Genomic DNA, 57,671 nt, shown 5'->3' on the forward strand with positions numbered 1-57,671 from the left:
ACCTTCTTCTTCTTTTTCTGCTTCCACTTTATTTGGACCTTCTTCTTCTTTTTCTGCTTCCACTTTATTTGGACCTTCTTCTTCTTTTTCTGCTTCCACTTTATTTGGACCTTCTTCTTCTTTTTCTACTTCTACTATTTTATTTTCATTATCAACATCTGTTAACTGAATTTGATCAGTATTTTGATTAACACTATTATTTTTTTCAATAGTTGTATTTTCTTTCTCTGTTGGTGCATCTTGAATAGTAGGTGCCTTTTGTTTTACTAAGTCATTGTGAGATGTGGGAGATATTTCAGATGATTGCTGACTTAATTCTTCAGATGCATTACTTGATTCTAATTTAAAATTACTTTCAGAAGAGGCTTGTTTATCTTGGTTTGAATTTAAGGTATTATCTTTATCGGAGTTAATCGTTGTAATATTTTTTCCATTATTACTTTCTTGTGCATGATTCAATTCACTTGCTTCAGAAATATGTCCACTTGCTATAAAAAATGTTGCTGCTAATACTGAAACCGTTCCGGCTGAATACTTTCTAATACTGAACCTTTGTAATTCTGTTTTTGTAGATTGTTTCTCATTTCTTTTCATTAAAATCACCTCATAGTATATTTTTTAAAACTACATCTCTTAAAATAAAATTGCTTACTCATTTAATAAATGTATATTTACAACTTAACACATTTTATATTGTAATAAATTAATTTAATGTAAATTTTCAATGTCATTATTTTTATATTGTATTAATATATTCATTTTTTTAGAATAATAAGGCTTAATTTAAGACCGTTTTTATATAAATTAAAACCTTTAACCATCGCATTCAATCAGACTTATCTGTCTACTATTAGTACAAATAAAAAATGACAAATTACTAACATAGTAATTTGTCATTCTTTATATTGCTTATTAAATTATGAAAGTGCAAAAAAATAGAATTGTCTAAGATTGATAATTATCCATAAATATATGTTCATCAAATTCTAAATCTTTTTCCTGCTGTTCATAAAATTTAAATTGAGATTTATGATAAGGCTGTTGAGAATCTATTTTAATCAAGCAATAATGTCCCGCTGCATATAATTCAAAAGCCTTTTCAATAGCTAACCTTCGCTTTCCAGAAATTAAATAATTTTTTCGTTTCGTATTATCAATGTTTCTGGACATTTCATTTGTCATATCCATGACTTTACCTATAATAATTATGCCTGGTGTCATTCCTAAATCTTGCTCTTCTACTTGTTTAATTATTGTAGTAAGTTGGCCAGAAATCATTTGTTCATTATAAGTAGACACATTATAAAAAATTGCTATAGGGAAATCTATTGTTGTTTCTTGATATATTTGTTTTACTATTTGAGGTAATCTTTTTATGCCCATATAAATAGCCAATGTGCCTCCGTGCATAAGACTGTGTAAATCAAGTGCCTCTACTTGCCCTTTACAGTGAGAAGCAGTTGTGAAAGTAATAGCTTTAGCAACATTTCTTGCAGTTAGCCCTATACCCATTTTCGCAGCAGCAGCACTAGCTGATGTAATACCTGGTACAATTTCAAAAGGGATTCCCTGTTCAGATAATGCCACGGCCTCTTCTTGTACTCTTCCAAATATTGCAGGGTCCCCACCTTTTAATCTGACTACACACGAATAACGTTGTGCCGCTAAAACGATTTGTTCATTTATTTCAGTTTGTTGTATATGCTTTTGGTAAGGTCGTTTTCCCACATCGATAATTTCAATTTCTGGTTTAGCTAATTGTAATATGAAAGGATTTACTAACCTATCGTAAAATATAATGTCTGCACTTCTTATCAATTGCTCAGCCTTTCTTGTTAAAAGTGTTGGGTCACCTGGTCCCGCACCAACAAGATGCACTTTGCCTGATTCTACTAAATGCATATATAAACATCCCCATCGATAATTTCCACTTTATATACTTCTACACATCCTGTATCTGGTTCTTGTACAATGCCTGACTTTAAATCAATCTTTTGATCATGTAAGGGGCAATAGATAAAGTCGCCACTCACTGTTCCTTCCGAAAGTGGTCCTTGTTTATGAGGACAAATATTATTAACTGCATGAATTTCACCATTAGCAGTTAAAAAGATACCTATTTCATGCTCTTTAACTCTTACTTTCTTTCCTATTAATGGCGTGAGTTCATCAACGCTCGCCACCTTTACTTTGTTCGTCGCTATCATACTTTCACTTCCTCCACTTCAAATATACTTTGTGCAAATTCATTATCTACAATCTGTCTCCACGGTTCACTGTGCACTGCTGCTTTAGCATCCATAATACGATCAAATAATTTTTGTTGTTTTTCTGGATCTAATAGTACTGTTTGTACATTTTCAAAGCCCAGTCTGTCTAACCAAGGCGCAGTACGCTCAGCATAATTTGCAGTTTCTCTATAATATTGCATTAATGCACCACATAATAAAATCACTTCATCTTCAGTTTCCACAGTAGTTAAATGCTGTCCAACGGTTACTTCTGTTCCACCATTTCCACCGATATATATTTGAAAACCGTTTTCCACACCAATGACACCAAAGTCCTTCACACCTGATTCTACGCAGCTTCTTGGACAACCAGACACGCCCATTTTGAACTTATGCGGCGTATCTATATACTCAAATGTTTTTTCTAACCTGATTCCTAGTTGTGTTGTATGTTGTGTACCAAACCGACAAAATGATTTTCCTACACAACTTTTAACTGAACGTGTCTTTTTACCATATGCAGAAGCAGAACGCATCTCTAAATCTTCCCAGACTTGTGGCAACAACTCTTTTCTTATGCCGTATAAGCCGATACGTTGAGATCCTGTTACTTTCACTAATGGTACGTTATATTTTTTAGCTACTCCCCCTAATCTAATTAATTGATCTGCATCTGTAACACCACCACGCATTTGTGGAATTACAGAAAAAGTACCATCTTTTTGAATATTTGCATGATAACGTTCATTAGCAAATCTTGAAGCAATTTCATCTTCATAATCAAATGGATATACCATATTTAAATAGTAATTTAATGCTGGTCTACATTTAAGACATCCATCTTTATCTTTAAAGTTTAATTGATTTCTCACGTCTTCAGACGTTTTTAATTGTTTTGCTCTTATTTGCGTCACAATTTGATCACGTGTTAAATCAGTACATGCACAGATACCTGTAGGCTTAGCAGCAATGAAGTCATCACCTAATGTAAACTCTAATATTTGACCAATTTGTCCTTTACATTTACCACATGAGTTACCAGCTTTTGTCGTCTTTGTGACTTCTTCCACATTTGTTAGTCCGTTTGTTTTGATGGCTTCAACAATCGAACCTTTTGATACACCATTACAACCACAGATTGTTTCGTCGTCAGCCATATCTTCAATACTAAGTCCTGATGACTCACCACCTTTATGTAGTAGCGATACCATCGTATAATCATCAAGTAATTCTGATTTTTTCATCATGTTAAAGAAACGTGGTCCATCTTCAATGTCACCATATAATACTGAACCCACAATTACATTCTCTTTTAAAAACACTTTTTTATAATGTTTTTGTTGACTATCAAAAATTTCAATACCTCTAACATCTTTATCTTCAATAATATGTCCAGCACTATACAAATCACACCCTGAAACTTTTAATGAAGTAAATGTTGTAGAACCTTTGTAACCTTCCGTACTACGTCCTGTTAAATAATCAGCTAGAACTTTTCCTTGCTCATATAAAGGAGCAACTAATCCATATACTTTTCCATCATGTTCTGCACACTCACCTACAGCGAAAATAGCTGAGTCATTAGTTTGCATATAATCATTTACCTGAATACCTCTATTTACCTCAAGTCCACTTTCTTTAGCAACTTCCGTAAATGCTCTTATCCCGACAGCCATAACTACTAAGTCCGCTTCCAACGTTGTCCCATCTGATAGTTCAATACCTGTCACATCTTCATCACCAAGTATGGCACTTGTACTTGCTTGTAATTTAAAGTTCATACCTTGTGCTTCTAAATCTTCTTTTAACAGTTCTCCTGCTTTTTTATCAAGTTGCATTTCCATTAACCACTCCGCTAAGTGAATAACAGTAACCTCCATGCCTTGATCCATTAATCCTCTCGCACATTCTAACCCGAGTAATCCTCCACCAATCACAATTGCGTGTTTTTTGGATTGCGCTATTTCAATCATACGTTCAGTATCTTCAATAGTACGCCAACCAATTACACTTGGTAATGTTGAACCAGGTATTGGTAATACAAATGCTTTTGAACCAGTAGCAAATATACATACATCATATTCAAATTTAGATCCCGCTTTTGTTGTTACATATTTTAATGCACGATTAACTTCTACAACAGTATCACCGGTAACAAGTTGTATATGGTTTTCTTTATACCAATCGTAGCTATTCATAATAGTTTCTTCCACTGTCATTTTCTTTTGTAAAATATTCGACAACATGATTCGGTTATAATTAGGGTATGGTTCTTTGCCAATTATCGTTATTTCATACTTTTCTGCATCCCGTTCTAATATTTCTTCTATCGTACGTAACCCTGCCATACCATTCCCAATCATTACTAATTTTTTCTCAGTCATGTTTATCCTCCTTATAAACCTCTGTTAAATAAGTTTGTATTGCTTGTGATATTTGCTTCACTTTTACACAATCATTTCCATTGGATCTCAAACAAATTTTTATATCTTCAAATTCTATCTCCAACATATTAAAGAAATCGGACTGTCTCTGATCACTTGCATGATTAACAAGTTGGTGCTCCTTTGCATCTCTTTTTATTTGGTCATTAACCTTTGAATCATCAGTAGCAGCTATAATCAAAGATGCGTTTTTAATATCATTTTTGTCATAACACTTTGTTAATAGCTTTACTTTAGGATGTTCAATCTCAAAAAATTGAGGTAAAAATTTTTTACTAATAATCATTACTGAACAAGCATCTTCTTTTAATATTTGCATTAGTTTTCTATATGCAATCTTGCCTCCGCCTATAATGACAATTTGTTTATTGGCTACATTAAGTTGAATAGGATACATTTGCTAATTCCTCAATTTCTTGTATTCTGTCTTCTATTATCGATGAAAGCTCATTATTAAAATTAATCACATCGCTATAATAAACACGCGACGCTATATTTAATTGGCTAATTTCTTTTTTTATTTTTTTTACTAAAAAGCCGTTATAAAGGAAAACTGGCACGATCAATATACTTTCACCTTTATTTAAATACTGTTCTATGTGCAATTGATAGCTATAGTCGCCATACACTGTCATCATCTGTATTGGTATATTAAAGCCATTACAATCGTTCATTAATTTTTTTAATGCATAATACGGATCTTTATAGTAAGAACTTCCATGTGCAATCAAAATAATTCTGTTTACATGACTTGCTGATACTAAAGCATTAGCAATCCGTCTGTTAATAATATTCGGCAGTGCTTTATGTGTGCCCAATGGTTGTGCAATACTGCTTCTAATATGAGGATGGTCGCTTTTCAAGGATTCCAAAACTGATGGTATATCATGTAAATAATGTTTTGCCGGAAACAACAACAAAGGGATGATATTAAATTCAAAATATCCTTGTCGTATTAAATTGCTCATGACAACTTTCAAATTGCGCGTTTCACACTCTAAAAATGCAATATATACATGTCTGTGTTTTGACATCATCAATTGTTTTACAAATTCATAAATTATGTTGTTTTGTTTACCTTTTCGCATGCCATGTATTACTAAAATATTTTCAGCCATTCCCTCACCACCCATCTTATACTTGCATTGTAATACAAATCTATGAATTAATGTGAATTTATTCACATAAATATATAAAAATAGGGAATCCCCTTATACCTAAGATAAAAGGATTCCCTGACATATATTCTTATTAATTAATGAAAAGGTGGCATACCTAAAACTTCTTCATCAAATCTTTCAGGTATTAACACTTTACGCATGATTACTCCTAAATCACCATCATCACTTTCATGCTCCGCGTATACTTCATAACCACGTTTTTTATAAATATCTAATAACCATGGATGTTTACGTGCAGAGGTACCTAAAGTTACTGCAGGTGCTTTAAGTGTATCTCGTAAGAATGTTTCTTCGACATAATTTAAAAGTTTACTACCATAACCTTTTCCATCATAAGAGGGTTTTGTAGCAAACCACCAAACGAATGGATAATGAGAAATACGACGTTTACCTTCCCAAGGATAACGAACCGTAATTGTTGAAATAATTTCCGACTTATTTTCCAATACAAATGTCGTACTTGTAATGATGTTTTTTTTGACCAAATCTACATTTGCATTAACAGATGGCCAATCAATACCTAACTCTCTTAATGGTGTAAATGCTTCATACATTAGCTCTTGTATTACTTCCGCATCGGATTCTACCGCAACCCTTATATTATAATCAGACATGTTGTCACTCCTATCTATTGTTCGCACATTTATCCACTAAAATATTCCTATAATAATAAACAATTTTGCAATCATATCAATACAATATGGCTTCTTAATAATTGAGTCAATCGATACGTTTTATAAACTTAAATTAAATAAAAAGCAGTGAGACAATCATCTATTCCTAATGAATAAACTTTCGTTACCTCACTGCTCGAGAGATGCTCAGTATTTAAATAACTTAATTCGCTTGCTAAGATTCAACATAAACTTTGAAATATCATAATTAAAATCACAACTAGTATTTTTGTTAAAGATAAATTAATTGCTCAAACTATCTCTTCTACCGTTTAAATATGCATATACAAGCCCAACAAAAATACCACCGCCAATATAGTTACCAATAAATGCGAATACAATATTTTTCAATACGTGTAACCACGCCACGGCGTCAAAATCATAAAAAATCATACCTGAGTACAATCCAGCATTAAATACAACATGTTCATAGCCCATAAATACAAAAACAACTACACCACAAGCAATAAAGAATGCTCTAGATAAACCATCCTTAAATTGGATTGATACATAAATACCAATATTAATAAAGAAATTACAAAAAATAGCTTTCACTAAAATAGCGTACCACGTCGCATCAACTGTTTTTCCATTAACCATTTTAGTTAAACTGTTAACCATTTCTGTTGTCATAATAGGTGTGAATTTCATTAATCCAAATAATATAAGACCACCTATAATGTTAAAGAAGAAACAGACAAGCATAATTCCAAATGCTTTATTCATACCAATAATTTTATAATACCAACCGACAGTTAAATACATAAAATTACTCGTTAATAATTCAGAGTGTGTTAATACAATTAAGACTAATGCTAAACTAAAAGAAATTGCCCCCATTAAATTAACTAAACCTTCATTTGTTCCAGCAAACTGTGTCTTGATAGCTAGCATAAATACTGTAACAATAGCTAACAAAAATCCTGCCATCACAGATTTAAGTGCATAACGTCCTGGTGTCTGATTAAACATAACTTCTTTCATTTGTACTTGGTTGTTTATGTTTTCAATAGTTTTATTCGACATATATGTATCTTTTATAGACTTGTTATTATCTATCATTGACATTTAAGCACCTCTTGTAATTCATTTTTTAACACTTTTCTATACTAATAACCATATTATATTTGTTTCACTTAGTATTTAATAGTGTATTTAGCAATTTTTTATAAATTTAATTTATTGCGATTTTGCAGAATTATCGTGAACTTCATGAGTATAAAAATAAACACAGGTTTATAATTAAGAGTTATTACTTTAAATATACAATTTTCAGTGTCGATACGTATTCTCAGTTTATTAGTCACAGAAAATGCGCCTATGTCTAGTCAATATATTGTAAACAGCATAGATAGCAATGCTACATTCGCTAGAAAAATTATGTCTTAACTTTTAAAGATGTCATTAATCAATTATAAAAACGCTTGTGCTACATGCTTACGACTCATTTAATACATTGAGTAAAGCTCATAACACAAGCATTTTATTTTTGCGAAGGTATATAAAAATAGGCATTTTGATAATGGTAGTGTAAATGAGAACAATCAAATGGAATCCCTGTCGTTGTATAAAATACTTGTTCATAATTTAAACAAGGATCTCCTTCTACTAACTCCAACTTCTCTGCATCCGATGCATTTAATTTGTCTACGGTAAAATAAATATCCGAAAAACCGATTTTAACTTTTAGATGTTGCTCTAAATAATTAAAAATTGAATGTTCTGCAATCGACTCATTTAAAAATAATACGATATCTTTATTAAAATATGATTTTTCATAACAAAGAATATCACCATTTACATATACGATACGCTCTAGTAAATAAACTGACACGTCACCTTTTAGTTTTAATTTTTGTTGAACACTTTCAGGTGGGGTCACTTCCTCTACTTTCAAGACTTTATTAGTCACTTCAAGACCTACAATCTCATCACTAAATCCTCCAGTAGAGAATAGATTTAGGTAACCTTCTCTTTGTTTATTACGTACATAAATGCCGCTACCCCGAGCTTGATATATAAATCCTCTTTTTTCAAGTACTTCTAAAGCTTTAATTACTGTACTTTTACTCACTTGGTATTGCTCTTTTAAAGTTTCAACACTTGGTAATTTATCCCCTGCTTGAAAATGCCCTTCTTCTATAAATATATTAATCTTTTGTGCAATTTGTTCATACTTGAGCATATATTTACTCCTTTAAATTATAAATTCAACTCATTATAACATGTACACGACATAAATAAACTGAATCGTATTTTTGTAAGGGTCTTTACAAATTGTACCGGTATAATTATAATAAGGTTTAAATGAAACGCTTACATTTTTATTTATGTGCGTATATTAAGGAGTTGAAGCGTGTGGCTGATAAAAACAAGATACTGGCACAACATATTTTAGATGCAGTTGGCGGTGAAGAAAATATTGTCAATAGTACACATTGTGCTACGAGATTACGTTTAGTATTAAAAAGATCAATTCCTGATGCTAAACAAAAGGTATCAGAAATCGAAGATGTTGTAACAGTTGTAGAAAATAACGGACAATTCCAAGTCGTTATTGGTAATAATGTTGGTGAAGTATTTAAATATTTTGAAGAATTAACTGGTGAACGTCAAAACGATAACAATGATCATTCTGGTAACAAAGGTTCTATACTCAATAGAGTCATTGCAACCATGTCTGCAGTATTTGCTCCATTCATTTATATTTTAGCTGCAGCAGGTATTTTACAAGGTTTATTAATTGTCATAAATCTTATTATTCCGTCGTTTAAAGGCACAGGGACTTATGAAGTATTTAACTTTATGTCCTGGGCACCTTTCACTTTTTTACCAATATTTATTGCTATGACAGCTGCTAGACATTTCAATGTCAACGTCTATATCGCTGTCGCTTGTACTGCTGCACTTGTTAGTCCTGATTTAACTAACATAATCGAAAGGATACAGGATGGAGAAGCAATCAAACTGTTCGGTATCCCATTAACAGAAACAAGTTATACGTCTTCAGTTTTACCACCACTGTTCTTAGTATGGATACTATCTTACGTTGAAAAATATTTAAATAAATGGATTCATGATGTTGTTAAACCTTTATTCACACCATTTTTAAGTATTGTCATCATGGTACCAATTACATTATTAGTTATAGGGCCTATCACAACAATTGCTGCACATGGTATTGCAGGAGGATTTAATTACCTTGTAGACGTCGCACCATGGTTAGCAGGTGCCCTTATTGGTGGTTTATGGCAAGTGTTTGTCATTTTCGGAGTACATTGGGGTATTACACCTATGGTACTAGCTAACTTTGAACAACACCAAAGTGACGCATTCCAAGCTTTCCAAACCATTGCTGTAATTTCACAGATTGGTGCTGTTATAGGAGTCTTAATTAAAGCGAAGCGTACAGAAATTAAGCGTGTAGCTTCATCTGCAGGTATTACAGGCATATTCGGCATTACCGAACCATCAATGTATGGGATTAACTTACGCTTCAAAAAGCCATTTATTATCGCATGTATAAGTGGTGCAATTGGTGCTTTTATCGCTAGTTTCTTTAACCCTAAATACTATGCATACGCTGGTTTGCCAGGACCTATTACAATCGTTAACGGTTATAGTGCTGATAACCCTTCATCAATTTGGGGAATTATAATCGGATCAATAGTTGCCATACTCTTACCGATTATTTTAATTCAATTTTTAGGGTATGGGGATGATACAACTGAAGAGGTTGATAATAAAACATCCTCAACAACTAATGTTCAAAATACAGACACTCCTTTAGAAACGATTGCCTATGCACCTATTGATGGGCAAGTCGTACCGCTTTCAAAGGTCAATGATCCTATATTTGCTGAAGGCATGATGGGACAAGGTATAGCTATTAAACCTGAAGGTCAAACCGTCCATGCGCCTTTTGATGGTGTTGTGAGTATGGTTGCAGTCAGTAAACATGCTATAGGGATTACTTCTTCAACAGGAGTAGAACTATTGATTCATGTTGGTTTGGACACTGTTCAATTGAACGGAGAAGGATTCAACATTTTAATTAATGAAAACGACTCAGTACAACAAGGACAACAGATATTAAAATTTGATAAAGCCTTACTTGATTCAAAAAGTTATGACAGCATTATTCCTGTCATTATAACTAATTCCGCTGAATTTAGTGAGACTATAGCAACAAAAGAATCGAACATAACAACGAACGATGAATTACTCACTATCATTAACAAATAATAATCTACTAGGAGGCAATTAAGATGACAAAATTACCAAAAGACTTTTTATGGGGTGGCGCTCTCGCTGCCAATCAATTTGAAGGCGGCTACGATCAAGACGGTAAAGGGCTAAGTGTCATAGATGTTATGACCGGTGGCACTCATGGTAAAGCACGTGAAATCACTCAAGATGTAGAACCTGATAAATATTATCCAAATCATATTGGTATCGACTTCTATAATCGCTACAAAGAAGATATTGCTTTATTTAATGAAATGGGATTGAAGTGCTTACGTACTTCAATCGCTTGGTCACGTATTTTCCCAAACGGTGATGAAACTGAACCAAATGAAGCAGGTTTAAAATTTTATGATGATCTATTTGATGAATTGTTAAAATATGATATTGAACCGATCATCACATTATCTCACTTCGAAATGCCCTTACACCTAGCACGTGAATATGGTGGTTTTAGAAATAGAAAAGTAGCAGATTTCTTTGCACATTTTGCAGAAACAGTGTTCACACGTTATAAAGGTAAAGTTAAGTATTGGATGACATTCAATGAGATTAATAACCAAATGGATACAGACAACCCTATTTTCTTATGGACTAATTCAGGAGTAATTGTTGAGGAAGATGAAAATCCTGAAGAAGTTTTATATCAAGTTGCCCATAATGAACTTATCGCTAGCGCAAAAGCAGTTAAAATTGGTAAAGAAATCAATCCAAATTTTGAAATTGGTTTAATGATTTCGCATGTCGCAATATATCCTTATTCTTCAAATCCTGAAGATATGATGGAAGCAGTCAAAGCAAACCGCCTACGCTTTTTCTTCCCTGATGTACAAGTACGTGGTTATTATCCTAGTTACGCAAACAAAATGTTTGCACGTAAAGGTTACGATATAGGCTGGCAAGATGGTGATGAACAAATTTTAAATCAAGGTACTGTGGATTACATTGGCTTTAGTTACTACATGAGTACAGTTGTTAAACACGACGCTGAAGCATATACTGGTGAAAATGTTACCAACGGTGGTTTAGCTAATTCAGTAGATAACCCTTATATTCAACAAAGTGATTGGGGTTGGGCAATTGACCCTATAGGTTTACGCTACACGTTGAATATATTATATGACCGCTATCAAATTCCATTATTTATAGTTGAGAACGGTTTCGGCGCAGTAGATGAGATAAATCATAATGGCGAAATTAACGATTCATATCGTATTGAATATTTAAAAGCGCACATTGATGCTGCTATTGCTGCTGTTGATGAAGATGGCGTTGACCTTATAGGCTATACACCTTGGGGAATTATAGATATTATTTCATTTACTACAGGTGAAATGAAGAAACGCTATGGTCTAATATACGTAGACAGAGATAATGAAGGTAATGGTACATTAGAAAGGAAGAAAAAGGCATCCTTTGATTGGTATCGTAAAGTTATTGAATCAAATGGTGAATTGTTAGATTAAATATATGCACAATAAGAAGGACCGAAGCATAAATATATGTCTCGGCCCTTCTTATTATTGTTTAAACTTACTTAATATGTGTAATCCATAGGCAAAAATACCATATCCAACTAATGTACGTAATACCCATTTCAATGTATGATTGGGGACTAATTTTTCAGTTGCTATGATAGCTGGTATAAAAGTACTTAAAGAATATAATCCAAGTACTTTAATATATCGCTTTTTCATTTAGACACACCTCTTTTCACTCCCTATTATATCTAAAAGAGTGGTGTCCTAACTGCGACATTTTTAACATTTCTTTGACTTTTATATTTTCATTTATTTTCAACTAATTTTGCCAAGTTGTCAAAAGTGCTATTCATACCTTCTTCAACCCCCATATCCAACAACTGTTGCGCTGCTTTAGGGTCTGGTAATTCAGCTGTAGATTGAATCGTTGTAGTACCGTCATCATTTTCTGTTAAATGAATGATATTACGCATACCTGCCATCTTTTCATCTATATTTCCATCTTTATCAGCAAAATAATCATTATAGTCAATTTTTCGGGGTTCAACAACGTCATTATACTGTGTCACTGTATAACTTGTACCTTGAGGTGCACGGATTGCAAAAAATGCACCACCTCCCGTTTGTACATCAAAATTATATACTTCTGTGGTAGCGTCTTGAGGGTGAAACCATTTTTCAAACAACGATTGATCCGTATAAGCGTTAAATATTTGTTGGGCTGTTGCTTTAAAGTCTCGCGTAAAAATGATTTTATTTTCGTTTATTTGAATACTCATTTAAGATTCTCCTTCATTCATAATGATATATGACGTGATAGCTTTAACTTTAGCATCTTTACTGTGACTTTCAAATTTAAAAATATCTGTAAAATACACTATTGAGCCATCTTGCGCTATTTGAGTTCCATGTATCGCGCCAACTTTTCCATGGGAAATATTATCCTTTACTTCAAGAGAGTCAATATTAATTTTATGGTCTTCAAGTTCTTTATAAAAGTCATCAAACCCTTCTAACTTAAAGCTACCCGGAACTTCCCATACAAAGTCATTGGTAACTATGTTTGATAGTTTCTTTTTATCAACTGTTGCTGAAGCGATTAAAAATATTAACATTGTCCTTCTTTTTGGCGCATTATCACAAGATAAATCACCTGTTAATTCAAATGGAACTTCAAAGTTCGTTTCATTTTTAAAATTCAAATCACTCGCTTTTAATGCTTCTTCAAGAAGTTCAATCGCTTTAGGACCAACTCCATGAATGCCTAGTAGTTCAGTACGCTCGTATTTAGATACCGCTTCTAATGACTTCACCCCTAGATTATGCAAAGCATTAGTTGCTGGTTTACCTATCTTTGGTAAATCTGTGGACATACCATCCACCTCCTCTTTTATGCTTATTATACCCAAGTTAGTAACAATTAATTTCCACTTCAACTATCTTATTATAAAAGATAGTTGACAAATCTAAATTCCTTTACTATCTTATATAGTAAGATAGTGAGAAGAGGGATGTCATGTCAGTTTCAAATCAAATGATGAAAGGATTGTTAGATGGTGCAATTTTAGGTCTTATTGCTCAAGGAGAAACTTACGGTTATGAAATTTTAGACAAATTGAAATCTCAGCAATTTCCTGAAATTAGTGATGGTAGTATTTATCCCGTGTTATTAAGATTAAGTAAAAAAGGATATATAACTTCTATTTCAAAAAAATCAAATACAGGTGGTCCACAACGTAAATATTATAGTATCACAGCAGACGGCAAAGAAGAATTAGGCAATTTTATTTATAAATGGAACTATTTAAATAATGGTATGAACAATTTAATGAGGAGTGTTTATGATGTTGAGTAAAAAAGCAGAAAATTTCTTATTAAAGTTAAGAATCGAATTATTATTTCGTGGGAAAAATGAAGATGAGGTAAATACAATTGAAGAAGAATTACGGACCATATTACAATTGCTGAAGAAAACAATGAAAATATCGACTCTCTATTAAACACACCTATCAAGTCTTACGCAGACAAATTCTCAACACATTTAAATATGACACAAGGTTTGTTCAAATATATTTTATATCCTTCATGTTTATTATGACGACAATTCCTAGAATGTTAGATAATTCTTTTCAGTTAACGTTTGCTTTAATTTGTTATTTCCTCTTTATTTTTTTGGGGTCATTTATCTTTATTTTATACTTTGCCAAAAAAATAATTATGCGCTGGGGAGACAGTAAAATAACTTATACTATTATTGGAATTTCATCTGCAGCTATTTTTGGTATATATATTTTAAGTGAATACTTATTACGTAACTACCCACTTTATATAATTTGGTCACCTAATCAAACAAATAATTTCACACTAGGATTAATACTCTTATTATTAACAATGCTAACTTGCTTTATTTTAAAACAAAAATTTTATGCTGGTCTTATTCTATTGTTATGCATACCCAATCTGATTGGTACATTATTTACAGGTGGTGACTTTACGAACAAAAACTATGTAATTATTTCTTCAATTGTCTTACTGATTATATCTTGGAGTTTTATCATTTATACAATTATCAAATATTATCGCGAAAAAAAGTTAAATGACCCAAGTCAATCATAAGTATGAGTGAGAGAATATAAGCTCGAACCATCGCGTAGGCAAGCATGCACAGCCATAATCGTGAGATATTTATATAAAAAAGGACTAATCCGGATTAAAAAACGGATTAGTCCTTTGTTTTGAGAATAAGTATTGTTACTAAGGCTCATTCTACTATATTTAAAAACTGTATTAGTCTTCTAAAGCAAATTCTAAACTTACTTGAAATAATACATCCTTACCAATCATAACGCCACCTGTTTCAAGCGCTTGGTTAAATGTAATTCCGTATTTTTCACGATTAATTTTACCATTAACGATAAATCCAGCTGTTGTAGCACCATTTAATGGATTTTTACTTTGGCCCTCATATGATAAATCAAAAGTTTCTTCATTTGTTACACCTTTAATTGTTACGTTACCTGTAACAGATGAATCATCCGCTTTTGTTAATTCAAATTTAATTTCAGGATGGTTTTCAACATCTAAGAAATCTCCACTACGTAAATGACCGTCACGATCTTCTACACGTGTATCAATTGAATTAGCATTGATAGTAAAATTACCTGATAATGAACTTAAATCATTTAAGTCACCATCTAAATTTGCATCAAATTCTGTAAATCTACCTTTAATATTAGATATCATTAAATGTTTAACCGAAAATTCAACTACTGAATGCGCTGGGTCAAAATTAAATTTTGTCATTATAAATATACCTCCAAAGTATTTAAGTTTTATTGATATACTAATTATATCAGATATATAATATATATCAACAAAAAAGCTTATTTTCTTTGTTACTTTAAATTTCATTCCCTCTTAACAGAAATTCATGCATTCAAAATATAAAATTTAAATGTAGGTATGATGATTTTTAGTGTGCCAACATCTCTTCTTTAATTTCATTTTTCGTTAATTCTTCAGGGTAATAAGTTGGCCAGTTATCTAGTTCTTTCAACACTTTGTCCTTATCATTACCTGTAAAAATATGGAAGTGTCCTGTCTTCTTAGGAGCTATATTATGATCGCTAAACTGAACATATTTTGGTAATTCTTTATTATCATCTACTAATTTATATGTGTATCTAACGCCTCTATTACCTTTTTCATATTTTAAAATATCTTTACCCTCGTAACTATATTTTCCAGTTATATTTTTCCCATTTTTGTTAAATGTAATTGTATCATCAGTAATTTTTACCTTATCTATGTCTGTTTTATACCCTTTATCGTAGTATTCCTTATATTCTTTAGCAGTCATAGAATCATCATCTTCAGCTTTATGTTTCATCACTTCGTCTAAAGTGCCATCTTTAAGATAAGGATAAACTGATTGCCAATCTCCTTTATAATCAGATAATGCTCTATCTTTAACTTGTTTATCTTTAAAATAACCATCAGAAATAGCCTTATCATGTTTCGATTCATGCTTATCATCATCACTATGGATATTGTCACTTAATGCTTTATCAATATTTTTAATATTCTCTTTCATTAATTTTTGATAAGTTAAATTTTCATCTTTTTGTTGTTCTTTATTCAATGATTCCATATTATAGAATTTTAATGGTTTCGCTGATGTTTCTTTTCTTATTGTATCTGTGACTTTATTAGATACATTATCTTCGTATAATATATATTTAGCGCCTGATTCTTTGATTTCTTTGACAATTTTAGTAAGTGCTTTTTGTGATGGGTCTTCTGCATTCATATTCTGAACTCCTTTTTGAACAAAACCATATCTATCAGCTAGATAACCAATAGATTCATGTGAAATAAATACAGTGTTGCCCTGCTTCTTACTACTAGTTTCTTTCAACTTCTCATCAATGTTTTTTAATTCGTCATTTAATTTTTTGTAATTTTTTTCATAATACTTCTTATTATCAGGATCTTTTTTAATCAATTCATCTTTAATTGCTTTTGCAAAAACTTGATCATATTTAGGATCTAACCAAACATGTGGATCGTATCCACCATGATGATGGTGTTCACCCTGTTCGTGTTCATGCTCCTCTTCATGTTCAGCTTTACCGTGACTATGTTGGTCAGTGAGCAATTGTGATTTGTCTAATTTATTTTCTAAAGATAATTTCTTGTCATCTTTTTTAATTGTAGCTGCAACTTTTTTTGCAACAGGATCTAAATTATCGCCAGTATACACGAATAAATCCGCTTTTGAAGCATTTATAATATCTTTTTGCGTTGGTTCATAATTATGTAAATCTGTACCTGCTGGATAAATAGACTCCACTTCTACATGTTTGCCACCAATCTCTTCTGCAAATGATTTTAAAGGAAATACAGTCGTATTAACTTTTATTTTTTCATTTCCCTTATCAGAATCAGCTTTGCCACACCCTGCTAGCACCATTACTAAAGCTATAATGCTAAACAGGATATATGTATATTTTTTCATTTCTAAACCCCCAAATAGTAATTGTTACGATTTATTATTATATGCTTCTTCTTTCTAAAGTGCAATAGCAAATAGAGAATTAATCGTAATTTTTACGATTTAAATTATATTATAAAAAAAGCGACATAACACCGACTTATATATCCTAATAAGTCTGGTTATGCCACTCCACTAAAGAATTTTATTATAATGATTCTCTGTATACTTTATATACAATTATGTTTATTTATCTAATATTTTTTTATAATTTTTAAATTTATAAGGATCTTCTAATTTTTCACCGCCGACATATACAGTTGGTGCTGTCTTAACATGATTTTCTTTAGCTTGCTGTTGATCTTTCTTTGCAGCTTTCCAAGATTTACTGTCTGTCGTCGTATATTCCTTTTTAATTTTATCTTTCATATCTTTGTTTATCGCTAATTTATCTATTTGCTTATCTACTAATGATTTATTAATCCATTTCTTTTCAGAGTCTGGCTGCTGCTCAAACATTAACTTTTGAAACGTTAAATATTTATCAGGTGCAAAGTGCTTAACTGCGTGACCGGCTCTTGAACCTATAATAGAGTCATCACCTAAAAATGCCATATTTACAAATTGATAATCTATCTTGTCTTTATCGATATATTCTTTTTTTAATTTAGGCATTACATTAGTTTCTACCTTTTTACAATATGGACATTTGAAATCACCATATTCGATTATTTTAATTTTGCCATTTTCATCCATTTTGTCATCTTTATGTACATGTTGATTACTTGAACATGCTGTGACTAATATCATAATAGCTACTAATCCTATACATAACCATAACTTTTTCATATTCCTATTAGTACACCTCTAACTCATTATTTTATTTTTTGTTATTCTTCCAGATCCATATTTTCTTCTTTATAGTCTGGTTCATGTTTATGCAAATAACCTTTAGAATTAAAATCTTTTATATATTTGGCTTTTCCATCTTTAAACTTATAAGTATAATAATGAACTTCCTCATCATTTTTTAATGGTTTATAAGCAATTATAACGTGTTTTCCTTTTTCATTAACGTAGATATTAGCATCTTTTTTATCGAATTTACCCTCGACATCCCCTTTATGTTGTTTAGCAAGGTTACTTTGATATTGCTGTTGCTTATTTACTGCCTTATCTATTTTATCAGCATATTTTCCACTGCTACATCCAGCAAGTACCAGTCCAAATATTGCAAGTAAAATCAATAACTTCTTCATAGAATAAAACTCACTCCTAAAACATATCTATCTCAAGTAGATACTTTAATATACATTATCACCATAAATATTATCATACACCGAATATATAAAATATACTATATCAATCTGTAACCAAACACATGATTTCACACCACAAAAACGTGACAAAATTTATGTTTTATAACAATATAATATGAAATAACCAATTCTATAAAAAATACCCATTCATTCTATTAGCTATGTATTGCTTAAAGGTTAGGCTTGAAAGCCGACTTTCAGTTACATACTAAAGTAATGAATGGGTGTTTTGAGTTATATGATTGAAACTATTTGGTTATTAATCGAATTTCAATAGCTAACGCTCCGTAAGCCAACTCATCTGTTTGTGAGTATATCTGGTAAATTGATGCTAATTTTTGTGATAGTTGTATATCATTGCTAAAGCCAGTCACTTGATTTGAATAATGATTCAACAGAGCTTGAAACGATGTAAATACTTCGGCTCCAATAACCTCAACTGTTATTTGCTCTGCTGATTTTAAATTTGTAAAAGTAATAAAGTCTCCACTTTGTATTTCCTGTCTTTTAGTATCATTCAGTCTCACTTCAATGGTCTTTGTACCTTCTTTTACTAATTGAAATGGTTCATCATTTAATCTCATCGAATGTTCTATAAGGCTCACGCTCCATTATTATAAATTTTCTTGTTCTTGTTCAATTTTACGTTTACTTTTCAACATAAACACGCTAATTAAGCTAATAAATGAAATAATTACAGCAAACCAAAAGGCTGCATGATATCCACTTAAAAGTGCTTCATGTTGTATTTGCATAGCCATTTCTTTTTTACCCATACCTTTATAATCACTCATATTAGGTGTAAAGTCTTTTGCTACTTGACTCATGATTGTAATCAAACCTGCTGTCCCTATTGAAGCAGATATTTGTTGCACTGTATTAGTCATAGATGAACCATGGGCATTCATATCACGGGATAATTGGTTCATTGTATGTGTCATTAATGGCATTAATCCAAGTGCAATACCAATCATACGAATCGCATAAACAGTCGCTAGTACTGCTGCAGAAGTATTTTCATCCATTATAACAAAGTATGATGTTGTAATTACTACGATAAGCATACCGATAAATGCTAATATTTTCGCGCCATACTTTTCATATAAAAAACCTGAAGCTACAGACATAATCCCCATTACGATTGCACCAGGTAATAATATCAATCCTGATTGAAGTGCTGAATCATTCATTATGTTTTGGACAAACATAGGCAGTACAGTCTCAGAACCTATCATTGATATCATTGTAAATGCCATAATAACAATACCTACTGCAAATTGACTATTTTTAAATACTGAAAAATCAAGTAATGGTGTTTCTAGTCTTGTTTGACGGAAAATAAAAATCGCAACAAGAATTATACCTCCTATTACTGACGTTAAAACAATAGGATCACTCCACCCGTCGCGTGAAATTGAACTTGTACCGTATAGAAGTCCACCAAATCCTAATACTGATAATGAAATAGATATTATATCAATTGGTGCTTTCCTATTTGTTCCTACATTTTTTACAAACTTAAATGCACCTATAAACGTCAACGCTGCAATTGGAGCAACTACATGGAATAATGAACGCCAATCAAAATATTCCACAAGATATCCTGATAAAGTTGGACCAATTGCTGGAGCCAAACCAATCACTAGACCAAAAGTCCCCATATATTTACCACGTTCATGTGGTTCAAATATATCTAATATAGTTGTCATCATTAAAGGCATCATGATACCTGAACCAAGTGCTTGAACAATCCTCGCACTTAATAAAACTGTAAAATTCGGACTAAAGCCCGCAATAATTGTACCAATAAAGAATATTGAAATTGCTGTTAAAAATACTTGTCTTGTCGAAAAGCGTTGTATCACCATTGCTGATAATGGTATAACGACACCATTAGTTAACAAGAACGCTGTAGTTAACCATTGTACTTGCGTATAATCTATATTAAAGTCCTTCATTATACTTGGTAACGCTGTGGTCAACAATGTTTCATTTAAAAGTCCAAAGAAACCCCCAAACAACATCATCAATATCATTATTATTTTACTTTTTTGAGTCATTTTTATCTCCTACATTTTCTTATAATTTAGCCTTGGAAAAATTAGCCACATTGGTGCATTATACATATATTTTTAAAATATAACATTAAAAATACTCAAAAATATTGTAATTTTTACATATCGTTAATAAAAGTGATAGGTTTTGAATAAATCGTAACAATTCCTATTTACAAAACTGTATATTTCGTCCATAATTACTTTTGTGAAGGAGGTCATAACTTATGAAATTAGATTTACAAACAGCACGACGTAACTTGAATAGCCCAAACATTAAAACAAGAAAACGTGCACGTAAGATTATTCAACAACATAAGCGTAATAAATAATGCATTAAGTCCATATTTATTATAGATCATTAATTTGGTAGTGATTCCCCTAATCTTAAAACAGTTATAAAAAAGATTTGATAAGCCCAATCTCAAGTCTTAAATAATAACTAAATAATCAAATACACATAAAAAAGTCCGAGACATGAAATCAATGCCTCGGACTTTTTTACATAAACTTTATTTATTATTTTCCTATAAATAATACTTATCTATTACTTGTAAATCATCTGTCAATTCATATATTAATGGTGCACCTGTTTTTATTTCATAGCTAATAATATCATCATCAGATACATTTTCCAAATATTTAATAAGTGCACGTAACGAATTACCATGTGCAGAAACGAGCACAGTTTTACCATCTAAAAGTTGTTGTGAGATTTGATCATTCCAATATGGTATTACTCTTATTAATGTATCTTTCAAACTTTCTGATTCAGGCATAACTCTTCTATCTAAATGTTCATATTTTCTATCATTTAAATAGTCATTTCTTTGTTCTTCACTTTGTTTAGGTGGCGCAACGTCATAAGAGCGTCTCCAAATATGTACTTGTTCTTCGCCAAATTTTTCACGTGCATCATCTTTATTCAGACCCTGCAAATCACCATAATGTCTTTCATTTAGCCTCCAAGATTTTATAACTGGGATAAACAATTGATTAGATTCATTTAACAGGTGAAACGTAGTTTTAATTGCTCTTTCTAGTAAAGAAGTATATACAATATCAATTTCGATACCTTGATCTTTTAATTTTTTACCGGAAGTAATAGCTTCATTTTTACCTTGGTCAGATAAATCTACATCTGCCCATCCCGTAAATAAATTTTCAGCATTCCAAACGCTTTGTCCATGTCTACATAAAATTAATTTTGGCATATTATTCCCTCTTTCATTAAATAAAATATAATTTTTCTGTTTTTTACAGAAATGTTACAACAAAAATAATTTATAAAATATATCATAAATGCTTTCATAAAAGCATTTACATATTTATCTTGATTCTCTATATATTAAAATTATAACAATTTACACACATTTTTGAAATAAATGTCTTCTTTTATTCACAAAAGATACTTTATTTTTATTTCACTGTAACCTACGCGCTTTTTTATAGTGTTATAGTTGTAAACGTTGAGTTAAGAAATTAAAAATAAGCAAGTAAATACAACACATGACTATAAGAAATATATAAGCCTGTATAGTTCATTTTTTGACATAGGTAAAATCAATTAGGAGGATTTTTAACAATGAAAAAATTATTATTAGCATCTTTCGCATCGATTACAATTGCAGCAACTGGGTTGGGCGTAAGCTCAAATGTATCAACAGCTGACGCAGCTGAAACACCTGTACAACAAACAACACAATCAACAAATGATGTATACGATCAATTTATTGAAGCAGGTGGTACTAAAGCTTTATGGGACAATATTGTAATGCCAGAATCAAGTGGTAACCCAGATGCTGTAAATGAATTAGGATATAGAGGTTTAGGACAAACTAAAGAATCTTGGGGAACTGGATCAGTTGAAGAACAAACAAAAGGTATGATTAACTATGCCGAAGAACGTTATGGTTCAGTTGACGCAGCAATTGATTTCCGTGTAGCTAACGGCTGGTGGTAAGTATAATACCTAATTTCTAGGCTTAAATAATATAACCAAAGGCTGGGACATAACCCCCAGAAAAATAGCACTCAGATGATTTAATACAATTCATCTGAGTGCTTATTTTTTATTCAATACTTCGTATTGTTAGCTCGCTTTTTTAGGGAGCAGCTTCAGTCTGTAATCTTCTGCTTGTCCTGTTTCCTCAAGAGTCTCGCCAAAATACGTCGCATTTATATGGAATTTCACATTAAGATACTAAAAAACAATGCCCATTCGTATAGTAATTTTACTATACGAATGGGCATTATATAAATTTTAAAACATGGCTCAACTAATATTATCAATTGAAACTTCTATTTTAATTCACTACAACGTGAAATACTTTATTAGCTTTTAGCGTTGTTACTATATACCTATTCAGTTGTATGAGATTAATAAATTATATTTTTTTCACAATAATACTCGGTTTTACTGTATTGAAGCAGGTTCAGGATGCACATAAACAGATGATATGCCTTTACCATGCATATGTTGTTCTACTTTATCACAAATATGGTGCGCCTCTTCTAATGATAAGTCTGAATCTACTACGATTGTTACATCGACAAAAATACTGCTTCCATGATATCTACCTTTAATAGTATGAACATCAATCACTTCTTCAATGTCTAATACATAATTCTTATATGCTTCTAGCTCCTGTTCATTAAATCCGTCACTTAATGTAAATATAGCCTCTTTGAAAATACCGAAACCTGTATATATAATTAGTAGACCTAAAACCGTTGCTAATAATGTATCAATGATTGGTAAACCAAACTGAGTAAAAACTAAACCTATCGCGGTACCAATACTAACTAAAGCATCTGATAAATTATCTTTTGCCGCTGAATTAAGTGAACTACTATTTGTACGTTTGGCAAGCTTTTGATTGATAATAAAAACGACTAACATAATCATGCCACTGATAACACTGACATAAATCGTAATCGCATTCGGTGTACTGTGTTCATTAGAAAATATATTGGGCAAATTTTCAATTACTACTTGAATACCAACAAACATAATAATAAATGAAACCAATAATGATGAAATATTCTCAGATTTCAAATGACCGTAGGGATGATTCTTATCTGCAGGTTTAATAGAAATTTTCAATCCGATAATAACTGCTAATGAGACAATAATATCTGTCATATTGTTGATACTATCAGCTCTTACTGCCGCCGAATCATAAATATACCCTACTATAAATTTCAAAATAGAAAGTATAATATAGACGATTAAACTCAGATATGCACCTTTTTGTGCAAGTTTTAAATTCTCACTTTGTGTCATATGCTACAGCCACCTTAATTGATATTGGATTATATATTATGACCTATCACAAGCATATTTACAACATTTTTTATTATAAAATTATTTAATATTTTTTAGTTAATTATTTTTTTAGCCATTCCTAAATTACACTGTTAAATTGTGCAAAAATTAAAATCAAAATCTGAAATCATAAACGCATCTCCAAATATTTCTATCAGCGTTCTACTGTTATATTTTCTAAAATATAACAGTAGAAATAAAAAAGCATTATCATAGCCACTCCATAACCATAGATAGGCAACTAATAATGCTCAATAATACATTGACATTTCGTAAAAATTTACTTTAATGTCAGTCTCTTAATATATATTTAGATAATACAAACGTAATTGGTATAGTAATAATAAGTCCAGCAAATGGTGCGATAACAGATGAAATGTGGAACCATTGTACAAATATATATAGTAAGATGGTTTGCATCCCCATATTAACAACTTGAGTTAATGGAAATTGAATAAATTTGCGCCATGTTGGTTTTACTTTGTATACAAAGTAACAATTGAGATAATAAGAAACTATAAAACTAACAACAAATCCAGTGATATGACTGACTAAATAATTTATATCAATTAACTTTAATAAAAATAAATAAACCACGTAATAATTAAAGGTGTTAATTCCACCAACAAGAATAAATTTTATAATTTCATATTGTGTCTTGGTTAAGTGCATCAATTTTCTCCTTTGTGTGACAATCTAAAATGTCCATACTACAATAAAACATAACTTGTTTACCAAGTTGAAATATGTTCAAGAAATACATTGCTTATAAATCAGTATTTTAACATAATATATTGCATTATATATTAAAAATAATATCTCGAACAATGTGCACGTATTAAATATATAATTTTGTCATTGCATTTATATTCACGTGTGCGATAATAATCTAGTTGCTAAGCATTCAATTTTTCATTATCATAACGTAACTAACTGTGCTTAAAGGAGTACTTTATATGGATAAAATTACAAATCGCCAACTACCTCTGATGGTCATTATCATGTTGGGTATTATGACTACTTTCGGACCTTTAACAATAGATATGTATGTCCCTTCTCTACCAAATGTACAGAGTGATTTTGGTACAACTACTTCACAAGTACAACTTACATTATCGTTTGCTATGATTGGACTTGCGATTGGACAATTTACATTTGGACCATTATCTGATGCATATGGTCGTAAAAAAATTGCATTACTTATTATTTCAATATACGTCATCGCTTCATTAATAGCAGTATTTACAACATCACTATCGCTGTTACTTGTAATACGCCTTATACAAGGGTTAACTGGGGGAGGTGCTATCGTCATTGCCAAAGCATCCATTGGCGATCAGCACAAAGGTAAGTCTCTAGCAAAAGGACTAGCCTCATTACTAGTTGTTAATGGGATTATCACGATTCTTGCACCTTTAATTGGCGGGTATGCCTTAAGCATTTCAAATTGGAAATCAATATTCCTAATTTTAACCATTGTCAGCTTTGCAATATTAATTTTTGCATTTTTAAAAATGGAAGAAACGAGAGATACAGATCTTACCAAACTTAACTTTTCCTTAATATTTAAAGATTTTGGGTATCTACTAAAGAAACCTGCGTTTATCATTCCAATGCTATTGCAAGGGTTAACCTATGTGATGCTCTTTAGTTTTTCTTCTGCCGCACCGTTTATTACACAGAAGATTTACGATATGACACCACAACAATTTAGTATTTTATTCGCATTAAATGGTATCGGCTTGATTATTATGAGTCAATTAACAGCTCTACTTGTTGAATATATCAATCGCTATTTTCTCCTTGTATTCCTGACATTAATACAAATTTCAGGTGTTGTGTTGATTATTTTCACGCTTATATTCCATTTACCATTGTGGGTATTAATCATCGCCTTTTTCCTTAATGTATGTCCTGTAACAGGAATAGGTCCATTAAGTTTCACATTAGCTATGGAATCTCGAACAGGTGGCAGTGGTAATGCATCCAGTTTGCTTGGGTTATTTCAATTTATTTTAGGTGGAATTATGTCTCCTCTTGTTGGATTAAAAGGTGAATATAGTGTTATGCCTTATCTCATCATCCTAACTATTACTGCAATATTAATTATTTTATTGGAAATACTATTAAAATCTATCATGATTAAGCGAAATGCGTAATCTAATGGTTTTAACACCACCAATTAACTAGTCACTCTTAACGGGACAGGTATACAAAATCAATTTTAAATTTTTTGATTTGTATCCTGTCCCTATTTTAATTAAGCTTTTACCTTTAGATTAAACAATAGGTAACCAGATTTCAGTAATATAATCCTCAGCTCTAATTTCTCCTTCTTTATAAAACTCAAAAAATGGCGCATTTCGCAATTCATAATCTAATGTTGGTAAAATATGTCTATTAATAGATTCCATTGCATTTTTTATAGAACCTGGCACTGGTCCTTCAGCATCAAATACGAGGTATCTCCCACTTGCTATTTCTGTTTGTTGCCATATTTCATCATCCTCATCACTCGTAACACCTATTAAATAATGCAATTCTCCGTTATCAAGTGGTTTACATACTCCTATTAGACCTGGTAAATGTTCATTACCCAATTTCAATAAGTCGTGTTTTTTACCACTTTCATCAAAATCCATCCAGAACATAAAAATATTTTCTTGGGCTTTTTGTCCAGTAGCATATTCTCTTTTTTCTCCTAATACAGATAGCGTTGGTAGTGTTTCTATTCTATGTTTCATATGTAATCCCCCATCTTCATTTTTATGCTATTATAACCAAAACATCTTAACAATATCTATTCTAAACTATTGCCATATTGCTTAAGCATCTTAATAGGCAACTTTTAAGAATAACTATATAATAAATACAATGTAAAATAGCTTCATTTTTAAATTGAAGTACAAATCATTAGGGAGAGCATCATCATGAAATTAAATATATTACCTGTTAAACCAATTAGTCAATTATTTCCAATACCAATGATTATGGGCTGTGAAGGTGTATCTACAGCAATGATGTTACAATTCAATCAGCATAAAATACCCGCCACTCAAATAATGAAACATTGGCCTAAACATAAAAACAACCCTTATAAAGGATACGTAGGACATCACTTATGGATTAAATGGGGACATCATCAAACTATTTTCCCTTCCGCTCTCGTCCCACATCTCAAACGATATGACCAAAAAATTATAGATAGTACTGGTCAGTCGTTAACTGATTTATGTGCAGTTTTAGACAATGGTCAACCCGTTGTTATTTATCATACTGTACTCGGACAGCGACCTTTACGTCGTACTTATAAATTTGATAATCAACCTACTAAATTGGTGTCTAATATTCATGTCACTTTACTCATTGGCTATGATGATGATCATTACTATTACATTGATCCACTTTGGTCTCATATAGGAAAATTAATTGTATTTCCCGCACTAATGCCTAATAAATATCAAGTAATAAAAATTAAAAAATCAAAGTTAGCACAAAGTTATAACGCACCCGGCCGTTTGAGCTTTCACATTCAACCATAACTAATTTTGCGTTGTCTTAGCAAAAATGAGTCGTTTATCAAATAGGCATATTAGGAGCTACTATAGATAATTACAATAAAAGAAGCGACCATGTATAGCTATGGTCGCTTCTTTCACTGTACGTTTATTGTATATAAAGCATGATTAATTTCTTGTTCTATATTATTAGAACGCCATTCTCTTTGATAACCAAGACACGAGCAAATATATGTTATCCCCTGTTCTTCAAAGGCATTTCTAAAATGAACATGTCCCATAATGCTATATCGGATATCATATCGTTGATAAACCTCATCAAAATCAGAAGTCCCAATAAAAGCATTAAAATAATCAAATATTCTATGAGGCATTGGCACAGCAAACCTAGGGTGTGTCACAATATGCGTCATTAAAATAATACGTTTATGTTTCACTTGTTCCATATCTTTAATTGTTTGTTTTGCTGCCATTGCTGATAGCTTTCTATCTTCCATAGGCCAATCTATTTTGACTTTGTCTTGCCAAGTTGCACCATAGTATTTTCTACGAGCAATGCGCTCAAGTGAAAATTCTGGACTTGCGTACGTATAGTCATACCAACCTGTATTACCAACAATCGCCCATGAGTCATTGAGATGATAAGGTTTCCCTATCAAACACGCTTCCATATTCATATAGTAATCTAAAATTTCAGCGGACGATGCCCCCGTATCTGTAGCCCAAAAATCATGATTTCCTGGGATAAATAATATTTTTATATGTGATTGAGTCTCTACATCATCGATAAATCGATGCGTTAATTTATAATTATTAGAAATATCTCCTGCAATAAGTAAGAGTTCTATCTTTCGTTTCTGTATTGTATTTACTAATTCGTGTGTATAATTCTCTGGTGTTAATTTCTTGTGACGATCAATATGCAGATCTGATATGACACCTATTTTCATTACTATCACAATCCTCTATTATCTTAACAACTCTATTATGACACATTTGTATATTCACTTTTAAATCATGCGCCTATAAATTAATTAAGTATTGAAGTCTATTATATTTCCTAAAAAATTACTATCTATGCTTTTGTGATAATGGTAATATAAAACAATCAAAAAAATAAGGAGTAAGTATGTTATTATTAGAAGCTTTTTTAATATTTATTATAGCTGTAATTATAAGTTCAATTTTACATAACAAGTTTCCAAAGATACCTATGGCATTCATTCAAATTGGGTTAGGTGTTTGTTTGTATATTCTCCCAATCCCTTTACACTTTGAATTTGAACCAGAAGTATTTATGATGGCTGTGATTGCCCCATTGCTATTTGTTGAGGGTACACATGTATCTCGGTCTAAGCTGTTAGAATATCGCAAACCTATTATTCTAATGGCGATGGCGTTAGTATTTACAACTGTGATAGGTGTAGGTTATTTCATCGGATGGATTTGGCCTGAGTTACCAATGCCTGCCGCCTTCGCAATAGCAGCTATTTTATGCCCAACAGATGCAGTCGCTGTACAAGCTATTACTAAAGGTAAAATATTACCTAAGGGTGCATTAACTATTTTAGAAGGTGAGTCATTATTAAATGATGCTGCTGGTATTATCTCTTTCAAAATTGCTGTTACAGCACTTGTTACTGGTGCGTTTTCTGCATTCGATGCAATAGAACAATTTATTATTTCAACTATTCTAGGCATATTGATAGGTGCAATTTTTGGCTTTATGATTGTACGACTACGTGTTTATCTATCTATGCACAAAGGTCTTAAAGATGGTAATACAATGATCTTCATTCAATTATTAACACCTTTCGTCGTCTATTTCATCTCCGAAATGTTACATGCATCGGGTATCATTGCAGTTGTAGTAGCCGGTTTAATACATGGATTTGAACGTGAACGATTGATTCGTGCTCAAACCGAACTACAAATGAACTATAACCAGATATGGAGTACATTAAGTTATGTTCTTAATGGCTTTGTCTTTGTCGTATTAGGTTATATTGTACCTGAAGTTGTTTCTGCAATATTTAAAGACGAACCGCAGAATATTATATTCCTGATTATTACAACATTACTAATTGCACTAGCTATTTATGTTTTCCGTTTTATATGGGTCTTTATGTTATTCAAACAATTTTACTATCCAAATAACATTCAATCTTATCTCAATGATCAATATGAAGTACCGCCAAAACGTGCCCACTATGCGTTCATTATGACAATGTGTGGTATCCATGGAACAATTTCTCTTTCTATGGCATTAACATTACCTACATTATTAGCACAACAACAAACTTTTACTTATAAAAATGATTTACTATTTATTGCCTCATTAATGGTAATTATTAGTTTAGTCATGGCTCAAATCGTGCTACCTATTATTACACCTTCGGAAGAGAAATCAACATCAAACACTATGAGCTATGCGGTTGCCAAAATTTATATAGTACAACACGTTATTAAACATTTTAAAACAAAGTCTAAAGCACATACATCAACAAATTATAGTCCCGTTATTTCTGATTATTTTGACGAACTATTCTTCCTGCTGCAGATGACACCAGAAGAAAATAATGCTAAAGAGGTAAAACGACTAGAAACAATCGCTAGCGAAATAGAGACAGAAACGTTAGAACGTTTAGTAACTCAAAATAAAGTTGACCGTCAAACGATTTTGAACTATCGCTCAGCTATAGAAACTTCAAGACAATTTAAGGAATCATCAGCTGTTCATAAATTTAAAGTTGTTATTAAAATGTTAATCTTAAGGTGGAGAGCAAAGAAACATGTTGAAAGTTCACAATTAAAGCAATTTAAATCGAATTTTCAAGAAGTAAAGAAAGTTATGCGTATCGTACATCATAATGTTGCACTGCGCTTAAAAGAAGAGCAAACTAACGAAAACGTGTTAGAAATAAACATTGTTTTAAACCAATATTACAATAGACTTAACAGAATCAGAAGAAATCGTAATACACCAAATGAAACACCAGACACAATCACTGAAGCGCATAAATTAGAAGGATTATACATCCAGAGAACATACCTTGATGAACTAATCCAAAATGAGCAAATAGATGCGCACGTTGCTGCACAAGTAAGAGAACATATTAATTACAATGAAATAATCTTAACTTCAAAATAAAACGACTGTCACTACACCTATTTCACGTTGGGGTAGTGACTTTTTACGTTATTACAATATTAAATATGCAGCTAACATCGGATTATAAAAGCCTTAAAATAACATTTATATTGTGTTAAAGTTATATTTGTCATCAAATTAATTGGAGGAAATATATAATGTATTGGAAAAGGCTCTTGATATTATTAGTCCCCTTGTTTTTAACTGGTTGTGATTATTCTAAAGATGAAACTAGAAGTGGCTTATTTTATTCAATTTTTGTCCACCCACTAGACATGTTGTTACATGGATTAGGACATTTGTACAGAGATAATTATGGTTTAGCAATCATCACAATCGTGTTACTAATAAGACTTTTTCTACTTCCTTTTATGCTTGCACAAGTAAAAAATATGCATATGATGCGCGAAAAAACAAAAATTGTCCAATCGCAGATTGATGAGTTAAGAAACAATATTAAAATTGCAAATTCACAAGAAGAAAAAAGTGAAGCACAAAAATCGCTAATAGATCTTTATAAACAATATGATATTAATCCTTTAAAAAATGTTCTAGGATGTTTGCCGATACTTATTCAATTACCTATATTATTCGCTTTAATAATAACTTTAAAGTATCCTACAGGAGATGGTATTGATCGTTATCCAGACTTTTTGTGGTTCAGCTTAACCGAACCTAATTTTTGGATTTCACTAATTGCAGCAATAGTATATTTCTTCCAACCATTAGTGAATGCATGTCATTATCCTAAAGATCAAAGAAAAACACACTATGTATTGATGGTTTTATCACCTATATTTATTACGTATATTTCCCTACACTCTGCTGCAGCACTTGGGTTATATTGGACTGTTGGTGGATTATTTTTAATTATTCAAATGCATTTTGCGCATTCTTATTACAGTAAACTGGCATGCAACAAAGCAATTCATCTTCAAGATGAGTTAGATATGCGTTAGATATGCATAGATTGACTTAAATGTATTTTAAAACTTTGTTATTTGGTCACTTAATATTTTTACTTTTTATAATTTTTTTGAATTGAAAAATTTCTTTTTTTAAAATAATGATGCTATAATAACATCAATTTAGTTTAGCGAGGGGGGCATTCTATGGATTTTACAATTAGAGCGTTGACGGAGGAAGATCGTCATGGTAAAGCCAATGTCCATTACGAGAGTTGGCTAAAAACATATAACCATATTTCTGAAAACGACTACCTAGAAAACCTTGATAAAGAACAATTTATCAAGAAGTCCTCTATACACGATCTTCCTACCTTAGTTGCAACTGTTAAGGATGAGATTGTAGGATTCATCACTTATGGTAAGACAAAATCTATTTCAGAATCTGACAATTGGAGTGAGATATACGCGTTGTATCTTTTAGAAGAGTACCAACGCCATATGATTGGATATGCTTTAACACAACGTGCACTAGAACTGTCTTATCCAGATAACGTGACACTCTGGGTTGTAGAAGAAAATACTAACGCTATTAATTTCTACGAACAAGTTGGATTTAAAAAAACACCATATAAACAACCTACTTACTTCGGCAAAACATATAACGAAATTCGAATGGATTACACACGTACTGAACACGATAATTAAAATAAAATAAAATAAAATAAAATAAAATAAAAAGGGACTAGGAAATCTTTTTTAAAGATTTCCTAGTCCCTTTGTTTATATAATTTCAATAGAATTTGTTTACCTTTACTTTAATGTGTTTCTCCAAGTGCTACTTTAATATCTTCGTCAGACTCAATGATAGCTTCTAATGCAGCATTTAATCCTTTCCGAATCGTTTCCACAGACATTGAAGGTTTTTCCGGTTTATCTACAACTTGTTCAGGGATAAATGGTACATGAATAAAGCCGAATTTTATGTTAGGAAATTGTGTTGCATGTAAGTAACCTAATTGATACAAAATATGATTACATACAAAGGTTCCAGCCGTGTTAGATAAACGTGCAGGTACACCACTCGCTTTAATAGTTTCGGTCATACGTTTAACAGGCAAGTTAGAAAAATACGCTTGTTCCCCATCTTGGTGAATGCATTCGTCAATCGGTTGTTGACCTTCATTATCTGCTATTCGGGCATCATCAATGTTAATACCAACACGCTCTGGTGTTAATTCAAACCTTCCACCTGCTTGTCCAATTGCTAACACAATATCATAATCATATTGTTTCATACGTGCTTCGATTACATGTTTGCTTTTATGAAAGACAGTTGGTATTTCTAACTTATCTATCGTATGTCCTTCAATATTATCAGGTAATAGTTTCACCGCTTCTAATGCAGGATTAATTTCTTCTCCACCAAATGGATCAAATCCAGTTATTAAGATTCTCATTTTAAAACGCTCCCTTTTTAATTGAAATTAGTTAAAACGCCCATACATACATTAAGCCAATATGTATTACTATAAGTATAAGTGCAATCGGCGCTTGTGCTTTGATAACCCCAAATTCTTGTTTCATTTCTAACAATGCTACCGGCAATGTATTGAAATTAGCTGCCATTGGTGTTAGCAAAGTGCCACAGAATCCACCAGTCATAGCTAATGCACCTGCGATAACAGGATCTCCACCTTGTGCGATGACAAACGGGATGCCAATGCTTGCAGTGATTACTGTAAATGCGGCAAAAGCATTTCCCATTAGCATAGTAAAAAACACCATACCTAATATATATGCAGCTGCACCTATCAAGTGATTTCCTTCAGGCAATACCGATGAAATACCTTTCGATATGACATCTCCAACTCCACTTACTGTAAATAATACCCCTAAAGCAGCTAAAAATTGAGGTAAAATACCTACAGTACCAATTTGTTGCGTTAGTCGATCACTATCATAAAATATATATTTTATTTTAGGTTTAATTACTATATATGCAGCTATTAATCCTAATATAGAAGAAACACCTAAACCTATTGCACCACCTAAAGGTGTCCAATTTGAAACAGCAATTGCTGCAATTGCTAAGATGACAGCTGGAATAAACAGCTTATTACCATATTTTTGGGCACCAAGCACCCCTTCTTCTTCAGTCACATCTATTATATTATTAATTGTCACTTGTTTAAATAAAGTCAGTACCCCCATCATTACAATAAACAAACCATTAATTACATTTGGAATATATGGACCAACAATAAATGTTGCAGCTAGCAAAATCCAAAATAACGCTGTGCCATATTTCTTTTTATGTGTAGAAGATTTCAAAATTCGAAACGCAGTATATAGTAATTGTAAACCTATTAAAATATAAAAAACTTCTAAGATATTATTTAATACATGTTCACTCATCACGATTCACCTGCTTTGAATCATATTTTTTATCTAAATATTTATCAAATCTTATATTATTTAGCCAGACAAGCACTAATACAATTAGTGCTATGGGTACTGATGCCAGCACTAACTCAATTGCGTCTACCTTAATGCCTAATGATTGAAATGTCCCTACCATTAATAAAACCCCTGCAGCACCAACGAATAAATTTTGTCCAAAGAAGTTGCCATAGTTTTCCATTGCAGAAGTTTGTGCTTTTATCTTTTCAATGTCTGCTTCATCAACTTCATCGTCTTTCAAATTATATCTAGTTTTTAACGCACCTTGAACCATTGGATTAATAAGTGGGCGCACAAATTGAGGATGACCACCGATGCGTATTGAAGCCACTCCAGCTATTTCTCTAATTAGTAAATATATTGTCATCAGACGCCCACTTGTAACACGTTTCACCTTTCCTATCATGTTAGAAGCTTGTTTTTTCAAACCGAATCGTTCGATTAAACCGACCATTGGTAACGTTAATACAAATAATGTAACTAAACGATTATCAACAAACGCTTTACCTAATGTTTCTAAAATGGCATATAAATCTAATCCAGACACGATACCAGTAACAATAGCAGCAATTAAAATCACTGCAATCGTATCAATCTTAAACAGGAACCCTAATATAATAATTAGAATACCAATTAACTTTAACCACTCCATAAAACCCCTCCTTATGCCTACATTATAATTTTAAATTTTCTAAATACAATGAAAATTATCAAAAATTCAATAGTTTATAACCTTTTGTCATAATTATTAGTAATTTTAAATATTACTAATAAAAAACTAGGCAAAAAACACCTGCACTTATACTGTCTAGACTAGCACCAATGATTAATATATTGTTCATAGAAAGTCAACATGCACAAGCTACCTTAAATATTTTTATGCTATGGTAATTTGTATATAGAAAATGGCAACACACAAGCATATCGTCCGATATTCCCGTTAAAAAGACGGTGACTTGTGTAAATAAATGACTAACAATCATCTATCCAACCCGCTCACTTTTTATTCCAACTTCACGTCATTTTTAACTTATGTATCCGAGAAAATAAAATTCTAATTTTAATAGCTTTTACTATTATCAAATGGTTAAAATTGCAGTTATTTCCAAAGTAAAAGAGCTATATCCTTTAATAGCAAGGGATATAGCTCTTTTACTTTAATTAGGTATTGAGTTGGTGGCACCTATACATGAGCTTCATCTCAGGTAAAACTGCTATCTCTTTTAATTATAGTCAATTTTGCAGGTGCCGAACGACGAAATCTCTTTAAAATAACTTTCGACATTGTATAAAATTATAACCATTTTAATTCTGAATCAGCAACATTACGTGATGGTAATAATGTTTCTACCACCAGGATAATTGTACAGATTAACGAAATAATATTTAATGATATAGCAACACTATTGATTTGAATAATATCAAAGGTAATATTAACAAATATAGACAGTACAATTAATATGATTGCTGTTGCACGTTTTCTACCGGCATCATAAAATCTACGCAATGTAATTGCAAACATTGGTACGATTATCGCTAGAGCAAATATACCCACAAAAGCTGATAGTATTGCCGCTACAATAAAGATACCTGTAATAAAGCAAACGACACCGATGAGCGCAATAATAAATATAATAATGATATGAATTAATACAGGTGTCCAAAATTCTAGTCTATTTGATTTGCCATTAAAATCTATATATTTTCTCCAAAAATCTTTATACGCCTCTAGCATGTGCTTACCACTCCATTTTCTTCTTGTGGAACTTTTAAAGTACATATCTTCACCAATATATCGTAATACCCTATTTTTTCAAAACTTATACTAAAATATTAGTAAATTTTAAAAAATTATATCAAATAATTACTTATCTTGTTTTAAATATATGACTTTACGATACGAGTTAATACGAATGGTAATTCTATAAATGCACTATCCTTATGTAATCTTTCACTTAATTTATGTGCATCTTTACCGATTGGTCCACAGAGTATGGTTGGCGCACTAATAGCTTGTATCGCTTCAAAAGGAATCGAATAAGTTTGATTAAAATTAGGTGCGTTTTGCTGATAAGTAATCATTTGAGACATGTCGCCTGAAAAATTCAAATAACTACTATCACTAATACCATTAAAATAATGTATACGTTCACTTTTACGTTGAAATTGTTCTTTTAAAGTTTGACGGACCAATTCAATAGTTTCCTCAACTTTTACATCATAAGACGTATTAACTGCTGGATAATATGGCGTTGCATAAAAAGTCACGACCGCTGGCGCAATATTTCTGCAAATTTGCATTAATCTATCTGTCACTTTAATACTTTGTAAATGTAGATCTTTAGTTTGCTGTATCACTGCTGTTATTTCTTTATTTATAAATGCTTCACCATGATGTTTAATCGCATATGTTTTCAATTGTTCAAATGTCAGTACATTAATTTTAGTATCAAAAGGAATATCTTCACTTTCTAAAATTGATAACCAATCACTTTCACAACGTTCTGTTGCTTTTATTACTATATCTATAAATTGTCTATATAAGTCAGCAGGTTTCTGTTTGAAAAGGAACATATTAAATAATGCCATTGTTCTAAATGGTGTTTGTACATCGTATGTTTGCTTAATATCTCTTGTCATTAACGAAACAGGCAAAGGTGTCGTTTCATTTTCAAATGTTTCTTTAAATACACCATTATATTCTATCGCTTGATTAATATAACTCATCATAAAGTTAGAGCTCAATCCATCCATTGGGTTTCCTACATGAGTTTCTTTTCCATAACATAATACACCTGGCATTATTTTTCCAATAGAGCCAGAATATATATAATGCTGTTCATCTGCACTTGCCTGTTGGAAAGTAGGTTCACTGTTTAAATGAAGCTGAATATCTAACTGATGTTGTTGTTTTAATCTTGCAATGGTCTCTACAGCTTTGCGCATACCTGAAGAATTCACTTCCTCATCTGGTACTGTGACTAAAATTAAATTAATATCCCATGCTTCGATACTCGCTTGTTCTATTAAGGATAAATGCAGCATTAAACCTGCCTTCATATCCATTACACCACGACCAAATAAATATGTATCACGATTTAAATCCTCAATAGCATCTTCACTAAGATAACTACTATTCTCTTTAAAAATATTCTCTAATGCATCAGGATTAAAAGCATACTCACTATATGAGCCAAAGTCTTCTACACCTACAGTATCAAAATGACTGATTAATACGATTGTTTTTTTAGAAGTAGGTGCCTGATAAAAAGCTACAACAGCTTCTTTTTCATCTTCAGTAACTTCAAGTAAAACCTGAGATTGATGCTGTTGAAAATAATCCAATTTTAATAGCAGATTCTTTACAAAATTAGGAAATGCAATCTCACCTTGAGTATTAGTAACCGTTTCATGTTTAACTAAATTTTTTAATAATTCCAATCTATCTTCATAAGTTTGCCATAGTTCCTGTGCCACATAACCCCTCCTAATGTAAACGCTTCCTCAATTATAATACGCTTTTAATTTCATAATCAATATATTCTCATGAAAAAGCTTTGTAAAATTAATATTTGTTCACTTAATATAGTATGAATGGCAAAGTTTATATAAAAATTCAAAAAATAAAAAACGGAATTACGCGATTAATTCTATAAATTGAATGCGCAATCCCGTTTCGACAATAAATAATTATAATTTAAAGTTCTATTAGTTTTAAGTTAATTATTAAATTGATTTTTTGGTACTAATATGAGTACTGCCAAAAATGCGATAATTGCTAATGCTGCATTGAACCACAAGCCAAACATTGCTCCAACTTGTATATTTGATACTACAGTCATCACAGTAAAGATAGTACCAGATAATGCGACACCAAATGAATTTCCTAATGATGATGCCATTTTATAAACACCAGACGCAACCCCAACTTTATCTTCTGGTGCAGTTGATACTGCTGTATCTGTCGATGGTGTTGCGTACATACCTAATCCCATACCATAGATTAAATAACCTATTATACAAGTTACAATATAAACTGGCGTAGGTAAGAACGTGAATGAAATTAAAATAATTCCTATAGCATTAAGTGCTGCACCAATTAGCATTGGTCTTCTTGGACCAATCTTTTGTAACACTTTTTCTCCGACTCTAATCATTACAAGCACAGCTACTAAATACGTAATAGACATGACACCAGATTGGAAAGAACTAAAATGTAATCCTGATTGGAAATACGTATTAGCGACAATAAGTGTCCCTGCCACTGCATTTAATAAGAAGTTAGAGATTGTAGCACCACTATAACCTTTATGTTTAAATAGTTTAAAATCTATAAGTGGATTTTTAACTTTACCTTCATAATATAAAAAGCAAAGTGTTGAAATAATAAATACAACAATTAGTGACATGATAAATGGTGAGAAAAGCCCATAATCAGATGATTCTGTGATAATCAAATTAACACTTAACATTGCAATAATTAAAATAATAAGGCCTACTATGTCAAATTTAGCTTGTTTTGTTTCTTCAGTTTGTATGGCTTTTGTTTCTGGTGTATGTCTCATTAGATACATTGCCATTAATGCTACAAGAATTGAAATAATGAATATTGATCTCCAACCAATAAACGTAGACATTACACCGCCAAATAACGAACAAACTCCTGTGCCTCCCCAAGAACCGATTGACCAATAACTCAATGCGCGCTGACGACGACTACCAATATAATATTCATTGATAATTGCCAAAGTTGAAGGCATAATACATGCTGCAGATAATCCTTGAATCGCGCGTCCAACAACAAGTAATGGCATAAACCCTGGTATTATGATTAATAACGAACCAACAATACTTAATATCAATCCGATATAGGTCATTTTCACCCTGCCATATCTATCAGCAAGCCCTCCTGTTCCTACTACAAATAAACCACATAATAATGCAGTTAAACTTACCGCCACATTTATTGTTCCATAATTCGTATCAAATGATGATTCTAACTCTGGAACAATATTTACTAATGATTGTGCAAACAACCAAAATGTAATGACTCCTAAGAAAATACCAACAAGAAGTTTATTATCTCCTTCAAACGAATGTGTTGATTCCATATGCTTTTTTCCTCCTATATTTCCCATAAACACATAGATCACATTTCAAAACAGGTATACACGCCTTTAACGTTATTCTCCATACAAATTGAAAAACCGCTAAAAAAGTCTATATCTATTTCAAAACTAATCTTTTAAGATACAATTGGTTTAAAAATCCGTAATAATTATATGCAATTAATTTTATATTAATATCTATATTTTTTACAAATCCTTTTAAAAGCCAATATAAATAAAATAACACTTAACTCTTAATAATGCTAAAGAACTGCGTCAATTATGTAGTTATTTACATAGAGAGTAATTTGATTCTTCCCTCTAATCACTGCTATATTGGTACATTGGATATAATTTATAAAAAATAATTCACATAAAACTCATAATTTTATAAAATTCTGTATAATCAACCATATCAAACTAATTAAAAAAAGGTGAAATCATGTTAAATTTATTTATCTTATTATTAGAACGCGTTGGTTTAATTATACTGATTGCATATATTTTAATGAATATTAATCATTTTAAATCGATGATGAATGACCGAGAAAAGCGACGTTCGCAATGGCAACTGATTATCATATTTGGTTGTTTCTCCATGCTTTCAAATTTTACTGGAGTACAAATTCGTGGTGATGAAATTATCAACGGCACGGTCTATAATCATTTGAGCCCTGATGCATCGTTAGCAAATACACGTGTATTAACAATTGGAGTATCAGGACTAATCGGTGGTCCATTCGTTGCCTTAGCTGTAGCACTGATTTCAGGGGTTTACCGTGTCTATATCGGAGGTGCAGATGCATACATATATTTAATTTCTTCTATCATTATTGCCCTTGTTTCAGGTTATTTTGGTCATAAAGCTATGCGAGCTAATAGATATCCAACTATTGTAAAAGGTGCGCTCATCGGTGGTGCTACAGAAATTATTCAAATGCTTTGTATCTTAGTATTTTCTGATAATACCGTACACGCATGGACGTTAGTAAAACTTATTGCCTTACCTATGATATCTATAAATTCAATAGGTACAGCTATATTTTTATCAATCATCCTTTCAACAATTAAGAAAGAAGAAGAAACCCGTGCAATCCAAACTCATGATGTCTTACAATTAGCTAATCAGACATTACCTTATTTCCGTTCAGGTTTAAATGAGCAATCCGCTAAACAAGCTGCTGAAATCATTCTAAACCTAATGCGTGTTTCAGCAGTTGCTATTACAAATCGTAAAGACATATTAACTCACGTTGGTGTTGCAAGTGATCATCACGTTGCACAAAAAGCAATTATTACGGATTTATCAAAAATTGCTATTCAAACTGGAACTTTAAAGGAAGCTTATTCAAGTGAAGATATTGGTTGTAACCACCCTGGTTGTCCGCTAGAAGCTGCTATTGTTATGCCATTACATGTAAAAAATGAAGTAGTCGGTACATTAAAACTCTATTTTACTAATAAGCATGACGTTAACTTTTCAGATAAACAGCTTGCAACCGGACTAGCAGATATATTTTCTAGCCAACTTGAGCTTGGACAAGCTGAAACGCAAAATGCGTTAATAAGAGATGCTGAGATTAAGTCGCTCCAAGCTCAAGTCAATCCTCACTTTTTCTTTAACTCAATTAATACTATTTCAGCATTAGTACGAATCGATAGTGAAAAAGCAAGAGAATTATTATTACAACTCAGTCAATTTTTCCGTTCAAATTTGCAAGGTACACGTAATAATACCATTTCTTTAGAAAAAGAATTACAGCAGGTTGAGGCTTATTTATCATTAGAACAAGCGCGTTATCCAGATCGTTTCAATGTTAGTTTTGATATCGCTGATTCAAGCTATGGTGCTTTAGTACCACCTTTTGCAATTCAAATCCTTGTAGAAAATGCAATTAAACATGCATTTAAAAATAGAAAGTATGATAACAATATTATTGTAAAAGCCCACCAAAATAACTACGGATTAAATATTTCTGTCTCCGATAATGGACAAGGCATACCAGTAAACAAACTTGATAAAATCGGGAAAACTAGTGTTTATTCAGAATCTGGTACAGGAAGTGCATTAGAAAATTTAAACCAAAGATTAGATGGTTTATTTGGCTATAAAGCTAAACTTCATTTTGAATCAAATAAACAAGGTACAAAAGTAAGTTGTACCATTCCACATCACACTACAGAGGAGGGGTAAATATGAAGGCAATTATCGTAGATGATGAACCGCTAGCACGTAATGAACTACACTATTTATTAAATAAGATTCGTTCTTTTGATTTAATTAAAGAAGCCGAAAATATCTCTGAAGCTTTAGAATTATTACTTTATGATAACTACGATGTTATTTTTTTAGATATTAATTTAATGGATGAAAGTGGTCTGGATTTAGCTAATAAAATCAAAAAAATGAAGCATCGCCCTTTGATTATTTTCGCTACTGCACATGATACTTTTGCGGTAAAAGCATTTGAATTAGATGCTATTGACTATATTTTGAAACCATTTGAGCAACAACGAATCGCACAAGCTATCCATAAAGTTGAACAAGTGCTTAACTCAAATATTGAACAACAAAATTTTACAAATAATGATAATAACCATAATGAGACACACAACAAACTTGAGAATACGCCAAACGTACTCCCTATTGAAGTTAACGAGCGTATTCATATTATTAATTTAGATGATATTATCGCAATTTCCGTCAATAACGGGGTCACAACGATAAATACGACACTCAATGAATTTGAGACTTCTGAACCGCTGAACCATTACGAAAAAAAATTAGACACTACTCAATTTATGAGAATTCATCGTGCCACTTTAATTAACAAGACACATATTCAAACAATTGAACATTGGTTCAACTATACTTATCAATTAACCATGACTAATCAATTAAAATTCCAAGTGAGTCGCTCTTATATGAAACCATTCAAACAAGATATGGGGTTATCTTGATTTTCAAGTTCTAATTTATGCATTTCAGAGACAACGTCTAGTAAGTCGCTTGTCAATCCAACTAAAGTAATCGCTTTCATTTTATAATTAACCCAAGATCAATACGGGAGGAACTTTAATTATGGAAGCAAACAAACAACAAAATGCAGAACAAACTCAGCATTCAAAAACGTATAATTTTTTCCATCAAGCACTTGTGATTGCTATTATCATGCTCATTTCAAATATTATCGAAAGTTTCATGCCAATTCCTATGCCCGCTTCAGTTATAGGTCTGGTGTTACTATTTATAGCGCTATGTACAGGTATTATTAAACTTGGTCAAGTCGAGAAAGTCGGCACAACGTTAACGAACAATATTGGTTTTCTATTTGTACCAGCAGGTGTATCAGTTATTAATTCACTAGGCATTTTAAGTACGAGCCCTATCCTAATTATTTTATTAATCATTATTTCAACACTCTTATTGTTATTATGTACAGGGTTCTTTGCTCAAATGCTTATAACTAAATCCTTTATTCCAAGAAAAAGACCACAAAAACAACTTGCGGAGGATAAATTATGATTGAACATTTAGCTATCAACACGCCCTATTTCGGTATCTTACTTTCATTGATACCATTTATTATAGCCACATTTTTATTTAAAAAAACTAATGGCTTTTTCTTATTCACACCGCTATTTGTAAGTATGGTAGTAGGTATAGCGTTTCTAAAATTAACTGGCATAGATTATGCAAATTATAAAATTGGCGGAGACATCATTAATTTCTTCCTGGAACCAGCGACTATATGTTTCGCTATTCCTTTATATAAAAAACGTGATGTTTTAAAAAAATACTGGAAACAAGTACTAGGCGGTATTACATTAGGTACCACGGCAGCACTAATTTGCATATACTTAATAGCTGAAGCATTCCAATTTTCTAATGGCATTATTGCATCTATGTTACCTCAAGGTGCGACAACTGCTATTGCATTACCTGTTTCAGCGGACATCGGTGGAATTAAAGAACTAACTTCATTAGCTGTTATATTAAATGGCGTAATTATTTACGCACTCGGTACAAAGTTAATCAAACTATTTAATATTACCAATCCTATCGCTCGTGGCCTTGCACTTGGCACAAGTGGACATTCCTTAGGCGTCTCTTCAGCACAAGAATTTGGTGAAACAGAAGCTTCAATGGCATCTATTTCATTAGTTATTGTCGGTGTAATTGTAGTTGTTGTTGCTCCAATTCTTGCAGCAATATTACTTTAAATAATAGTAATTATATTGTAATTTAATGAGAAAAAGTGAAGTCAATAATCTAAAAGTTGATTTCTCTCTTTCTCATTTTTATTTGCATAAGAACGATGATTTAAAATTTTTGAAAGATAAACTCAAGCTATATAAAATATAACATTTTTATAATTTATCAGAAAATTAAAATTATTTATCATTATATCCTTGTATTGTGATAGGAATTAATGTATTATGCATGTATTATTAACTTTGGAGGTTGAAATTTATGACATTATTTTTACTAGAAGCAAATGATTTAGCTTTTGCCTCAAATAAATCTGACTTAGAAAATAAAGCAGCAGACTTAACTACAGGCTCTGTACCGACTCTTATCGAAGTACAAGCAACCGAAGATTTAACTCATGGTTATTTTATCGTCGAAGCAAATAATGAATCAGAAGCAAAACAATTTTTAGAGGATGCTTCAATTAATATAAATTTAGTAAAACAAGTTCGTTTAGTAGGTAAAGAACTAGATGAAGTTAAAGCCGGAGATCCAAAAATTGATTATTTAGTAACATGGAATATTCCTGAAGGTATTACCATGGATCAATATTTAGCTCGTAAAAAGAAAAATTCAGTTCATTACGAAGAAGTGCCTGAAGTTCAATTCCAACGCACTTATGTATGTGAAGACATGACTAAATGTATTTGCTTATATGATGCACCAGATGAAGATGCAGTACGTCGTGCACGTAAAGCCGTAGATACACCTATCGATGACATCGAAAAAATTTAAAGAACTACTTTCTCAATGAAATTGAGATTAGTAGTTCTTATGCAATAGCTTTAAATATTGTAATCCTTAGTCTTTCTCAATGAAATTAGTAGTTCTAATAATTGAAGCAAAAAATCATAACTAATCACTTCACGAGTATGGGTCATATATAACCCCCTTTACTTGTGAGCATTTAATATATCATGCACATTAGATGACTAATGTATAGTCATACTTGTGGGGGCGGGAATTTGAAATTCAACTATAGTTTGGGTTTCAATCCCGCTCCTTTATTATCAATTTAATCCATACTAAAACGATACGAATAATTGAGGTGAAATACGTGATCCATATTGACCATATTCAACATCAATTTGGCAACAACCAAGTTATCAATGATTTTGAACTCAATATAAATAAAGGTGATATCGTTACTTTTATAGGTAAAAGCGGATGCGGTAAATCTACGCTATTAAATGTAATAGGTGGTTTTTTAACACCTACATCAGGCACAGTAAATATCGATGGCGAAATTAAACAAACACCTTCACCAGATTGTTTAATGATATTCCAACACCATAATTTATTACCTTGGAAAAATATTAATGGCAATATAAGAATTGGTTTATCACGACAATTAAGCGACAATGAAATTAACAAACATTTAAAAAATGTTGATTTAAATAATAAAGGCACCTTATTCCCTGAAGAACTATCTGGTGGTATGAAACAGCGTGTAGCACTGTGTAGAGCACAAGTACACCAACCAAATGTGATATTGATGGATGAACCATTGGGCGCATTAGATGCCTTTACTCGTTACAAATTACAAGACCAACTAGTTCAATTAAAAGAACAAACTTCTGCGACGATTATTTTAGTAACACATGATATCGATGAAGCTATTTACCTTTCTGACAATATCATACTGCTTGGTGAAGGGTGTGAAATCATTAGTCAATACAACATTAAACAATCACATCCACGTAACCGCAATGATAGTCATTTATTAAATATCAGAAATACAATTATGGAAAAATTTGCTTTAAATCACCATATGGCAGAACCAGAATACTATTTATAAGGAGTGTTAAACATTGAAAAAGTTATTTGTTATTTCAGTAATATTCCTTTTAATAGTTTCTGGGTGTACAAATGATAACCAACAAACAGCTCATAACAATAATCAAAATAAAAAGACTATAAAAATTGGTTATCTCCCTATTACACATTCAGCTAATTTAATGATGACTGAACAAGTTAGACAACAAGCCAAAGAATCGGGATATAATTTAAAACTTGTACGTTTTAATAATTGGCCAGATCTTATGGATGCATTAAATAGTGGAAAAATAGACGGTGCTTCAACACTCATTGAACTAGCGATGAAATCTAAGCAAAAAGGTTCCAATATAAAAGCTGTCGCACTTGGACACCATGAAGGTAATGTAATTATGGGACAACAAGGGAAGAAAGCTGCTGATTTCCATAAACATGAAAATTATAGCTTTGCTATTCCTCATCGTTATTCTACGCATTATTTACTATTAGAAGAAATGCGTAAACAACTTGCTCTTAATGCAAAAGACTTCAGTTACCATGAAATGGCACCTGCTGAAATGCCCGCAGCTTTAAATGAAGGACGAATTTCAGGTTACTCTGTTGCAGAGCCTTTTGGTGCACTAGGTGAAAAGTTAGGTAAAGGAGAAACAATTAAGCACGGAAGCGACATTATACCAGATGCGTATTGTTGTGTCCTTGTATTAAGAGATGACCTAATAAACAATCACACTGATGTTGCAAAAGCATTTATATCTGACTACAAAAAAGCTGGTTACAAAATGAATAATCAAAAACAAAGCGTGGATATTATGGATAAACATTTCAAACAAGATAGAGATGTTTTAGAACAATCTGCAAAATGGACTTCTTATGGTGATCTTACTATTGAAGAAAAAGGTTATAGCAAAATTAAGAAATTAATTAATGAACACAGACTGTTTAAAGCACCAGATTATAATGAATTTATAGACCCAACGTTATATAAGGAAGGATAAAGTGAAATGACAACTACATTAATCAAAAAATTAACATTGCCCATATTCACTTTCATCATTTTTCTATTTTTATGGCAATGTGTCATTTGGATAGGTAATTACCAACCTATTCTCTTACCAGGCCCTATTCTCGTAGCACAAAGTATATGGCAATTTATTATTTCCGAGGAAATATTTACACACTTAGGTATTAGTCTATTTCGTTTCTTTGTAGGTTTTGGAACTGCAATTTTAATAGGCGTGCCGGTTGGTTTCTTATTAGGTCGTAGTAACACACTTTTTAATGCTATAGAGCCTTTATTACAGTTGATTAGACCCATCTCACCTATTGCTTGGTCACCATTTGTAGTTTTATGGTTTGGTATTGGCAGTCTGCCAGCAATGGCTATTATATTCATTGCTGCTCTTTTCCCTATTGTCTTTAATACTATAAAAGGCATAAGAAACGTTGAACCACAATATTTGAAAATCGCAGCGAATTTAAACCTCAATGGATGGTCATTATATAGAAATATATTATTTCCAGGCGCCTTCAAGCATATTATGGCTGGTATTCATATGGCGGTTGGTACAAGTTGGATTTTCTTAGTTTCAGGCGAAATGATTGGTGCTCAATCGGGATTAGGCTTCCTAATTGTGGATGCGCGTAACATGTTAAATCTAGAAGATGTCTTATCAGCAATCTTCTTTATTGGCTTATTCGGATTCTTAATTGATCGCCTCATTAGTTACTTAGAAACAATCATTTTAAAAAGATTTGGAGAATAAAGGAGCGTATATATATGAGTTTACAAACACTTATTAAAAATGAATTAGAACCTTATTTAATAGAAATTGATGAAGGTTCACACTACCCCAGAACATTTATTCAGAATTTATTTAAAGAAGGCTATTTCAAAGAAGATGACTTAACTAACAATTTAGAAGTGGTAGAAGAAGTATCTAAATCATGCCTTACTACAGGGTTTTGTCTATGGTGTCAATTAGCATTTTCAACTTACTTGCAAAATGCTAAACAACCTCATTTTAATCAAGATTTACAACAGGCACTACTTAGTGGAAAATTATTAGGTGCAACAGGGTTATCTAATCCTATGAAATCATTTAATGATTTAGAATCATTTAATTTAAATCATTATTACAAAGAAAATCAATTATTCGTGAAAGGTAAATTACCTGCAGTGAGTAATATAGGGCCAGACCATTATTTTGGCGCTATATCAAAAGCTGAAAACGGTGACGAATTAGTAATGTTTATTGTACATGCAAACCAAGATAGCGTTACTTTAGAGGAAAAATCAAATTTCTTAGGCGTTAATGGCTCAGCTACTTTTAAAATCGAACTAAACAATGTACTTATTCCAGAGAATCAAATTATCACTCATGATGCAAAATCATTTGCTGCTGATATCCGTCCTCAATTCGTTGCACTGCAAGTACCAATAGCTTTAGGTTCTATTCGTTCTTCACTTGATTTGATACATCAATTTTCCGATGCACAAAACGGTATAAATAAGTATTTAGAATACGATATTAATGATTTCGAATTACGTTTACAACAAATCAAAACAGACTTTTATCATTTAATCCAACGCAAAACTTTACAACATGATTTTGCTGAACTCATCAACCTAAAAAAACAAGCTGGCTACTTATTATTAGAAGTGAACCAAGCTTCTATGGTGAATGGTGGATCTAGAGCTTATTCACCCAAAGCACCACAAGCACGTAAATTAAAAGAAGGTTTCTTCTTTGCTGCATTAACACCAACTTTAAGACATATAGGTAAATTGGAAGAAGAAATCAACGCTAAGAATATTACTGCAAAATAATAAATTTTTTCTTTATCGTTTATACAATTAACTTTTCAAGTCAAAAAACCTCAACCATTTTTATGATTGAGGTTTTTTATTTATGCTAAATCATTGTTTTAATTTGCTATTTATCCTATGAACCATTCAATTGCACGTTTTACTGCCTTGTCCCAATAAGCATAATCATGCTTACCAGGTCCATCTTCAAATTGGTAAGATACATTTTGTGCGTCCAAATATGCTATAAATTGTTTATTGTCTTCGTAGAGTTGATCTTCTGTTCCACACATAATAAGTAACTCTGGTATTACTTTGCTTTCAGCTATTGCTTTATCTACTAAATAATACGGATCAAGTTCTGTATCCTGTGTCATTTTATCTACACCTGCAATTGCTTGGCCTGAAAAGTCATTCCAATCAATGTCTATAAAGGTTTGTGCATTAAATACAGATGATAATGGGCAAGCTTTAGCAAAACGATGGCCTTGTGTTAAGGCATATTTTATCGTTCCATATCCTCCCATAGAATGGCCTGCAATAAAGTTATCCTCTCTCTTCTGTGATAACGGTAAGATTTGATGTGCATAATCTAATACTTCTAATACATAGTCAAAGTATTTATGACCAAATTTCATATTACTATAACCACTATGGTCAGCATTAGGCATAATAACTGCAATTTGATGGTCATTTGCATAACGTTCAATACTTGTATAGCGCATATAAGATGTTTCATCACTTGATAAGCCGTGTAACAATAACATTGTCTTTAATTGTTTAGGCTCTATCTTCGTATTAAAATAACTAACATCTTCAGGTAAAATTGCTATAAATTGGTGGTTCATACCAATGGTTTTGGATTTGTAATTTATCGTTAACAACGCCATATCATTTCACTACTTTCATTACTGATTAATACCCTGAGGTCTATGCTTTTGTTTCTTTTGTGTTTTAGTCGTAGGGTCTAATCGTTTTTCTAATAATCTTAATACAACATCTATTAAAATTGCAATTAATGCAATAGGTATAGCGCCAGCTAAAATAAATGTTGTGCCATCTGTAGCATTTGTTCCACGGATTACAATATCACCTAAGGTCGGTGCGCCAATAAATGACCCCACAGCGACAACTCCAATAGCTACAACAAGCGCAATTCTTAGTCCGCCTAAGATAACAGATAAAGCTAATGGTAACTCTATCATGCGTAAGACTTGGTTACGTGTCATGCCCATACCTTTACCGGCATCTTTAATATTTTCATCTACGCCCACGATACCTGTAAAAGTATTTTTAATAATCGGTAATAAAGCGTATAAGAATACCGTTACTACTACTGTCGTTGGTCCTAGGCCCATAACTAACATCAAAATAGCAAGCATTGCTATAACAGGTACAGTTTGTATAATATTCGCAATCGTAATAATCGTCCATGATAGTTTCTTATATCTAGCTATAATAATACCAAGCGGAATACCCACAATTGCTGCAAATAACACGCCATACACAGACATAAGTAAATGCTTAATAAATAAATCCCAAAGGTAGCCAAAGTTTACTGAATAATATTCGACTAATTGCTGTAATAAATTACCCTCCATTAGTTTTGACCACCCTTCTTATCATTTTCAAAATAGTTATGTTTTTTCAAGAAGTTTTCTGCAACAACTGCCGGCTCTTTGCCTTTACCATCAGCTTGATAATTAAGCTCTTGCATTTCACTTGTTGAAATCTTCTTCTCTAACTTATTAATAATCGGTTTTAATTCAGGATATTTATCTAATAATTCATTTGTTGCTACCGAACTAGCTGCATAAGGTGGGAAAAAGCGTCTATCATCTTTCAACACTTTTAAATCATATGCCGCAATTCTCCCATCTGTTGAATACCCTACTGCTACATCGAGATTTTTAGAATTTAATGCATCATATACTAAACCAATTTGCATCGGTCTAACTGTATTAAATTTAAATCCATATTCTTTCGTAAAACCTGGATAACCATCACCTTCACGATTTAACCATGAACTATCGACACCTAGTTTTAATTCATCACTATGTGCTTTCAAATCAGACACTGTTTCCAAATTATATTTTTTAGCTGTTTCTTTTGTAACCATAAACGCATATGTATTTGCAAAACCATATGAATTAAAGAACGTTTGATTAAATTTCTTTTGGAAACCTTCTTGGGTAGCTTTCATTGCTTTTTCGGGATCTTTAATAGGATCTTCATTTAATGCACCTGTTAAGTCTGTACCATTGTAACGAGCACCAGACATATTTGCATCACCATTTACAAGAGCGTTGTGCTGGATTGTACTCGATCCTAAGTTATTTATTAATGTTGGTTTAATCTTTCCATCTGTATCATGTTCTATTAAAAGTCTCAACATATGAGACATAATTTGTGATTCACTCGTCGCAAGCGCTGTAATCTTGACTTCGTTGTCTGAGCTATTTCCACCTAAACCGGGTAAACTACATCCAGATAACACCGTCAGACACAGTACAAGTGCGATACAATACTGTTTCAATCGTTTCATAATGTCCTCCTTAATTTATCTGGATACTTTTAATCCTTTTGGCACTGCCCATTTTTCAACTAATGATAGTAATAGATCTACAATTAATGCTAATGCTGTGACAAGCACTGCAGCACTTACAATCATCAATGGATCGTATAAGTTTAATCCATTAAATACAAAGTCACCTAAACCGCCGGCACCGACATAACTCGCAAGTGTAGCCCAGCTGATTACATAAACTGATGATAATCGAATACCACCTAAAATCAACGGTAAGGCTAATGGCAATTCCACATCTTTCATTAATTGAAAACGAGTCATACCCATGCTTATTGCCGCTTCTTTAATATTACTATCGATATTTTTAACACCTAAAACAGTATTATTTAATATTGGTAAAAGTACATAGATAAATAAAGCTATGATTGCTGGTAATTTTCCCACGCCAAAAATTGGTATCATGACCGCAAGTACAGCTAATGTAGGAATCGTTTGTAATACACCAGCAACTGTAAGCACAATGTTTGAAGTTCTTTTCATCTTGGATAGAATTATTCCTAAAGGCACAGCTACTACAATGGCGATTAGCAAAGCGATCATTGAGATATAAAAGTGTTCTACTGTTTTAGAAATCAGTTGACCACCATATTGCTCTATGAATTGTTTCATTATATATCAGCTCCTACATTATCGGGCTCTACAATTGCAGCTTCAGTAGCGCTAACATCCTCATCTAATTCTCCCCAAATACTGTCATAAACGATATCTACTAAGTTGGCTCTCGTAACTAATCCAATCAATGTTTTACCATCACTATCCACTACTGGTACATTTCTTACATTTCTCTTAAGGATTGTACGAACAGAGTCTTGTAATTTACTGTCTATTCTCACTCTATAAATATCACGTTGCATCATATCAATAAGATCCTTACGCGTTCTTAAACCTTGATTGATATCTTCAATATCTAAGTAACCTAATAATCTGCTATTGTTACCTACTACAAAAATAGTATCGACACGACGTGCCCTCATAATTTCTACTGCTTCATTTAATGTACTATCTGCATGTACTGTAACTGGTTTAATCATCGCATCTTTAACCGTACGCATGTTAGGTCTATCTTGTATCAATCTGTTTTGACCAATAAAGTCACGTACAAAGTCGTTTGCTGGATGACGTAAAATATTGTCAGGTGTGTCATATTGAACCACTTGACCTTCTGACATAATACAAATTTTGTCGGCTAGCTTGATAGCCTCATCCATATCATGAGTGACAAATATAAATGTTTTACCTAGTTTTTGTTGTAACTCTTTAACTAAATCTTGTAGCGTGTCTCTAGTAATTGGATCCAATGCCCCAAAAGGCTCGTCCATCAAAATAACATCTTGTTCAGCCGCCAATGCTCTAACAACACCAATACGTTGTTGTTGACCACCAGAAAGTTGTGATGGATATCTATCTAAAAATTCTTCAGGTAAGTCGACTAATTTAATTAATTCTTTTGCTTTTTTTTCTTTCTTTTCTTGTGACCATTTCAATAACTTAGGTACTAAAACAATATTTTCCCTAATAGTCATATGTGGCATTAATCCAATTTGTTGTATAACGTAACCAATTTTTCTACGCAATTCCACTGGATTCATCTTACGGACGTCTTTACCATTAATTGTAATTTGGCCCTCAGTTGCTTCTATCATCCTATTTATCATTCTTAAGGCAGTTGTCTTACCACTACCACTCGTACCAATAAATGCTATAAATTCACCAGATTCAACCTCTAATGAAATGTTATCCACAGCTTTTTTACCGCCGCCATAGACTTTAGATAAGTTTTTAATACTTAACATGGGTCAATTCCTTTCTATGTACATATTCAATTTCAACTATTTCCTAATAAATTTAGGGCTACCTGTGGATGTTATACAAATCCTAAAATAAGTAAAAACATGAGCACATATAGCCCTAATTTATTCATGTTTCGCTAAATACAACTAAATAAATAGCCGTTTTTGCTTAGATATTTTATCAACCTATATATAACAAGATACATCAATTAATAAAATTAAACAATTTATAATAGTGAACTTTGTTTCCCAACACATTCAAAAAACCTTTTATTCAATAGCTTAAAATTTATTTTCGTTTGATTCCAATATGATGCCCAAGTTCTTCAGGTTGATGTTGAATCAATGCACTATCTGCATAAAATTCAACTGATTTTCTAATAGTTTCTGGAAATGGCTTCGGTTTATTAGATTCAGTATCCATCCCCATTAGCATCACTTCATATGTCGCACATCTGTCATTTTGCCCATTTTTTAATGTCATAAATACGTGTAAACGCTTCGCATCAAAATCAAACAATTCTACTGTGACAGTGATGGGCTCATTTACTTTTATTTCTTTTAAATACATCACGTGATTTTCAAGTGTGAATATTGTATATTTCAATTGTTCAATCGCTTGTAGATCTAACCCCAAAGTAGCTAACCAAGCGTCTGTTGTATCGCTGAATACTCGATTATACTCAGCATCATTCATATGACCATTATGATCTACCCAAATTTGTTTTACTGTTGTCGTATATTCAAAAAGTGATTGAGTCATATTAATACACCGACTGATTATTTCTTTTTTTCATTGAAGGTGACTCTTCTGGCCAATATGTTTCTGCAAGTTGTTTCACTTTAACTAAAAATTCATTGCGTTTTTGGTCAAGTTCTGACATTGTTTGTCCTTGTGATGAAGATTCACATCCATTGACGACCTCATCATAAAGTTCTTGTGTTAATTCAGGAGCTAATAACTTAGTCCAAGGTTTTTTCAATGCAGGGCCAAATTGTTTTAACATATGACGCATACCTCCCTCACCACCAGCTAAATGGAATGTCATAAACGGACCATATTGTGCATAACGCAATCCAGCTGCGTGGGTAAATGCTTTATCTACTTCTTCTGTAGTAGCGATGCCATCATTGACTATATGCAATGCTTCTCTCCATAAAGCCTCCATTAGTCTGTCAGCTACATGTCCTTCAATTTCATGTCTCACATGTAGTACATCCATACCGATACTTTCGTAAATTGTTTCAGCTTTTACAGTTGTTTCTTCTGTAGTTAATTTACCAGGAACAATTTCAACTAATGGTAAAATATATACAGGATGGAATGGATGCGCTACCACTAGTCTTTCTGGATGTTGTAAATTCTTTTGTAATTCTGAAGGCATAATACCCGATGTACTAGAACCTATTATAGCATCAGGTTTTGCATAGAAATCTATCTCAGTTAATACTTGATCCTTTAATGATTCAATTTCCGGCACATTTTCTTGAATGTGATCTGCATCTTTAACTGCTTCTTCTAAATGAGGAGTGAACGTTAAATTTTCTAAAGATGCATTTTCTGCTAAGCCAAGTTGTTCAGCATATGGCCAATTTTGTTTTACTTGTTTCAACATACTTTCAAATGCATTTTCACTCGGATCAGTCGCGATGACTTCATGTCCATGTGCTAATATTCTTGTAATCCAACCACTACCAATTACACCTGTACCTACAACTGCAAACTTCATTTTGTACCTCCTTGTGGCGCTCTAAGCTGATACTTTTCACGCGCCTCTGCCGGTGTCATCGGCTCAATATCTAAACCATTTAGTATTTCTACTGCTTTTTCAACAAGTTGCTCGTTAGAAGCTTTTACACCTTTTGCTAAATATAAATTGTCCTCTAAACCAACACGAACATTACCACCACGTTTTGCTGCTTCCTCTACTGTTGGAAATTGCATTCTTCCAATACCAAATGCTGACCAATCTGCATTTTCAGGTATACGTGTTTTAAAATATTCGATGGTTTCTGGATCATTTTCAGCGCCCCATGGAATACCTAAACAGAATTGGAATAGCGGCGTCCCTTCAATAAATCCTTCATTTATCAATTGTTTTGCAAAAGAAATATGACCACTATCAAAACACTCTAATTCTGGTTTAACACCTGCATCCTTAACCAATTGCGCTTGTTTTCTCAACCAATCTGCAGGACTTAAATAAATAGCGTCACCCATATTGACACTACCACAATCTAATGTACACATTTCAGGTAATAATGTGCCAACTGGTTCATGTCTCTCATCAGGGGTTTGCATATCAGATCCTTTCTCTGCTTTATATGGATCTTCGAGGCTTGGAATGAAATCTCCGCCTCCACCTGACGTAATATTAATAATTATATCTTCATCTGCTTCTCTAATTAGTCTTACTGCTTCCCTAAAAAACTCCACATCATGACTAATCCCCCCTGTTTTTGGGTCTCTCGCATGAATATGTGCTACAGTAGCACCAGCCTTCGCACATTTAATTGCAGAATCAGCAATTTCTTGTGGCGTCACAGGGACATGCTTATTTTTATCTACAGTATCTCCAGCACCTGTCAATGCTGCTGTTAGCATAACTTTTTTCATTGATATAAACCTCCAAGAGCGTTTTTAATACATCGGTTAGTGTACCAACTGGACGGTTTAGTTTCAAGCCCTTGAAAATTTTTAAAAAGGAATAATCAACTTTAAATTGTCGATTATTCCTTTAGTAACAGTACTTAACGTAGTTTATTCATTTTATTATTTTTTTATAAATTACATAGACTCAAAGAATAATTTAGTCGTTTTTATCAATTTGAGTATATTCCGTCAATCTATCCAAGACTTTTTCTCTCATCGATTCATCTAAATTATCTAAACCGAAAATTTCTGACAACCACAATCCATCAACTGCCAACCTAATTATAGTTGCGTCTACTTTATCTAGACCATCATTTTCAATATTCTGTTGCCACTCTTTGTATGTGTCTTGTAATGGTAATAGTAAATTACTGTTTATGCCTTGAGCAGCAAGCATACCAGATGTAATCGAACCGTTTTCAGCACGATGTTCACGAGTTGCTTCAATAAAGGCACGAACCCATTTACCGTTCCCATTATTATCTTTTTCTACATGTTCATTAACATTATTGCGATATAGTTCATCTGCATGGTCAACGAGTCCTTGTATTAACGCAAATTTGTTTTGAAAATGATACAATAAGCCACCTTTACTAACACCTGCTTTTTTAGCTACCGCATCTAAAGTTAAATATTCACTACCTTGTTCATCAACGATAGTTGCAGCTGCCTGTAATAATTGTATCCGTTTGGAAACTCTTGGCATTCATACACCTTCTTTCTCAATGTACTATCTGACCTGTTGTCGTGTAGTATTTTATATTCGAGCAAACTATATACGATAAATGAAAAAGTTGCAACTCTATCTTTCTATAACTTCCAAATTAAAGACATAAGTATATTATCATATTTGCTAAAATAATTTATTACATATACGCTGCTATGACATATGTCACTATAAGGATAATTAAAGGCCGAGACATTAAATTTAAGCCCCGACCTTAGCACTATACACTTTGAGAATTATTTATCATTCATGCCTTTACCATTTAAAATATGATCTATATATTTCAGCACGCGATTCTCACGTGTTGAAGCTCTTTTAGCCTGGCCTATATAGTACATATATTGTCTTTGTCTACCAGGAGTTAATTGATTAAATGCTTTTTCCAGTTTTGGTATTTCATCTAATTTCTCTTGTAATTCTACTGGCATTTCGTAATCTTCTGTTTCTTTCATAGGTACTTTTTTGCCTGATTTTTCAATTCTTATGGCTTCTTCAATATACCATTTAATTTCTTCTCTACGTCTTTCTATTTCTTCTAAACTTTCAAAACGTAATTGTCTAGCTGCTTGTACATTTTTAGTTTGTTGGATCAACGTTTGATAAGGATCTTCCATAATAGCACCTTTTTCAAATAACAGTGCACAATAGTGCTTAAAGTCTTGTACAATCACTACGTTTTTATTTTCTAATGTATAACAAGGATGCATCCATTTATAATTTTCAACTAATTCAGTTTCTGTAATAATTTCACGCATCAATTTAAATTCATCTTGCCACTGTTTTAATTTATCAATAAATGCATCTACTTTTATATGATTTTGTTGATTTGTCATAACAATTGCACCTCATTATATTTTTAATTTATTTTCATTCTACTATAAGACACTCTATTTTTGCTATCATGAACCATTTCATCCTTAAACCAAGTTTTCCGATTGATGTACTATGAATTGAATACGAATTGTGTTATGATTTTTTTATTAATTTTACAACTACATAATATATAGAGGTGATTGAATGCAACAAGCAACAAATTTAAAAAAAGTATTAGGTCTTACAGATGTTTTGGGAATTGCGATTGGTCAAATTATCGGAGCTGGTGTCATGTCATTAACTGGTATTGGTATACAGATGACAGGTAGTGGTATAACACCAGCATTCATTTTATCTGCTGTTATAACGTTACTGACCATGTTTCCAATAGCAATATTAGGTTCAACGTTACCTACTACTGGAGGTATGTACCAATATACTAGTCGTTTATTGTCCCCCAAAACAGGTATATTTTGGCTTATGTTGTTTATGTTTTTACAAATTACCTTGTCCTTATATGCGCTGTCGTTTGCGCAATATTTAGAAGGGCTTTTTCCTGGTGTACCCGTTAGAACTGTCGCCTTCTTATTGTTAACTATTTTATTTATCGTGAATATCGTTGGCATAAAGTCTGCATCAATTATAGGAAATTTGATGGTGATCACTTTAATTGTAGCTCTATCTTGTTTCATCATCTTCGGTATATCGCATGTTAATTTTGGCGTATTTAATCCAAGCTCAATGTTCCCAGATGGATTTACAGGATTCTTCACTGCAGTCGGTTTAGTTTCTTTTGCTACTGGTGGCGCGCAAGTTGTTGCTGAATTAGGTGGAGAAATGAAAAACCCAAAAAGGGATATACCAATTGTTATAATTGTAGCTACTATTTTTGTTGGTGTATTATATGCCTTTATTGCATCAATTGCAGTTGGCATTTTACCGATCCCCGAAGTAGCAGGCAAACCTTTAACAAGCGTAGCAAAAGAAATACTACCTACCCCCATTTTTATTTTCTTTATGATTGGAGGGGCAATGTTTGCTTTAGCTACAACACTTAACTCAACTTTTACATGGGTAACTAAAAGTTTATTAATTGCAATTCATGATGGTTATTTGCCCAAAGCCTTAGGGCACGTAAACAAGCGATTTGGCACACCACATTGGTTACTGCT

General features: G+C 32.2%; 60 protein-coding genes (1 of these 60 running past the window's edge). 21 read left to right on the plus strand and 39 right to left on the minus strand.

Translation table 11 applies throughout. The annotated features are described in order from the left end of the window. The 9 genes from ACSUE0_RS05530 to ACSUE0_RS05570 all read right to left on the minus strand — a co-directional run. Nucleotides 1-594 (minus strand): YSIRK-type signal peptide-containing protein (locus tag ACSUE0_RS05530; protein ID WP_436956450.1); only part of this gene is annotated, 594 nt, incomplete at its 3' end. Between the two features lie 351 nt (nt 595-945). Then, the gene (gene cobA / locus ACSUE0_RS05535) at nt 946-1,902 is read right to left on the minus strand and encodes a uroporphyrinogen-III C-methyltransferase (RefSeq protein ID WP_436956452.1); all 957 of its coding nucleotides are present in this window, start codon (nt 1,900-1,902) and stop codon (nt 946-948) included. Beyond that, the gene (gene nirD / locus ACSUE0_RS05540; RefSeq protein WP_436956454.1) at nt 1,893-2,207 is read right to left on the minus strand and encodes a nitrite reductase small subunit NirD; all 315 of its coding nucleotides are present in this window, start codon (nt 2,205-2,207) and stop codon (nt 1,893-1,895) included. The genes cobA and nirD overlap by 10 nt, the downstream gene beginning before the upstream one ends. Continuing rightward, nucleotides 2,204-4,615: a nitrite reductase large subunit NirB gene (gene nirB, locus ACSUE0_RS05545; protein ID WP_436956456.1), complete on the minus strand. Its 2,412-nt coding sequence runs from the start codon at nt 4,613-4,615 to the stop codon at nt 2,204-2,206. Before nirB ends, nirD begins: the two co-directional genes overlap by 4 nt. Then, on the minus strand, nt 4,608-5,072 hold the full coding sequence (locus ACSUE0_RS05550) for a precorrin-2 dehydrogenase/sirohydrochlorin ferrochelatase family protein (protein ID WP_436956458.1): 465 nt from the start codon (nt 5,070-5,072) through the stop codon (nt 4,608-4,610). The genes nirB and ACSUE0_RS05550 overlap by 8 nt, the downstream gene beginning before the upstream one ends. Then, nucleotides 5,053-5,793 carry a sirohydrochlorin chelatase gene (locus ACSUE0_RS05555; protein ID WP_436956460.1) on the minus strand — a complete coding sequence of 247 codons (741 nt, stop codon included), beginning with the start codon at nt 5,791-5,793 and terminating at the stop codon, nt 5,053-5,055. The genes ACSUE0_RS05550 and ACSUE0_RS05555 overlap by 20 nt, the downstream gene beginning before the upstream one ends. 137 nt (nt 5,794-5,930) lie before the next feature. After that, on the minus strand, nt 5,931-6,470 hold the full coding sequence (locus tag ACSUE0_RS05560) for a GNAT family N-acetyltransferase (protein ID WP_107551519.1): 540 nt from the start codon (nt 6,468-6,470) through the stop codon (nt 5,931-5,933). Between the two features lie 303 nt (nt 6,471-6,773). Beyond that, nucleotides 6,774-7,592, minus strand: coding sequence for a formate/nitrite transporter family protein (locus tag ACSUE0_RS05565; protein ID WP_119613398.1), 819 nt, complete (start codon nt 7,590-7,592; stop codon nt 6,774-6,776). A gap of 421 nt (nt 7,593-8,013) precedes the next feature. Continuing rightward, nucleotides 8,014-8,715: a GntR family transcriptional regulator gene (locus ACSUE0_RS05570; RefSeq protein WP_436956462.1), complete on the minus strand. Its 702-nt coding sequence runs from the start codon at nt 8,713-8,715 to the stop codon at nt 8,014-8,016. Nucleotides 8,716-8,888: 173 nt separating this feature from the next. Between ACSUE0_RS05570 and ACSUE0_RS05575 the strand changes: the two genes are divergently transcribed. Together ACSUE0_RS05575 and ACSUE0_RS05580 are read left to right on the plus strand one after the other, a co-directional pair. After that, nucleotides 8,889-10,775 (plus strand): beta-glucoside-specific PTS transporter subunit IIABC, encoded by a 1,887-nt coding sequence (locus ACSUE0_RS05575; RefSeq protein WP_436956464.1) that lies wholly within the window; start codon nt 8,889-8,891, stop codon nt 10,773-10,775. Nucleotides 10,776-10,798: 23 nt separating this feature from the next. Next, a complete protein-coding gene (locus tag ACSUE0_RS05580; protein ID WP_119613370.1) occupies nt 10,799-12,241 on the plus strand; it encodes a 6-phospho-beta-glucosidase in 1,443 nt (480 codons plus the stop codon). A gap of 54 nt (nt 12,242-12,295) precedes the next feature. Here the strand turns inward: ACSUE0_RS05580 and ACSUE0_RS05585 are convergent, their stop codons facing one another. From ACSUE0_RS05585 to ACSUE0_RS05595, 3 genes are all read right to left on the minus strand, one after another. Then, complete coding sequence (locus tag ACSUE0_RS05585; RefSeq protein WP_182475130.1) at nt 12,296-12,472, minus strand: hypothetical protein; 177 nt, start codon at nt 12,470-12,472, stop codon at nt 12,296-12,298. Between the two features lie 89 nt (nt 12,473-12,561). Next, nucleotides 12,562-13,035, minus strand: coding sequence for an SRPBCC family protein (locus ACSUE0_RS05590; protein WP_436956466.1), 474 nt, complete (start codon nt 13,033-13,035; stop codon nt 12,562-12,564). Further along, nucleotides 13,036-13,629: a DNA-binding protein gene (locus ACSUE0_RS05595; protein ID WP_436956468.1), complete on the minus strand. Its 594-nt coding sequence runs from the start codon at nt 13,627-13,629 to the stop codon at nt 13,036-13,038. It abuts the gene before it with no gap. Between the two features lie 143 nt (nt 13,630-13,772). Here ACSUE0_RS05595 and ACSUE0_RS05600 point away from each other — a divergent pair, with 143 nt between their 5' ends. Further along, entirely contained in the window at nt 13,773-14,111 is a 339-nt protein-coding gene (locus ACSUE0_RS05600) for a PadR family transcriptional regulator (RefSeq protein WP_119613373.1), read from the plus strand. Nucleotides 14,112-14,473: 362 nt separating this feature from the next. Then, nucleotides 14,474-14,872 (plus strand): hypothetical protein, encoded by a 399-nt coding sequence (locus ACSUE0_RS05605; RefSeq protein ID WP_436956470.1) that lies wholly within the window; start codon nt 14,474-14,476, stop codon nt 14,870-14,872. A 171-nt stretch (nt 14,873-15,043) separates the two neighbouring features. Here ACSUE0_RS05605 and ACSUE0_RS05610 read toward each other — a convergent pair whose 3' ends face one another. The 6 genes from ACSUE0_RS05610 to ACSUE0_RS05635 all read right to left on the minus strand — a co-directional run bounded on the left by ACSUE0_RS05610 (nt 15,044) and on the right by ACSUE0_RS05635 (nt 20,628). Then, nucleotides 15,044-15,559 (minus strand): YceI family protein, encoded by a 516-nt coding sequence (locus tag ACSUE0_RS05610; protein ID WP_119613375.1) that lies wholly within the window; start codon nt 15,557-15,559, stop codon nt 15,044-15,046. Between the two features lie 169 nt (nt 15,560-15,728). Continuing rightward, entirely contained in the window at nt 15,729-17,273 is a 1,545-nt protein-coding gene (gene adcA, locus ACSUE0_RS05615; RefSeq protein WP_119613376.1) for a zinc ABC transporter substrate-binding lipoprotein AdcA, read from the minus strand. A 222-nt stretch (nt 17,274-17,495) separates the two neighbouring features. Then, nucleotides 17,496-18,098: a DsbA family protein gene (locus tag ACSUE0_RS05620; RefSeq protein ID WP_119613377.1), complete on the minus strand. Its 603-nt coding sequence runs from the start codon at nt 18,096-18,098 to the stop codon at nt 17,496-17,498. A gap of 41 nt (nt 18,099-18,139) precedes the next feature. After that, a complete protein-coding gene (locus ACSUE0_RS05625; protein WP_119613378.1) occupies nt 18,140-18,508 on the minus strand; it encodes a DUF4467 domain-containing protein in 369 nt (122 codons plus the stop codon). A 308-nt stretch (nt 18,509-18,816) separates the two neighbouring features. Next, nucleotides 18,817-19,152, minus strand: a complete 336-nt coding sequence (locus tag ACSUE0_RS05630; protein WP_119613379.1) for an ASCH domain-containing protein — start codon at nt 19,150-19,152, stop codon at nt 18,817-18,819. A gap of 30 nt (nt 19,153-19,182) precedes the next feature. After that, nucleotides 19,183-20,628, minus strand: coding sequence for an MDR family MFS transporter (locus tag ACSUE0_RS05635; RefSeq protein WP_119613380.1), 1,446 nt, complete (start codon nt 20,626-20,628; stop codon nt 19,183-19,185). Nucleotides 20,629-20,849: 221 nt separating this feature from the next. Between ACSUE0_RS05635 and ACSUE0_RS05640 the strand changes: the two genes are divergently transcribed. Further along, on the plus strand, nt 20,850-20,954 hold the full coding sequence (locus tag ACSUE0_RS05640) for a putative metal homeostasis protein (protein WP_017722768.1): 105 nt from the start codon (nt 20,850-20,852) through the stop codon (nt 20,952-20,954). 195 nt (nt 20,955-21,149) lie between these two features. On the opposite strand, the gene ACSUE0_RS05645 is transcribed toward ACSUE0_RS05640, so the two are convergent. After that, nucleotides 21,150-21,836 (minus strand): 2,3-diphosphoglycerate-dependent phosphoglycerate mutase, encoded by a 687-nt coding sequence (locus ACSUE0_RS05645; RefSeq protein ID WP_119613381.1) that lies wholly within the window; start codon nt 21,834-21,836, stop codon nt 21,150-21,152. Nucleotides 21,837-22,207: 371 nt separating this feature from the next. Here ACSUE0_RS05645 and ACSUE0_RS05650 point away from each other — a divergent pair, with 371 nt between their 5' ends. Beyond that, a complete protein-coding gene (locus ACSUE0_RS05650; protein ID WP_119613382.1) occupies nt 22,208-22,585 on the plus strand; it encodes a hypothetical protein in 378 nt (125 codons plus the stop codon). A 453-nt stretch (nt 22,586-23,038) separates the two neighbouring features. Here the strand turns inward: ACSUE0_RS05650 and ACSUE0_RS05655 are convergent, their stop codons facing one another. Both ACSUE0_RS05655 and ACSUE0_RS05660 read right to left on the minus strand, forming a co-directional pair. Next, entirely contained in the window at nt 23,039-23,908 is an 870-nt protein-coding gene (locus ACSUE0_RS05655; RefSeq protein WP_119613383.1) for a cation diffusion facilitator family transporter, read from the minus strand. Between the two features lie 333 nt (nt 23,909-24,241). Continuing rightward, on the minus strand, nt 24,242-24,622 hold the full coding sequence (locus ACSUE0_RS05660) for a GtrA family protein (RefSeq protein WP_119613384.1): 381 nt from the start codon (nt 24,620-24,622) through the stop codon (nt 24,242-24,244). A 284-nt stretch (nt 24,623-24,906) separates the two neighbouring features. Here ACSUE0_RS05660 and ACSUE0_RS05665 point away from each other — a divergent pair, with 284 nt between their 5' ends. Further along, a complete protein-coding gene (locus tag ACSUE0_RS05665) occupies nt 24,907-26,109 on the plus strand; it encodes a multidrug effflux MFS transporter (RefSeq protein WP_436956474.1) in 1,203 nt (400 codons plus the stop codon). 120 nt (nt 26,110-26,229) lie between these two features. Here the strand turns inward: ACSUE0_RS05665 and ACSUE0_RS05670 are convergent, their stop codons facing one another. After that, on the minus strand, nt 26,230-26,694 hold the full coding sequence (locus ACSUE0_RS05670) for a GyrI-like domain-containing protein (RefSeq protein WP_119613386.1): 465 nt from the start codon (nt 26,692-26,694) through the stop codon (nt 26,230-26,232). A gap of 186 nt (nt 26,695-26,880) precedes the next feature. Between ACSUE0_RS05670 and ACSUE0_RS05675 the strand changes: the two genes are divergently transcribed. Continuing rightward, entirely contained in the window at nt 26,881-27,492 is a 612-nt protein-coding gene (locus ACSUE0_RS05675; RefSeq protein WP_119613387.1) for a C39 family peptidase, read from the plus strand. A 113-nt stretch (nt 27,493-27,605) separates the two neighbouring features. Here ACSUE0_RS05675 and ACSUE0_RS05680 read toward each other — a convergent pair whose 3' ends face one another. Beyond that, nucleotides 27,606-28,418, minus strand: a complete 813-nt coding sequence (locus tag ACSUE0_RS05680) for a metallophosphoesterase (RefSeq protein ID WP_436956476.1) — start codon at nt 28,416-28,418, stop codon at nt 27,606-27,608. 179 nt (nt 28,419-28,597) lie between these two features. Here ACSUE0_RS05680 and ACSUE0_RS05685 point away from each other — a divergent pair, with 179 nt between their 5' ends. The 3 genes from ACSUE0_RS05685 (at nt 28,598) to ACSUE0_RS05695 (ending at nt 32,232) form a co-directional block, all read left to right on the plus strand. After that, on the plus strand, nt 28,598-30,619 hold the full coding sequence (locus ACSUE0_RS05685; RefSeq protein ID WP_436956478.1) for a cation:proton antiporter: 2,022 nt from the start codon (nt 28,598-28,600) through the stop codon (nt 30,617-30,619). 158 nt (nt 30,620-30,777) lie between these two features. Further along, nucleotides 30,778-31,578 carry a membrane protein insertase YidC gene (gene yidC / locus ACSUE0_RS05690; protein WP_436956480.1) on the plus strand — a complete coding sequence of 267 codons (801 nt, stop codon included), beginning with the start codon at nt 30,778-30,780 and terminating at the stop codon, nt 31,576-31,578. Between the two features lie 153 nt (nt 31,579-31,731). Continuing rightward, nucleotides 31,732-32,232 carry a GNAT family N-acetyltransferase gene (locus tag ACSUE0_RS05695; protein ID WP_119613391.1) on the plus strand — a complete coding sequence of 167 codons (501 nt, stop codon included), beginning with the start codon at nt 31,732-31,734 and terminating at the stop codon, nt 32,230-32,232. Nucleotides 32,233-32,342: 110 nt separating this feature from the next. Here the strand turns inward: ACSUE0_RS05695 and pcp are convergent, their stop codons facing one another. From pcp to ACSUE0_RS05725, 6 genes are all read right to left on the minus strand, one after another. Continuing rightward, the gene (pcp, locus tag ACSUE0_RS05700) at nt 32,343-32,984 is read right to left on the minus strand and encodes a pyroglutamyl-peptidase I (RefSeq protein WP_436956482.1); all 642 of its coding nucleotides are present in this window, start codon (nt 32,982-32,984) and stop codon (nt 32,343-32,345) included. A 31-nt stretch (nt 32,985-33,015) separates the two neighbouring features. Then, nucleotides 33,016-33,942: a DUF979 domain-containing protein gene (locus tag ACSUE0_RS05705; RefSeq protein WP_119613393.1), complete on the minus strand. Its 927-nt coding sequence runs from the start codon at nt 33,940-33,942 to the stop codon at nt 33,016-33,018. Beyond that, nucleotides 33,935-34,639 carry a DUF969 domain-containing protein gene (locus ACSUE0_RS05710; protein WP_119613394.1) on the minus strand — a complete coding sequence of 235 codons (705 nt, stop codon included), beginning with the start codon at nt 34,637-34,639 and terminating at the stop codon, nt 33,935-33,937. Before ACSUE0_RS05710 ends, ACSUE0_RS05705 begins: the two co-directional genes overlap by 8 nt. Nucleotides 34,640-35,281: 642 nt before the next feature. Then, nucleotides 35,282-35,722 (minus strand): DUF805 domain-containing protein, encoded by a 441-nt coding sequence (locus ACSUE0_RS05715; RefSeq protein ID WP_107551502.1) that lies wholly within the window; start codon nt 35,720-35,722, stop codon nt 35,282-35,284. A gap of 143 nt (nt 35,723-35,865) precedes the next feature. Next, a complete protein-coding gene (locus ACSUE0_RS05720) occupies nt 35,866-37,464 on the minus strand; it encodes a M20/M25/M40 family metallo-hydrolase (protein ID WP_436956485.1) in 1,599 nt (532 codons plus the stop codon). A gap of 242 nt (nt 37,465-37,706) precedes the next feature. Further along, a complete protein-coding gene (locus ACSUE0_RS05725) occupies nt 37,707-39,098 on the minus strand; it encodes an MFS transporter (RefSeq protein WP_119613397.1) in 1,392 nt (463 codons plus the stop codon). Between the two features lie 439 nt (nt 39,099-39,537). Between ACSUE0_RS05725 and ACSUE0_RS05730 the strand changes: the two genes are divergently transcribed. The 9 genes from ACSUE0_RS05730 (at nt 39,538) to ACSUE0_RS05770 (ending at nt 47,950) form a co-directional block, all read left to right on the plus strand. Continuing rightward, the gene (locus ACSUE0_RS05730) at nt 39,538-41,289 is read left to right on the plus strand and encodes a sensor histidine kinase (RefSeq protein ID WP_119615153.1); all 1,752 of its coding nucleotides are present in this window, start codon (nt 39,538-39,540) and stop codon (nt 41,287-41,289) included. A 2-nt stretch (nt 41,290-41,291) separates the two neighbouring features. Next, complete coding sequence (locus tag ACSUE0_RS05735) at nt 41,292-42,056, plus strand: response regulator transcription factor LytR (RefSeq protein WP_119615151.1); 765 nt, start codon at nt 41,292-41,294, stop codon at nt 42,054-42,056. 121 nt (nt 42,057-42,177) lie between these two features. Continuing rightward, nucleotides 42,178-42,621, plus strand: a complete 444-nt coding sequence (gene lrgA, locus ACSUE0_RS05740; RefSeq protein WP_017722788.1) for an antiholin-like murein hydrolase modulator LrgA — start codon at nt 42,178-42,180, stop codon at nt 42,619-42,621. Then, entirely contained in the window at nt 42,618-43,319 is a 702-nt protein-coding gene (gene lrgB, locus ACSUE0_RS05745; RefSeq protein WP_119615149.1) for an antiholin-like protein LrgB, read from the plus strand. The genes lrgA and lrgB overlap by 4 nt, the downstream gene beginning before the upstream one ends. 250 nt (nt 43,320-43,569) lie before the next feature. Next, on the plus strand, nt 43,570-44,082 hold the full coding sequence (locus ACSUE0_RS05750; RefSeq protein ID WP_119614215.1) for a DUF4242 domain-containing protein: 513 nt from the start codon (nt 43,570-43,572) through the stop codon (nt 44,080-44,082). A 322-nt stretch (nt 44,083-44,404) separates the two neighbouring features. Next, on the plus strand, nt 44,405-45,145 hold the full coding sequence (locus tag ACSUE0_RS05755; protein WP_436956490.1) for an ABC transporter ATP-binding protein: 741 nt from the start codon (nt 44,405-44,407) through the stop codon (nt 45,143-45,145). A gap of 13 nt (nt 45,146-45,158) precedes the next feature. Further along, on the plus strand, nt 45,159-46,118 hold the full coding sequence (locus ACSUE0_RS05760; RefSeq protein ID WP_436956492.1) for an ABC transporter substrate-binding protein: 960 nt from the start codon (nt 45,159-45,161) through the stop codon (nt 46,116-46,118). Nucleotides 46,119-46,124: 6 nt separating this feature from the next. Beyond that, nucleotides 46,125-46,886, plus strand: coding sequence for an ABC transporter permease (locus ACSUE0_RS05765; RefSeq protein WP_436956494.1), 762 nt, complete (start codon nt 46,125-46,127; stop codon nt 46,884-46,886). 14 nt (nt 46,887-46,900) lie between these two features. Further along, nucleotides 46,901-47,950 (plus strand): acyl-CoA/acyl-ACP dehydrogenase, encoded by a 1,050-nt coding sequence (locus ACSUE0_RS05770; protein WP_119614211.1) that lies wholly within the window; start codon nt 46,901-46,903, stop codon nt 47,948-47,950. Nucleotides 47,951-48,060: 110 nt separating this feature from the next. On the opposite strand, the gene ACSUE0_RS05775 is transcribed toward ACSUE0_RS05770, so the two are convergent. The 10 genes from ACSUE0_RS05775 to ACSUE0_RS05820 all read right to left on the minus strand — a co-directional run bounded on the left by ACSUE0_RS05775 (nt 48,061) and on the right by ACSUE0_RS05820 (nt 56,519). Further along, nucleotides 48,061-48,819: an alpha/beta hydrolase gene (locus ACSUE0_RS05775; protein WP_119614210.1), complete on the minus strand. Its 759-nt coding sequence runs from the start codon at nt 48,817-48,819 to the stop codon at nt 48,061-48,063. Between the two features lie 18 nt (nt 48,820-48,837). Further along, nucleotides 48,838-49,530 carry an ABC transporter permease gene (locus ACSUE0_RS05780; RefSeq protein ID WP_119614209.1) on the minus strand — a complete coding sequence of 231 codons (693 nt, stop codon included), beginning with the start codon at nt 49,528-49,530 and terminating at the stop codon, nt 48,838-48,840. After that, the gene (locus ACSUE0_RS05785) at nt 49,530-50,474 is read right to left on the minus strand and encodes an osmoprotectant ABC transporter substrate-binding protein (protein WP_017722792.1); all 945 of its coding nucleotides are present in this window, start codon (nt 50,472-50,474) and stop codon (nt 49,530-49,532) included. Before ACSUE0_RS05785 ends, ACSUE0_RS05780 begins: the two co-directional genes overlap by 1 nt. Before the next feature lie 15 nt (nt 50,475-50,489). Continuing rightward, nucleotides 50,490-51,125 (minus strand): ABC transporter permease, encoded by a 636-nt coding sequence (locus ACSUE0_RS05790; protein WP_017722793.1) that lies wholly within the window; start codon nt 51,123-51,125, stop codon nt 50,490-50,492. Beyond that, nucleotides 51,125-52,309 (minus strand): betaine/proline/choline family ABC transporter ATP-binding protein, encoded by a 1,185-nt coding sequence (locus ACSUE0_RS05795; RefSeq protein WP_119614208.1) that lies wholly within the window; start codon nt 52,307-52,309, stop codon nt 51,125-51,127. The genes ACSUE0_RS05790 and ACSUE0_RS05795 overlap by 1 nt, the downstream gene beginning before the upstream one ends. A 286-nt stretch (nt 52,310-52,595) precedes the next feature. Next, nucleotides 52,596-53,069 carry a thioesterase family protein gene (locus ACSUE0_RS05800; protein ID WP_017722795.1) on the minus strand — a complete coding sequence of 158 codons (474 nt, stop codon included), beginning with the start codon at nt 53,067-53,069 and terminating at the stop codon, nt 52,596-52,598. Nucleotide 53,070: 1 nt separating this feature from the next. Continuing rightward, nucleotides 53,071-54,036, minus strand: coding sequence for a 3-hydroxyacyl-CoA dehydrogenase NAD-binding domain-containing protein (locus tag ACSUE0_RS05805; protein ID WP_119614207.1), 966 nt, complete (start codon nt 54,034-54,036; stop codon nt 53,071-53,073). Then, nucleotides 54,033-54,923 (minus strand): 3-keto-5-aminohexanoate cleavage protein, encoded by an 891-nt coding sequence (locus ACSUE0_RS05810; protein ID WP_119614206.1) that lies wholly within the window; start codon nt 54,921-54,923, stop codon nt 54,033-54,035. The genes ACSUE0_RS05805 and ACSUE0_RS05810 overlap by 4 nt, the downstream gene beginning before the upstream one ends. Nucleotides 54,924-55,116: 193 nt before the next feature. After that, a complete protein-coding gene (locus ACSUE0_RS05815) occupies nt 55,117-55,665 on the minus strand; it encodes a TetR family transcriptional regulator (RefSeq protein ID WP_436956498.1) in 549 nt (182 codons plus the stop codon). A 257-nt stretch (nt 55,666-55,922) separates the two neighbouring features. Beyond that, on the minus strand, nt 55,923-56,519 hold the full coding sequence (locus ACSUE0_RS05820) for a YdeI/OmpD-associated family protein (protein ID WP_119614204.1): 597 nt from the start codon (nt 56,517-56,519) through the stop codon (nt 55,923-55,925). A 184-nt stretch (nt 56,520-56,703) separates the two neighbouring features. Between ACSUE0_RS05820 and ACSUE0_RS05825 the strand changes: the two genes are divergently transcribed. Continuing rightward, nucleotides 56,704-57,671, plus strand: the 5' portion of a protein-coding gene (locus ACSUE0_RS05825) for an APC family permease (RefSeq protein WP_119614203.1). The gene runs 388 nt beyond the window's last position; only the first 968 of its 1,356 coding nucleotides appear in the window; it begins with the start codon at nt 56,704-56,706; the stop codon falls past the right edge of the window.

Origin of the sequence: Staphylococcus sp. AS1337 (assembly GCF_051408735.1) — a bacterium.
GTDB lineage: Bacteria > Bacillota > Bacilli > Staphylococcales > Staphylococcaceae > Staphylococcus > Staphylococcus xylosus_B.

Coding starts and splice junctions, on each gene's coding strand:
- cobA (WP_436956452.1), bottom strand. CDS start 1,902: ATGCATTTAGTAGAATCAGGCAAAGTGCATCTTGTTGGTGCGGGACCA.
- nirD (WP_436956454.1), bottom strand. CDS start 2,207: ATGATAGCGACGAACAAAGTAAAGGTGGCGAGCGTTGATGAACTCACG.
- nirB (WP_436956456.1), bottom strand. CDS start 4,615: ATGACTGAGAAAAAATTAGTAATGATTGGGAATGGTATGGCAGGGTTA.
- ACSUE0_RS05550 (WP_436956458.1), bottom strand. CDS start 5,072: ATGTATCCTATTCAACTTAATGTAGCCAATAAACAAATTGTCATTATA.
- ACSUE0_RS05555 (WP_436956460.1), bottom strand. CDS start 5,793: ATGGCTGAAAATATTTTAGTAATACATGGCATGCGAAAAGGTAAACAA.
- ACSUE0_RS05560 (WP_107551519.1), bottom strand. CDS start 6,470: ATGTCTGATTATAATATAAGGGTTGCGGTAGAATCCGATGCGGAAGTA.
- ACSUE0_RS05565 (WP_119613398.1), bottom strand. CDS start 7,592: ATGATAGATAATAACAAGTCTATAAAAGATACATATATGTCGAATAAA.
- ACSUE0_RS05570 (WP_436956462.1), bottom strand. CDS start 8,715: ATGCTCAAGTATGAACAAATTGCACAAAAGATTAATATATTTATAGAA.
- ACSUE0_RS05580 (WP_119613370.1), top strand. CDS start 10,799: ATGACAAAATTACCAAAAGACTTTTTATGGGGTGGCGCTCTCGCTGCC.
- ACSUE0_RS05585 (WP_182475130.1), bottom strand. CDS start 12,472: ATGAAAAAGCGATATATTAAAGTACTTGGATTATATTCTTTAAGTACT.
- ACSUE0_RS05590 (WP_436956466.1), bottom strand. CDS start 13,035: ATGAGTATTCAAATAAACGAAAATAAAATCATTTTTACGCGAGACTTT.
- ACSUE0_RS05595 (WP_436956468.1), bottom strand. CDS start 13,629: ATGTCCACAGATTTACCAAAGATAGGTAAACCAGCAACTAATGCTTTG.
- ACSUE0_RS05600 (WP_119613373.1), top strand. CDS start 13,773: ATGTCAGTTTCAAATCAAATGATGAAAGGATTGTTAGATGGTGCAATT.
- ACSUE0_RS05605 (WP_436956470.1), top strand. CDS start 14,474: ATGCGCTGGGGAGACAGTAAAATAACTTATACTATTATTGGAATTTCA.
- ACSUE0_RS05610 (WP_119613375.1), bottom strand. CDS start 15,559: ATGACAAAATTTAATTTTGACCCAGCGCATTCAGTAGTTGAATTTTCG.
- adcA (WP_119613376.1), bottom strand. CDS start 17,273: ATGAAAAAATATACATATATCCTGTTTAGCATTATAGCTTTAGTAATG.
- ACSUE0_RS05620 (WP_119613377.1), bottom strand. CDS start 18,098: ATGAAAAAGTTATGGTTATGTATAGGATTAGTAGCTATTATGATATTA.
- ACSUE0_RS05625 (WP_119613378.1), bottom strand. CDS start 18,508: ATGAAGAAGTTATTGATTTTACTTGCAATATTTGGACTGGTACTTGCT.
- ACSUE0_RS05630 (WP_119613379.1), bottom strand. CDS start 19,152: ATGAGATTAAATGATGAACCATTTCAATTAGTAAAAGAAGGTACAAAG.
- ACSUE0_RS05635 (WP_119613380.1), bottom strand. CDS start 20,628: ATGACTCAAAAAAGTAAAATAATAATGATATTGATGATGTTGTTTGGG.
- ACSUE0_RS05640 (WP_017722768.1), top strand. CDS start 20,850: ATGAAATTAGATTTACAAACAGCACGACGTAACTTGAATAGCCCAAAC.
- ACSUE0_RS05645 (WP_119613381.1), bottom strand. CDS start 21,836: ATGCCAAAATTAATTTTATGTAGACATGGACAAAGCGTTTGGAATGCT.
- ACSUE0_RS05650 (WP_119613382.1), top strand. CDS start 22,208: ATGAAAAAATTATTATTAGCATCTTTCGCATCGATTACAATTGCAGCA.
- ACSUE0_RS05655 (WP_119613383.1), bottom strand. CDS start 23,908: ATGACACAAAGTGAGAATTTAAAACTTGCACAAAAAGGTGCATATCTG.
- ACSUE0_RS05660 (WP_119613384.1), bottom strand. CDS start 24,622: ATGCACTTAACCAAGACACAATATGAAATTATAAAATTTATTCTTGTT.
- ACSUE0_RS05665 (WP_436956474.1), top strand. CDS start 24,907: ATGGATAAAATTACAAATCGCCAACTACCTCTGATGGTCATTATCATG.
- ACSUE0_RS05670 (WP_119613386.1), bottom strand. CDS start 26,694: ATGAAACATAGAATAGAAACACTACCAACGCTATCTGTATTAGGAGAA.
- ACSUE0_RS05675 (WP_119613387.1), top strand. CDS start 26,881: ATGAAATTAAATATATTACCTGTTAAACCAATTAGTCAATTATTTCCA.
- ACSUE0_RS05680 (WP_436956476.1), bottom strand. CDS start 28,418: ATGAAAATAGGTGTCATATCAGATCTGCATATTGATCGTCACAAGAAA.
- ACSUE0_RS05685 (WP_436956478.1), top strand. CDS start 28,598: ATGTTATTATTAGAAGCTTTTTTAATATTTATTATAGCTGTAATTATA.
- yidC (WP_436956480.1), top strand. CDS start 30,778: ATGTATTGGAAAAGGCTCTTGATATTATTAGTCCCCTTGTTTTTAACT.
- ACSUE0_RS05695 (WP_119613391.1), top strand. CDS start 31,732: ATGGATTTTACAATTAGAGCGTTGACGGAGGAAGATCGTCATGGTAAA.
- pcp (WP_436956482.1), bottom strand. CDS start 32,984: ATGAGAATCTTAATAACTGGATTTGATCCATTTGGTGGAGAAGAAATT.
- ACSUE0_RS05705 (WP_119613393.1), bottom strand. CDS start 33,942: ATGAGTGAACATGTATTAAATAATATCTTAGAAGTTTTTTATATTTTA.
- ACSUE0_RS05710 (WP_119613394.1), bottom strand. CDS start 34,639: ATGGAGTGGTTAAAGTTAATTGGTATTCTAATTATTATATTAGGGTTC.
- ACSUE0_RS05715 (WP_107551502.1), bottom strand. CDS start 35,722: ATGCTAGAGGCGTATAAAGATTTTTGGAGAAAATATATAGATTTTAAT.
- ACSUE0_RS05725 (WP_119613397.1), bottom strand. CDS start 39,098: ATGGAATCAACACATTCGTTTGAAGGAGATAATAAACTTCTTGTTGGT.
- ACSUE0_RS05730 (WP_119615153.1), top strand. CDS start 39,538: ATGTTAAATTTATTTATCTTATTATTAGAACGCGTTGGTTTAATTATA.
- ACSUE0_RS05735 (WP_119615151.1), top strand. CDS start 41,292: ATGAAGGCAATTATCGTAGATGATGAACCGCTAGCACGTAATGAACTA.
- lrgA (WP_017722788.1), top strand. CDS start 42,178: ATGGAAGCAAACAAACAACAAAATGCAGAACAAACTCAGCATTCAAAA.
- lrgB (WP_119615149.1), top strand. CDS start 42,618: ATGATTGAACATTTAGCTATCAACACGCCCTATTTCGGTATCTTACTT.
- ACSUE0_RS05750 (WP_119614215.1), top strand. CDS start 43,570: ATGACATTATTTTTACTAGAAGCAAATGATTTAGCTTTTGCCTCAAAT.
- ACSUE0_RS05765 (WP_436956494.1), top strand. CDS start 46,125: ATGACAACTACATTAATCAAAAAATTAACATTGCCCATATTCACTTTC.
- ACSUE0_RS05770 (WP_119614211.1), top strand. CDS start 46,901: ATGAGTTTACAAACACTTATTAAAAATGAATTAGAACCTTATTTAATA.
- ACSUE0_RS05775 (WP_119614210.1), bottom strand. CDS start 48,819: ATGGCGTTGTTAACGATAAATTACAAATCCAAAACCATTGGTATGAAC.
- ACSUE0_RS05780 (WP_119614209.1), bottom strand. CDS start 49,530: ATGGAGGGTAATTTATTACAGCAATTAGTCGAATATTATTCAGTAAAC.
- ACSUE0_RS05785 (WP_017722792.1), bottom strand. CDS start 50,474: ATGAAACGATTGAAACAGTATTGTATCGCACTTGTACTGTGTCTGACG.
- ACSUE0_RS05790 (WP_017722793.1), bottom strand. CDS start 51,125: ATGAAACAATTCATAGAGCAATATGGTGGTCAACTGATTTCTAAAACA.
- ACSUE0_RS05795 (WP_119614208.1), bottom strand. CDS start 52,309: ATGTTAAGTATTAAAAACTTATCTAAAGTCTATGGCGGCGGTAAAAAA.
- ACSUE0_RS05800 (WP_017722795.1), bottom strand. CDS start 53,069: ATGACTCAATCACTTTTTGAATATACGACAACAGTAAAACAAATTTGG.
- ACSUE0_RS05805 (WP_119614207.1), bottom strand. CDS start 54,036: ATGAAGTTTGCAGTTGTAGGTACAGGTGTAATTGGTAGTGGTTGGATT.
- ACSUE0_RS05810 (WP_119614206.1), bottom strand. CDS start 54,923: ATGAAAAAAGTTATGCTAACAGCAGCATTGACAGGTGCTGGAGATACT.
- ACSUE0_RS05815 (WP_436956498.1), bottom strand. CDS start 55,665: ATGCCAAGAGTTTCCAAACGGATACAATTATTACAGGCAGCTGCAACT.
- ACSUE0_RS05820 (WP_119614204.1), bottom strand. CDS start 56,519: ATGACAAATCAACAAAATCATATAAAAGTAGATGCATTTATTGATAAA.